This window comes from Streptomyces sp. NPDC004126 (assembly GCF_050275515.1).
In the GTDB taxonomy this organism is placed as follows: Bacteria; Actinomycetota; Actinomycetes; order Streptomycetales; family Streptomycetaceae; genus Streptomyces.
This window is the reverse complement of the sequence record NZ_JBNNPF010000021.1, coordinates 1-57,671: the sequence shown is the minus strand read 5'-3', so window position 1 is coordinate 57,671 and position 57,671 is coordinate 1. Positions and strand designations below refer to the sequence as shown.

Here is a 57,671-nt window from a genome sequence, read left to right as displayed (position 1 = left end):
CATGCGGGTGCCGTCCCGCTCCCCGATGTCAATCACTCTGCCGGGTACCGCCAGGCACATGGGCCCCTCCTTGCTGTGGTTGTTCCGTGGCGCGGCCTGCCGTGGCCGCCGCCACCATGAGCTGGCCGAGGGCCAGTCCCCCGTCGTTCGGGGGGACCCGGTGCTGGCGCAGTACGGTGAAGCCGTGCTCCCGCAGCAGCCGTGAACAGGCGCCGGAGAGAAGGGTGTTTGCCATGACCCCGCCGGTCAGGGCGACGGTGTCGAGGCCGTGCGCCGCGCGGGCGGCGAGGCAGGTGTCCGCGACGAGCGCGGCGACCGCGGCGTGGAAGCGGGCCGCGACCGTCCCCGGACCGGTGCCCGCCCGTACGTCGGCGACGACGGCGGCCAGGACGGGCCCCGGGTCGGCGGTGTACGGGCCCGGGGTGCCGGGCGGCGGGGGGTGCAGGGCGAAGCGGTATCCGGGGTGCGGGTCCCCGGCCGGGGCGGCGAGGGCGGCCGCCTCCAGCTCGACGGCGGCCTGCGCCTCGTACCCGGCGAGGTGGCAGACGCCGGCGAGGGAGGAGACGGCGTCGAAGAGGCGCCCCATGCTGGAGGTGGGCGCGCAGTTCAGGCCCCGCTCCAGCTGGCGTTCCAGGACGGGCAGTTCGGCGGGCGGGCAGGCCGCCACCGCGGGCAGGTCCGCGCTCCGGGCGAGGCCGGCGGCCCACAGGTGGGCCACGGCCATCCGGTAGGGGCGGCGCACGGCGGCGTCGCCGCCGGGCAGCGGGACGTACGCGAGGTGCGCGAAGCGGGTGGCCCGGGCGTAGTCGGCGAGCAGCACCTCGCCGCCCCAGACCGCGCCGTCGTCGCCGTAGCCGGTGCCGTCGAAGGCGATCCCGATGACGCGCCGGGTGCCGTCCAGGCCGTGTTCGGCCATGGCGGAGGCGATGTGGGCGTGGTGGTGCTGGACGCGGACCAGGGGGCGGGTGCCGGCGCGGCGGGCCGCCCAGGCGGTGGAGCGGTAGCCGGGGTGGCGGTCGGCGGCGAACAGGGCGGGCGCGACTCCGGTGATGGACTCCAGCTGCCGCTCGGCGCGTGCGAAGGCGGTCTGGGTGGCCAGGTCGTCCATGTCGCCGATGTGCGCGGACAGCCAGGCCCTGCGGCCCTCGCCGAGGCAGAAGGCGTTCTTCAGGTCGCCCCCGGCGGCGAGGGTGGGCGGCACCGGCAGCGGCAGGGCGACCGGCAGCGGTGCGTGGCCGCGGGAGCGGCGCACGGTCAGCGGTTCGCCGTCGCAGACGCGCACCACGGAGTCGTCGCAGGGCACGTGGATGGGGCGGTCGTGGGTGAGCCAGGCGTCGGCGAGGTGGGCCAGGCGCTCCAGCGCCTCGGCGTCGTCGGTGACGATCGGCTCGCCGGAGAGGTTGCCGCTGGTCATGACGAGCAGCCGCGGCCCGGGCGGGTCGCCGGGCAGGCCCAGCAGCAGGTGGTGCACGGGCGTGTAGGGGAGCATCACGCCCAGGTCGGGGCTGCCCGGGGCGACGTCGGCGGCGAGGGCGGCGCCCGCCGCGGGGCGGCGGCGCAGCAGCACGATGGGCCGCTCGGGGCCGGTGAGCAGGGCCCGTTCGGCGGGGCCGGTCAGGACGAGGTGTTCGACGTCGGCGAGGGAGCGGGCCATCAGGGCGAAGGGCTTGTCCCCGCGGTCCTTGCGGCGGCGCAGTTCGGCGACGGCCGCGGGCCGGGTGGCGTCGCAGGCGAGGTGGTAGCCGCCGAGGCCCTTGACGGCGAGGACGGCCCCTTCGGCGAGGAGCCGGCGGGCCCCTGCGACGGGGTCGGCGGCGGGGTCCTCGCGGGGCGGCGCCCCGGTGAGCAGGCGCAGCCGGGGCCCGCAGGCGGGGCAGGCCACGGGCTGGGCGTGGAAGCGGCGGTCGGCGGGGTCGGCGTACTCGCGGGCGCAGTCGGGGCACATCGGGAAGCGGGCCATGGTGGTGTGGGCCCGGTCGTACGGGAGTCCGGTGACGATGGTGAAGCGGGGCCCGCAGTGGGTGCAGGTGATGAACGGGTGGCGGTGGCGGCGGTCGGCCGGGTCGGCGAGTTCGGCGAGGCAGTCGGCGCAGGTGGCGACGTCCGGGGAGACGAGGGTGCGGGCGGGGCCGCCGGTGCGGGAGGGGATGATCGTGAAGGCGTCCCCTCCGGCGACGGGGAGCGCGTGGTGGTCGACGGCGTCGACGACCGCGAGCGGCGGGGCGTCGGCGGCGAGGCGTTCGCAGAACGCGGCGACGGCGGCGGGGGCGCCCTCGATCTCGGCGACAACGCCGTCGGGGGTGTTGGTGACGTGGCCGGCGAGGCCGAGGCCGGTGGCGCGGGTGTAGACGTACGGCCGGAAGCCGACGCCCTGTACGACGCCGCGGACGGTGACGCGGCGGCGTTCCGCCGGTGCGTCCATCAGCGGGGTTCCGGTGCGGAGCGCGGTGCGGCCTGGGCCTGGGGCCCTGCGGGGCTGTCCCCTACCCGCCCTTCCACCGTTCGCCGGGGCTCCGCCCCGGACCCCGCCGGGTCGTGCACGTACCCCGCGCCAGGACCGTGGACGTGCCCGGGGCCGTGTGTGTGGCGGGGGGCGCGGCCGGGGCCGGGGTGGGTGTGGGAGGGACCGTGCTCGTGCCCCGGGCCCTGGGTGTGGGCCGGGGTGTGGCCCGCACCCGGCCCGTGGGTGTGGCTCGTGCCCGGGCCGTGGTCATGGTCGTGCCCCGGGCCGTGGGTGTGGCCGGCGTGGTCGTGGGGCGGGGGCTGGTGGGCGGCCATCACCGGGGTGTGGGGGCGGGTGCCTTCGGTGATGCGGAGGGCGTGGGCGAGGAGGGTGCCGACGCCCTCGCCCGAGCGGGACGAGGTGCGGAGCACCTCCACTCCGGGGTTGACCCGCTGGACGTTGGCGCGGAAGGCCGCCTCGTCGAAGTCCACCGCCTCCGCGATGTCGGTCTTGGTGATGAGCACCAGCTGCGCGAGCCCGAAGGCGGTCGGGTACTTCAGCGGCTTGTCCTCGCCCTCCGTCACCGAGGCGAGCACCACCCGGAGGGACTCCCCGAGGTCGTACGAGGCCGGGCAGACCAGGTTGCCGACGTTCTCGACGAAGAGCAGCCGGGTGTCCTCGGGCAGCCAGCCGTCGAGGTGGCGGCCCAGCATGTGGGCCTCCAGGTGGCACAGGCCGTCGGTGAGGACCTGCTTGACCGGCGCGCCCGAACGGGCCAGCCGCAGCGCGTCGTTCTCGGTCGCCAGGTCGGCCGTCAGCGCGGCCACCGGCACGCCCCGCTCCCGGGCGAGGGTCAGTTCGCGTTCCAGCAGGGCCGTCTTCCCGCTGCCCGGGCTGGAGAGCAGGTTGACCACCGCCGTTCCGCGGGCGGTGAGTTCCTCGCGCAGGGCCTGTGCGGCCCCGTCGTTCTTGGCGAGCACCGCCTGTCGCAGGTCGACCACTCGGCACACGGCTCAGGCCTCCTCGGGCATCGGTTCGGGGGCGTCTTCCCAGACCACGCGGCGGATCCGCAGTTCGCGCCCCGTGAGGAGCTCCACGGCGTCGGCCTTCCCGCAGTCGGGGCAGCGCAGTTCGGGGGGCATGCCGACGGCCCACTCCCCCGTGCAGGAAGCACAGCGGGCGCGGGCCGTCACGGGGTGGGTGACGAGCTCGGCGCCTTCGAGGGGCGTCGCGGTGCAGGCGAGCTGGAAGGAGAAGGCCAGGGCGTCGGGGACGACGCCGGCCAGTTCCCCGATCTCAAGTTCCACACGGCTCACGGAGCGCGCCGCTCCGGCCTGGGCCGCTTCCGCCACCTGGTCCACGACGGCCATGGCGATCGACATCTCGTGCATCGGACTCCGTCCTGCCGCGCCTCATTAGACCGGCGGGGCGGGTGCCCGGCGGACGGGCGCGCCGACGCACCGGGGACCCGTACGCCGTTCGGGCGGCACGCGGGGTGCGCGGTCACATGCGGCTGATGCGCAGGTAGCGCCTGAGGTCGGGGAGCGAGGCCACCAGGACGGCGCCGACCACGGCGGCCATGGTGAACACGAGGGCCTTCTTCATGGGGTTCTCCCGGGGAGCAGTTCCTGGACCATGCGTACGGCGTGGGGTACGGCGGCGGCCACGGGCGGGCTCAGGCCGATCCCCTCCTCGACGGTGGCGGGTTCGCAGCCGACGACGAGGGTGCGCCGGGGCGGGGTGGCTCCGGTGCCCGCGCAGAGGGTGTCGAGGAGGGCGAGGACCGTGTCGGGGGACATGTCGTGTCCGTCGAGCACCGCGCTCCGCGGATCGATGGGGCCCGTTCCGTCGGCCTCGATGAGGTGGAGGGTGCCGGGTGCGGAGCCGCGGGCGGTCGCGTCGACGAGGACGAGGGTGTCGTAGCCGTCGAGGAGCTGGTAGGCGAGGTGGACGCCGCGCACGCCGAAGTCGACCGCCTCCACTCCCTCGGGCAGCGGCTGGGCGGCCAGGGCGCGGACCGTCTCGACGCCGAAGCCGTCGTCGCCGAGGAAGACGTTGCCGATGCCGGCGACCAGGGTCCGGCCGTTCACTCGTCCTCCAGCGGGGTGACCTCGTCGGGCTGGAAGTACAGGAAGCGGCCCTGTTCGCGGCGGATGTCGGCGCCGGGGTCCCCGTCGACGGTGACGGCGAGGTGCACTCCGCCGTCGACGTCGTGGAGGACGGCCTCGACGTGTGCGGCGCGGCCCCGCAGGAACAGGTCCTGGGCGTCGGTGCGGCGCAGGCCCGGCCGCAGCAGGACGCGGCTGCCGGGGCCGACGGGGCGGCCGTCGACGGTGATCCGTTCCGGTGCGGGTTCGGCGGCGGCCCCGTGGGCCGGGTCCCACCAGGGGGTGTCCGGGGTGAAAACGTCCTCGGGCACCCCGGCGCGGTCCGGGTCCGGGCCGGTGACCTCGCGCAGGGCGCGGACGGCGCCGTGCAGGCGTTCCAGCACCTCGGGGGGCATGGAGTCGGCGAGGTCGACGACGGCGGCGGCGCGCGGGTCGGTGCCGCGGGCCTCGCGTTTCTCCTGGTCGGTGAGGGCCGCGGTGCGCAGGGCGAGGATCTCGTCGATCTCCAGGGCGTCGTACATGGCGCCGGCGCTCTCGGGGGCGATCGCGGCGTGGTCCTCCAGGATGATCGGGGAGGACAGGACCACGTCGGCGCGGCCCTCCTCGCCGGCCAGGACGGGCCAGGTGTGGCGGTTGTCGCAGCCGCGGACGGCGGGCCGGGCCCATTCGGGCGGGTCGGTCATGGAGAGGAAGGAGCCGGCGCTGAGGCCCAGCAAGAGGTGGGCGGCGACGAGGGAGCGGGGCAGGGCGCTGTCGCGGCCGGCGCCGGGCTCCGGGGTCCAGGCGGCGGTGTTCTCGACGACGGCGGTGAGTCTCAGCGCCCGGTAGGGCACGTCGAGTTCCTCGGCGGTCAGCCGGACCTCGGCGTCGATGCGCTCGGCGGTGCGGACCAGCCGGCCGCATCGGCGGCCGTCGGCGTCGAGGACGGGTTCGGTCTCCTCCTGGGCGGGGCGGACCAGGGGCAGGGTCACCTCGCCCGCGGCGAGCTCGGCGACGGGCACGGTCAGTTCGGCCTGTTCCTCCGTGCCCTCGTCCCAGGGGACGAGGACCCGGTCGGGCAGGTGCAGTTCGGGCACGGGAGTGAACGAGCCGTCCCCGAGGGCCTGTTCGACGGTGCGCCGCCAGGCCCGCAGGAAGCGGAGTTCGAGGTGGAGGACGGCCTCGCCCCTGGGTTCCATGACCAGCTCGGTCCGCTGGAAGGAGTGTTCGCCGTGCGCGGGGCCCCAGGCGGGCGGCACGAGGACGCCGAACTGCCAGCGCATCCGGTTCTTGGCGGCGGAGGCCCGGTAGGGGTACAGCACGTACCCCTCGAAGAGGACGGCGTCGGCCAGCTGCCGGGCGGCCGCGAAGCGGGCGTCCGGCGGGGAGGTGGTGGTCACGGGGCGGTCCTCCCGGCCAGCCGGTCCAGGAGTGCGGCGGCCCGGAGGGGTTCCGGGCCGGCGTCGGGGGTCGACGGGGTCGCGGCGGCGTCCAGGAGGGCGCGTACGGTCGACTCCCAGGAGGCGAGGGCGTGCCGCGAGCGGAAGGCGAGGAGTTCGTCCATGGTGTCGCGGGGCAGCCGCAGCCAGCCGCAGCCGGGGAAGTGCTGTTCGATCATTTCCCGCCACACGGAGACGGGCATCCGGTAGGAGGCCTCGCGGTCCCAGGGGACGGGTTCGACGCGGAAGCCGCCGGAGCCGGTGAAGGCCGTGCCGGAGAACAGCATGAGCAGCGGTACGTCGCCGTCCTCCAGGGCGTCGAAGTAGCGGGTGGCGGCGATGTCCATGTCGTAGGTGCAGGGCACGGGCACCTCGGTCTCGGTCTCCCCGGTGAAGCTCGGGACCATGACGGCGACCTGGGCGAACTGGACGGGCTGGAGGGTGGTGCCCCAGCGGGAGCGCTCGCCGAACAGGTCCTGGAGCGCGGCGGCCTCGCCGGGGCCGTAGCCGCGGCGGGCCGGCTCGATCCGCAGTTGGCAGCGCAGGGCGAGGGCGTGGACGCGGGTGGCCGAGGGGGCGGAGACGCGCAGCCGCAGCAGGAGGGTGGGGCCGGCCGCGTAGGGGTCGGCGCGCACCCCGGTGCAGGTGAAGGTGAGGTCGGTCATGGCCGCGGCTCCCCGGCCGGTGCCGTGGCGGGCTGCCTGCCGGCGGGTACGGCGCGGCGTTCGACCTCGGTGAAGAAGGCGTCGAGGGCGGCGCGGGCTTCCGCGCCGCCGTCGAAGCCCTGCCACAGCAGTCTCATGCGGCCCACCAGTTCGTAGCAGATGTCGACGGGGACGAGGTAGCAGGCGGTGCGGCCGTGCGTGCGGCGCAGCAGCAGTGCCTCGACGTCGGGTTCGAGGAGGGCGGCGAGCGGTCCGGCGTCGAGGACGCGCTGCCAGGTGGCGGGGTCGAGTTCGCTCTCGGTGGCCCCGGCCGGGCTGGGGTAGAGGGCGACGAGCCGGTCGAGGACGGCGTTGCGGAAGAAGAAGGCGACGCCGACGGGGATCTGGAGGAGGTCCCAGGCTTCGTCGTCCCAGCGGTTGCCGGGGTCGCTCAGGTAGCGGTCGGGGACGGTGCGGAAGCGGCCCGCGCCGGCGCCGGGGCGGTCGAAGAGCAGGGCGCAGGGGGCACAGGCGCAGACCAGGGCGCGTTCGTCGGTCTCCACGAGGTGGCGGTGGCCGTCCGGGGCGACGGCCGTGCCGCACAGTTCGCAGCTCTCGGGGCGGGGGGCGCGGGGCCGGGTGAAGCGCCTCAGGCCCTGTGCGGAGGCGGGAGGCCGCCGGTCGGGGCTCACGGGACGCGCGCCGGGGCGTGGGGCCGGGTGGTGATCTGGAGCAGCGGGGGCGCCGGTGCGGCGGGTGCCAGTTCCACGGAGGTGACCTCGGGGGCGTGGGCGGCCACGACGTCCTCGATGCGGCGCAGGGTGTCCTCGGCGCTGTTGCCGCAGCCGCAGCCCGTGTCGGGGGCGGTGCGCAGCCGCAGGGTGCCGTCGTGCTCGTCGTAGCCGGCGAGTTCGGCTTCCGGGAGGGAGTCCAGGGCGCGGGCGATGCGGGCGTGGACGTCCTCGGGGTGGAGGTCGTGGAGGGTCAGCAGGCCGGCGGTGAGCTCGTCGTCCAGGAGCGCGGCCAGGGGGTCGGCTCCGGGTGCGAGGGCGGTGAGCCGCTCCACGATCCGGCCGAGGCCGGCTCCGTAGAACTCCATGAGGACTCGGACCAGTTCCTCGGCGGCCTCGTGGGTCTGCCGGTCGCCGGTGGCGGCGAGCCGGTCGAGGACCTCTTCGACGCGGCGGCCGGCCTGGAGGCCGTCTGCGGCGGGGGCGCTCATCCGCCGAGTCCGCTCAGGCCGGTGGGGACGTGCATGGACTTCACGGTCTTGCCGCCGCCGACGTACATGTGGACGCCGCAGGGCAGACAGGGGTCGAAGCTGCGGACGGCGCGCATGATGTCGATGCCCTTGAAGTTCTCCGGGGGGTTCTCCTCGAAGATGGGGGTGTTCTGGACGGCGTCCTCGTACGGTCCGGGGGTGCCGTAGCTGTCGCGGACGCTGGCGTTCCAGGGGGTCGGCGGGTAGGGGTGGTAGTTGGCGATCTTCCCGTCGCGGATGACCATGTGGTGGGAGAGGACGCCGCGGACGGCCTCGGTGAAGCCGCAGCCGATGGACTCGTCCGGGACCTCGAACTTCTCCCAGGTCTGGCTGCGTCCGGCGCGGACCTCGGCGAGCCCCTTCTCGGCGCAGTGCAGGGCGATGCCGGCGGCGTACGCCTGGAAGTAGGTGCGGGCGCGGTTGCGTTCGAGGGCGTTGGACCACTTGGGGATGCGCCACTCGAAGGTGGTCTCCGGCTTGGTCATGGTGCGGGGCAGGTTGATGACCACGCTGTGTCCGGTGGCCTTGACGTAGCCGACGTCGACCAGTCCGGACAGGGCGGTGGACCAGAGGCGGGCGATGGGGCCGCCGCCGGTGTCGAGGGCGAGGTGGTCCTTGCCGTCGAACCAGCGGGGGGACATCACCCAGCTGTACTTGTCGTCGAAGGCGCGCTTCTGGGGGGCGGGGATGGTGTGCTGGTTCCAGGGGTGGCGGGGGTCGACGGGGTTGCCGAGGGGGTCGTGGGTGACGAACTGCTCCTGGCCCTCCCAGTCGTCGTAGTAGGAGCTGCCGAGGAGGATGCGGATGCCGAGGTTGATCTGCGTGAGGTCGTTGGTGACCAGCTTGCCGTCCACGACGACGCCCGGGGTGACGAACATCTTCCGTCCCCAGTCGGTCATGTTGGCGTAGGTGAAGTCGCAGTACTCGGGGTCGTTGAGGGCGCCCCAGCAGCCGAGGAGGACCCGGCGGCGGCCGACCTCCTCGTAGCCGGGCAGGGCCTCGTAGAAGAAGTCGAAGAGGTCGTCGTGGAGGGGGACGACCCGCTTCATGAACTCGACGTACCGCATGAGGCGGCTCATGTAGTCCGTGAAGAGCTGGACGGAGGCGACGGTGCCGACGCCGCCCGGGTAGAGGGTGGAGGGGTGCACGTGGCGCCCCTCCATCAGGCAGAACATCTCCCGGGTGTAGCGGCTGACCTGGAGGGCCTCGCGGTAGAACTCGCCCTCGATGGGGTTGAGGGAGCGCATGATGTCGGCGATGGTGCGGTAGCCGTGCTCGGCGGCGTGCGGGGCCTCGGTGCGTTCGGCGAGTTCGAGGACGCCGGGGTTGGTCTCGCGGACCATCTTCTCGCAGTAGTCGACCCCGACCAGGTTCTCCTGGAAGATGTTGTGGTCGAACATGTACTCGGCGGACTCGCCGAGGTTGATGATCCACTCGCCGAGGTGCGGCGGCTTCACCCCGTAGGCCATGTTCTGCGCGTACACCGAGCAGGTGGCGTGGTTGTCGCCGCAGATCCCGCAGATGCGGCTGGTGATGAAGTGCGCGTCGCGGGGGTCCTTGCCGCGCATGAAGACGCTGTAGCCGCGGAAGACCGACGAGGTGCTGTAGCACTCCGCGACCCGCTTCTGCTTGAAGTCGATCTTCGTGTGGATGCCGAGGCTGCCCACGATCCGGGTGATCGGGTCCCAGGCCATCTCGACCAGCCCGCTGCCGTCGCCGGCCGCCTTCGTCTTCGGTGTCATCGTGTCTGCCGTGGCCCTTCTGGTGAACGGGAGCGGGGTGTGCTGTGCGGCGGAGCGGAGCGGAGGCGGCGGGCGGGGCCCGTCACCAGGGCGGGCGGTAGCCGGTGGTCAGCTGCCGGCCCTTCTGGCGCCACTTCGGCTCCTTGTCCACCGTGTGGGTGGTGACCGCCCGGAGCCTGCGGATCACGGCTCCGTAGGCGCCGCTGGCCTTGGTGGACAGGGTCGCGCCGGGCGGCTGGTCCATGAACGGCATGAACTTGTCGGGGAAGCCGGGCATGGTGCAGGCGATGCAGATGCCGCCGACGTTCGGGCAGCCGCCGATGCCGTTCATCCAGCCGCGCTTGGGGACGTTGCACTTGACGACCGGACCCCAGCAGCCCAGCTTGACCAGGCACTTGGGCGAGTCGTAGGTGTGGGCGAAGTCGCCCTGCTCGTAGTAGCCGGCCCGGTCGCAGCCCTCGTGGACGGTCGCGCCGAACAGCCAGGTCGGGCGCAGCTTGTCGTCCAGCGGGATCATCGGGGCGGAGCCGGCCGCCTGGTAGAGCAGGTAGGTGAGGGTCTCGGAGAAGTTGTCCGGCTGGATGGGGCAGCCCGGGACGCACACGATCGGGATGCCGGCCTTGGACTTCCAGTCCCAGCCGAGGTAGTCGGGGACTCCCATGGCGCCGGTGGGGTTGCCCTCCATGGCGTGGATGCCGCCGTACGTGGCGCAGGTGCCGATGGCGACGACGGCGAGGGCCTTGGGGGCGAGCCGGTCGATCCACTCGCTGGTGGTGATGGGCTGGCCGGTCGCCGGGTCGTCGCCGAAGCCGCACCAGTAGCCCTCGGGCTTGATCTTCTCGTTGGGGATCGAGCCCTCGACGACGAGGACGAAGGGGTCGATCTCCCCGCGCTCGCCCTTGAAGAACCATTCGATGAAGGTGTCGGCGCCGCCGACCGGCCCGCACTCGAAGTCGATCAGCGGCCAGTGCACGGCGATCTTCGGCAGGCCGGGGAGCACTCCCGTGACGATCTCCTCGATGCTGGGCTGCATCGCGGCGGTCAGGGACACCGAGTCGCCGTCGCAGCTGAGTCCGGCGTTGATCCAGAGGATGTGGATCGGGGGGTCCTCTACCGCGCTGGGCGTTGCTGCATCCATGGGGGTGCTCCTTGGGGAGGGATGCGGGAGGGATGGGCTCGGGGCCTGGGGTCGTGCCCCACCCTTCTTGCTAGCAGGGCCGCGGCCCGGCCGCCCTGTCGGAGGGGGCCGGTCCAGTGACGGGGGGCCTGCGCGAGGGCAGGGGCGCGGTGTGCCGGCCGGGTACGGGGCGCGCGAGGTGCGGCGGCGTCCGGTCGGCGGGCTCCTTGCGCACGAAGGCCCGGCGCAGCGCGTGGTAGGGGGCGGCCGGGTCGTGGAAGGTCTCCCGCATCCGTGCCAGTTCCGCGTCCCGGTAGGCGGCGAGCGGGGTGGCGGCCTCGTCGCGGTCGCGGCGGGCCTTCTTGCGGGCGACGGCGGCCTGGGTGGCGGGCGAGGCCGCGAGGCGGACCGCGAGGCGGGCGGTCTCGCCGGCGAACTCCTGCGGGCCGCAGTCGAGGGTCCGGTCGGTCAGGCCGAGGCGGCGGGCGGCGGCGGCGCTGAGCGGGAGGGCGTCGGCCATCAGCCGCTCGGCCACGCCGGTGCCGGTCCGGCGGGGCAGGGTGTAGGTCCAGTACTCGGATCCGTACAGCCCCATGAGCCGGTAGTGCGGGTTCAGGACGGCGCCGGACCTGCACCAGACCTCGTCGGCGGCGAGGGCGAGCATGGCCCCGCCGGCGGCCGCGTTGCCGCCGAGGGCGGCGACGACGAGCCGGTCGGTGGTGGTCAGTACCGCCTCGACCAGGTCGTCCATGGCGGTGATGTTGGCCCAGGACTCGGCGGCGGGGTCGGCGGCCGCCTCGATGACGCCGAGGTGGATGCCGTTGGAGAAGAAGTCGCGGGTGCCGCCGAGGACGAGGACGGAGGTGGGGCGGGAGCAGGCCTCGCGGTAGGCGGCGAGCAGGCGGCGGCAGTGGTCGGTGCTCATGGCGCCGCCGGGGAAGGAGAAGGTCAGGAAGCCGGCCCCGTCCTGTTCGCGGTAGCGGATGTCGGTCCAGGTGCGGGGGCCGGCCGGGGGTCCTTCGAGGGGGGCGGGGACCTCGGGGAGGTCGGGCAGCCGGTCCCCGAGGGCGAGGACGGCGGGGAGTTTGACGGGGGCGGGTTCGCCGGCGGCGCGTCGGGCGCGCAGTTCGGGGATCCAGACGGCGCCGTCGCGGGTGGCCCGGCAGACCGCTCCGGCGCGGGTGGCGAGCAGTTGCCCGGGGCGGCCGCGGAGGGTGTCCTCGGGGTGGCCGCCGTGCAGGAACCACTGGCCGCCGAGGAGGTCGTCGAGCACACCGGGCCGGGAGTCGGCGGCGCGCAGGGCGCGTACGACGGTGTCGGTGCCGTCGTGGTCCCAGTCGATCCGGCGGTCCGGCTGGCGCAGGTAGGGGCGGGCGGTGGCGGGTCCCTGCGGGGCCGGGGCGTGGCTGCCGGAGGCGAAGCGCTCGACGGCGAGCAGGACGGCGGCGAGGGCCGCGTCGGAGACCTCGCCGCGGTAGGCGTCGCCCTTGCCGACGGGCGGGAGCGCGCAGTCCGCGGTCGCCCAGACGTCGCCGGCGTCCATCTCCTCGTCGGCCTGAAGGACGGTGACGCCCCAGCGGGTCCGGTCCTCGGCGACGGCCCGGTCCAGGGAGGAGGGGCCGCGGTCGCCGACGGGTCCGGGGTGGACGATCAGGCAGGTGTACGCGGACCAGACCTCGCGCGGGACGGCGGTCTTGAGCATCGGAGCGACGACGAGGTCCGGGTGGTGGCGGCGGACGGTCTCGGCGAGGTCCGTGCCGGGCAGGGCGAGTTCGAACGCCACGCTGTGGCCGTGGTCCCGCAGTTCGGCGTGGACCCGTTGGGTGAGGCTGTTGAAGGCGCTCGCGACGAGCAGGACGTGCACGTGATCTCCCAGGCGTCCGGAACCCCGCGATCGGCGGGCGGTGCGGGTACGGCCGGTGGCGATCGTGGGCCCGCGCCCCGCGTGGCGTGCCGAAGCCCGGCAGGGGTGTCACCCGGAAGGGGGGCCCGGGGCCCGCCACCTGGTGGATCGGCGGTGCCGGTCAGCGGTCGCCGCTCTCGCGCTCGGGGCGGGGGCGGTACGGGGGCGGGTGGTGGGGGCGGGCCTGTTCCTCGCGGCCGATGCCCGGGCGCTGCCGCTTCGCGGTGTGGCCGCCGGCGTCGGCTTCGGGGCGTGGACCCCCGCCCGTGCCGTGTGGCCGCCGGCCCCGTCGTCGGGGGCGGTGTCCCCCGCCCGGCCGGTCCCGCGGTCGCCGCTCCCGTCCTGCGCGCGTGCGGGCGGGGGCCGTGACCAGCGGTGCTGCCGGTGGTCGCTCATGTCGTACTCCTCGTCTTCCGGGTCTCCTCCGTCTGCGGGGTCTCCGTCTGCGGGGTCTCCTCGGAGGTGTGGCGGATCCGGGCCCACAGGGGCAGCGCGTACCAGCAGAGCAGGTACCAGGCGACCACGGCGGAAACCAGCCAGGGCACGAGGGCGTGGGGGGCCGCTACCCGCAGCACGAGGAAGAGGGCGGAGGTGCAGGTGGCCAGCAGCAGGAGGATGCCGGCCCCGGCGCCTGCCCGGCGGACGCGCCGGCCAACCCTCCGGGGGGGCCGGACCCCCGGAATTTAGCCTTCCGCCCCTATGTCCTACCGGCCGGTAAGTGCAGAACGTCGACCGTTCCTGCACATTCTTTTTCTCCGCCCTTTACCGGTCCTAGGGGTTCCGATCATGTGATCGGGGTCACAGGACCATTTCCTGGACAGCCCGCAGTGGATCAAGTTTCGATATGGCCTGCGCGGCCGACGATCTCGGTCCGCGACCACGGGGAATTTCCCGAATCCTGTCGTCGGCAACGGCGCTTGACGAGGAGTGGGGGCGTGTCAGTGATCCTGGCGTGCGCAAGAGGAAGAATCACGGCGTCCGTTCTCGGCGGCGCGGACCGCGTTGCGGCAGGCCGATGCTGAGCCGACTGCTCCCGCCCGCCGGCCCGGCACGCGTCCTCACCGGCATCACCCTGGTGCACACCCTCGGGCAGGGCCTGTGGATGGCGCTGAACGCCATCTACGCGACGGCCGTGCTCGGACTGACGCCCGGCCGGTTCGCCCTCGGCGTCGGCGTCGCCGCCGGCATCGCCCTCCTGGTCAGCACCCCGACCGGTCACCTGGCCGACCGGATCGGCCCGCGCTCCGTGCAGATCTGGTCCTTCGTCGCCCTCGGGCCGCTCACGGCGGCCCTGCTCGCGGTGCAGGGCTTCACCTCGTACCTGCTGGTGGTGAGCGCGCAGGCGGTCGCCTACAGCGCCAGCCGCAGCGCCCGCATGGCCATGGTCGCCGGACTGGTGCCGCCGCAGGACCGGGTCACCGTCCGCGCCTACCTGCGGGCCACGAGCAACGTCAGCGTCTCGGTCGGCGCCGCCCTGGCCGGGCTGCTGCTCGCCGCCGACTCGGTCTGGGCGTACAAGGCGGCCGTGGTCTTCAACGCCTCCACCTACCTGGCCACGGGGCTGCTCACCCTGCTGCTGCCCGCGGTGGCGGCGCAGCCGGCCCGCCCCGGGCCCGCCCTGACCGTCCTGCGCGACCGCCCCTACCTGGCGTTCACGGTGCTGGACGGCCTGCTGTCCATGCACAACCTGCTGCTCGACGTCGTGCTGCCGCTGTGGGTGCTGCACCGTACGAACGCGCCGCGCTGGATGATCGCCGCGATCCTGCTGACCAACACGGTCTGCGTGGTCCTGCTCCAGGTGAGGGCCGCCCGCGGGACCGACGAGCCGAGCGCGGCGGCCCGGGCCTCCCGGTCCGGGGCGCTGTGCCTCGCGGTCGCCTGCGTGTTCTTCTCCTTCAGCGGCGGGGTCTCCGCGACCCTCGCCGGAGTCCTGCTGCTCCTCGGCGCCCTGGCCCACGTCCTGGGCGAGATCCGGCAGTCGGCCGGCAGCTGGGGGATGTCGTTCGCGCTGGCGCCCGAGCACGCCCAGGGCCAGTACCAGGGCACGTACGCGATGGGCTCGGACCTGGGCAAGATGATCGCCCCCGCGCTGCTGACCTGGCTCGCCGTCGACCACGGCGGCCCCGGCTGGCTGGCCATGGCCCTCGGGTTCGCGCTGGCCGGAGCCGCCATGCCGGGCATCGCCGACCGGGCGCGGCGGGGCCGGGAGGCCGCCCCGGACGCCGCCCTGGCGTGAGGGGGCCGCACCCGGGGCCCGCTTTCCGTCCGAATTCTCCGCCATTCATTTCCCTGTTCCAGTTCCGGACTTTTTCCGCGCCGTCGCACCCTTTCCGCATTGCGGGGCGGTGATGTCGCGCCGAGTGTGAATGCCCTGTCGCGGCGCAATTCGATCGCGTGGGGTCCGTAGATGTGCGCCGTGCGTGTATTCGGCATGTCCGCCGCACGGCGGCTGAACGAAATGCAGACGAGGGGACCATCACTGTGGGCGACATTTCCGCCGACTCACCGCAGGCCCTGCAACTGCCCGTGCGGGACGCCGGGCAAGGCGCCCCGGACGGCGCGGGCAGCGGGACGCACTCCTGGTCCGGCGCGGTGCCGCCGGGCGGGCGGGCCGCCGGAGCCGCGGCCGCCGACCTGTGGCACGCCGCGTTCGCCGTGCTCGTGCACCGCTACAGCGGTCAGGACGACATCGTGCTGGCCCGGGCGGGCGGCGCGGACGGCACGGACGGCACGCCCGTCGCCGTCCGCTCCGTCCTCGCGCCGGAGCAGACCCTTCCCGCCCTCGCGCTGGAACTGGCCGCCGCCCACCGGGAGGCGGTACGGGACTCCGTGCCCGGCGCCGCGGCCGACCTGGGCGGCGGGCTGCGGGCGGGCTTCCTGGACTCGGACGGCACCGCCCCGGTCCCGGAGGGCTTCGCGCTCCTGCTGGAGGCGCGGCCCGCGCCGGACGGCCCGCTGTTCACCCTGCACTACGACCGGGCCCTGTTCCCCGGGACGCTGATCGCGCGGATGGCCGCGAACCTGGACACCCTGCTGGCGGACGCGGCCGCCCGCCCCGGGACTCCCGCGGCCGGGCTGGCCCTGCTGTCCCCGCAGGAGCACCGGCTGCTGGGCGGGTTCAACGACACGGCCCGCCCCTACGACCGCGACACCCCACTGCACGCCCTCGTGGAGGCCCAGGCCGCCCGCACCCCCGGCGCCCCGGCCGTCGAATGGCGGGGCGGCGTGCTCACGTACGGCGAGCTCGACCGGAGCGCCAACCGGCTGGCCCGGGCCCTGGCCTCCCACGGGATCGCCCCGGGCTCGCGGATCGGCCTCTCCCTGGGCCGCACGCACCACGCCGTCGCCCTGCTGCTCGCCGTGCACAAGGCGGGCTGCGCGTACGTACCGCTCGACCCCGCCTACCCGGCGGACCGGCTGGCCGCCATCGCCGGCACCGCCGACCTGGCCGCCGTCGTCCACGACGGCGACGAGGCCCCGGCCTGGCTCGGCGGCGGGCCCGTACGGGCGCTTCCCCGGCCGGAGCTGTGGGAGAAGGCGCAGACCGAGGACGAGCGGTCCCCGGCCGTCGCCGTCGGCCCGCGGGACACCACCCACCTGATCCACACCTCCGGCTCCACCGGCCTGCCCAAGGGCGTGGTGATCAGCCACCGCAACGTGGCCGCGCTCCTCGCCTGGGCCGAGGAGACGTACGGGGACGAGGACCTGCGGCGGGTGCTGTTCTCCACCTCGCTCAACTTCGACCTGTCGGTGTTCGAGCTGTGGGCCCCGCTCACCCGGGGCGGCTGCGTCGTCGTCGTGGACAACGTCCTCGCGCTGACCGAGGACGAGGGGCTGCGCCCCACCCTCGTCAACACCGTGCCCAGCGCCCTGAACGTACTGCTCCAGCGCGGCGCGGTGCCCGCCTCCACCCGCGTGCTGAACGTGGCCGGCGAGCCGCTGTCCCGGGAACTGGTGAACGAGGCCTTCGCCACCACCGGCGTCGAACGGCTCTACAACCTGTACGGGCCCTCCGAGGACACCACGTACTCCACCTGGAAGTGCTTCACCGGCCCCACCGACGGCGCGCCCACCATCGGCGTGCCCGTCCACAACACCACCGCCCACCTCCTGGACCCGCTCGGCCGGCCCGTGCCGCTCGGCGCCACCGGTGAACTCCACCTGGGCGGCGACGGCCTGGCCGCCGGCTACATCAACGACCCCGAACGCACCGCGGCCTCGTTCACCGCCGCTCCCGCGCACCTCGGCGAGGTGCCGGGCGGGCGGCTGTACCGCACCGGCGACCTGGCCCGGTGGACGGAGGACGGCGAGCTCCGCTTCCTGGGCCGCCGGGACAACCAGGTGAAGGTGCGCGGCTTCCGGATCGAGCTCGGCGAGCTGGAGGCGGCGCTGCGCGGGGTCGTGGGCCTGAAGGACGTCGCGGCGCTGGCCGTGCGCACCGACGGGGACACCCGGCTGGTCTGCTACGTGGGCCTGGAGGGCTGGGGGTCCCCCCGGACGGAGTCTGGGGGAGGCGTCACCGTCGAGGCCATGGCCGACCACCTGCGGGCCAAGCTGCCGCACTACATGCAGCCCGCGCGGATCGTCGTCGAGGAGCGGCTGCCCCGGCTGCCCAACGGCAAGGTCGACCGCAAGACCCTGGCGGCCCGGGACGTCGACTGGGGGCCGCAGGCCGGTGACGGCACCGACGGCGGCGCCTTCGACGACCCCGACGAGGCCGAGGTGGCGGGGATCTGGTCCGAGCTGCTCGGCCTGGCGAGGGTCTCCCCCGGTGTGGACTTCTTCTCCGTGGGAGGCCACTCGCTGCTCGCCACCCTGCTGGCGGCGCGCCTGTCCGACGCGGCCGGCCGGCCCGTCCGGGTGGCGGAGATCTACCGCCACCGCACCCTCGCCGAGCAGGCCGCACTGCTGCGCCGCACCCGCGGCGGGGAGGCGGCGGCCGCCGGGGCGTCGGCGGGACCGGCGGAGCGGCGGCGCGCCGTCGCCGACACCCTGCGCGAGTCCGCCCGCGGCCACGGCGTACCGGGGGCCGGCGCGGCCGTGTTCCTGGACGGGGAGCTGGAGCTGACCTACCACGGCGTCACCGACACGGTCTCCGGCGCCCCGTACGGGCCCGGCACCCGCCAGCGCGTCACCTGCGTCACCAAGCCGATGCTGGCCTTCGTCGCGCTGCGCCTGGTCGACCGGGGCCTGCTGGGGCTGGACCAGCCGCTGGACGAGCTGCTGCCGCAGGCGTTCCGGCGCCGCGGCGGGGGCACCGTCAAGGTGACGCTGCGCCACCTCCTGTCGCACACCAGCGGGGTCGACGACTCGTACGAGGTGTGGCACGACACCGGCCTGCCCGACCTCGACTCCTACATCGCCACCCTGCCCGCCTACGGCCAGCTGTTCGAGCCGGGTGAGGTGTTCGCGTACTCGGCGGTGGGGACCTCGATCGTCGCCGCGCTGATCGAGAAGCTGCTCGGCGTCCCGTGGCGGCGCGCGGTGAACGAGCTGATGCTCGCCCCGCTCGGCATCCGGGAGGTCCCCGAGACCCTCACCGAGGGCGGCCACTACGGGGGCGCGGTCTCGGCCGGCTACGTGTGGACCGAACGCGTTGAGGGGTACGTGCGCCACGACCCGCCGCCGCAGACCGTCGCCGACGACGCGGCCGGCTCGTTCTCCGTCTGCCTCACCCTGGAGGAGCTTGCGAGGATCGCGATGCTGGCCGTCGACGACGGGGTGGCCCCCGGCGGCGAGCGCCTGCTCTCCGCCGAGCTGGCGCGCGAGATGCGCACGCCCCAGATCCCCGTCCCCGGCCACCACTTCATGCACGCGTGGGGCCTGGGCTGGCTGATGTTCGGGCCGTCCGCCTTCGGCTTCAACTCCAACGGCAGCGGCCACCACAACTTCATCCAGATCTTCCCCGAGGAGCGCTCGTTCCTGCTGCTGCTCGCCAACGCCTACCCGGCCTTCGGGCTCTACGAGGACCTGCTGCGGGCCCTCACCGGTGAGGGGCTCATCCGCACCGGCCGCCCCTTCGAGATGGAACTCGACGACTGCGCCGGCCTGTACGCCTCCGACGGCTACCGGCTGGAGGTGCTGCGGGGCGCGGAGCACCTGCGCTACGCGTACTCCGAGCGGCAGCCGGGCGGCGCGTGGCTGTGCCTGGACGAGGGCGACCTGGTGCTGTCCGGCGCCGGCGGCTTCAGCTCGATGTCCGAGAGGAACGTCCTCGCCGGTTCGATCTCCTTCATCCCCACCCCCGGTACCGCCGTCCCGGGATTCGTCCGCATCGGCCAGCGCTTCGCGAGGAAGACACGATGACCGACCCACTGCACCCCCCGCACCCGTCCGCCCCCGAGGCCCGGCACGTGGTCTTCGTGACCTGGAAGGCGGGCAACGCCCCCGCGTTCGAGGCCGCCAAGCGGCTCGGGCACCACGTGACGCTCATCCGCTCGCTGCTCATGGAGCAGGCGCAGAACATCGACTTCGACGCCTCCCCGTACGGGCGTTTCGTGGACCGGGTCCACGTCCTGAAGGACGCCACGGACCCCGGGGCGCTGCGCTCGTGCGTGCTGGAGGTCCACCGGGAGCGGCCGGTCGACGGCTTCGTCGCCACCGTCGACGCGCTGGTGGTCCCCGTCGCGCGGATCGCCGAGGAGATCGGCGTGCCCTTCACCGACGCCGCCGCGGCCGAGACGGCCAAGCAGAAGGACCGCTGCCGTGAGGTCCTGGCGGCGGCCGGGGTGGACACCACCCGGTACGCGGTCGTCGGCGGCTTCGAGGAGGCCGCGGCCTTCGCGGCGGCCGGCGGGTACCCCGTCGTCGTCAAGCCGGCCCGGGGCTCCGGGAGCGAGGGCGCCCACGTCGTCGCGGACGAGGAGCAGCTGGCCGGTGTCCTCGCCGGGGCCCCGGACGGCGCGTACGCGGCGGGCATCCTCGTCGAGGAGTACCTGAGCGGGCGTTTCGTCTCCGCGGAGATCGGCCTGGTGCACGGGCGGTTCCTGCGGCTGGCGGTCAGCGAGCGCTCGACCTGGCACCGGCACGAGGCCCTGGAGACCGGTACGACGATCCCGGCGGGCATCTCCGCCGAGGAGCACGACCGGGTGATGCGGTTCGCGGAAGAGGTCGTCGGCGCGGTCGGCCTGCGGCTCGGCGTGTTCCACGTGGAGGTGATGCTGGGCGCGGACGGCACGCCCCGGCTGATCGAGCTCAACCCCCGCATCATGGGCTCCTGCCTGCCGAACCTGTTCCGTCTCGCGGGCGGCGGGGACATCTTCGAGCTGCTCGTCCGGATCCACCTGAACGAGGCGGTCGAGCGCGGCCCGACGTCCTTCGACGGGTACGCCACCGTCCGCTGGTTCGGTGCCGCCGACGCGGTGGCCGCCCCGGAGCGGGTGCCGGACCCGGACTGGGCCGCCGAGCGGTACGGCGACAGCCTGCACTCGTTCACGGTCCGCTTCCCCGAGGGCGGCACCCTGCTGCCCTGCCGGGGCAACCTCGGGAACTTCGGCGAGGTCCAGGTCGTGCACCCCGACCGGGCGACGTCGATACGCATCGCCGAGGAGGTCGTCGCCGGCACGGCCGAGCGGCTCGGTTTCGAGGTGACGAGGTGAGGACGACGAGCACGACGGGCACGACGACCACGACCGCCTTCTTCGACCAGACCCGCCGGCAGCTCGCCCGGCTGGGCCTGCCGGACGGGGACCCGCAGCTCACGCCCGACTCGGACGCCGTCTTCCCCGACGGCGGGCACTTCCGCATCGAGGTGCCGACGGTGAACTCGGTGGAGGCCGCCGAGCGGCTGCTGCGCGAGAGCCGGCGCCGGGGCTTCACCGTCAACCGCATCACCGAGACCCGCGGCATGTACCGGCACACGGCCCGCGAGATCGGCGAGTACGTGGCGCTCGGCGAGGAGTTCGGCGCCGAGGTCCTGATGTCGGTGGGCCCCCGCGCCACCAACGACATCGGGGCCGGGGCGCAGACCCCGGAGGGGGCCCGGATCGGCTACCGGCTGCGCGGGCAGGAGCAGATCGTGCGCGCCGTCGAGGACGTCAAGCGCGGGATCGGCCTGGGCGTGCGCGGGTTCGTCGTCTACGACGAGGGCCTGCTGTGGGTGCTGGGGCGGCTGCGGACCGCCGGCGAGCTGCCGGCCGGGATCCACCTGAAGGTGTCGGCGCACTGCGGGCAGGGCAATCCGGCGTCGGCGCAGATGCTGGAGATGCTCGGCGCGAACAGCTTCAACCCGGTGCGCGACCTGACGCTGCCGATGATCGCGGCACTGCGGCAGGCGGTGACGGTCCCGCTGGACCTGCACGTGGACAACCCGCGGAGCTCGGGCGGTTTCATCCGCACCTACGAGGCCCCGGACATCGTCCGGGTGGCGGCGCCGGTCTACCTCAAGACGGGCAACAGCGCCCTGGACGGCCACGGCGTCAGCCCGTCCCCCGCCCAGCTGGACGACATCCTGCGGCAGGTCGAGCTGGTCACCGAGTTCGTCGGCCGGCACCACCCCGGGGCCCGGCAGAGCCGTGCCGGTTCCGCCGCCCGCTCCCTCGAAGCCGCCGGGAGCGCCCCCGCCCCCGGCCGCCGGACGGAGGTGTGAGCCATGTGCCGCATCCACGGCTGCTTCGGCGGGGAGACCGCCGGGCGGGAGGTGCTCGACGCCGTCGCGGCGGCGATGGTCGAGGGCGGGCCGGACGCGCAGACCGTCCGGCGCGGTGACGGCTGGGCGCTCGGCAACAACCGGCTCGCCATCCAGGGCATAGCCTCCGGCGACCAGCCCTTCGTGCGCGGCGCGCTGTGCTGCGTGTTCAACGGCGAGATCTACAACCACCGGCAGCTGCGCGCGGAGCTGGCCTCGCACGGCTACTCCTTCGAGGGCGACTGCGACGGCGACGTGCTGCTGCCGCTGTACGAGCTGTACGGCGACGCCTTCACCAGCCGGCTGGAGGGCATGTTCGCCATCGCGGTGGTCGACGAGCGGGAGGAGCCCTGTCTGAAGCTCTTCACCGACCACGCGGGCATGAAGTCGCTGTACTACTACGTGTCCGCCGACGGCCGCCGGCTGTGCTTCGCCTCCGAGCTGCGGGCGCTGGCCCGTTTCCCGGACTTCCCCGACGAGCTGGACCCGCTCGCCGTCGACCGCTACCTCGGTGGGAAGGCGGTCTGGGGCCCGGGCACCGTGTACAGCCGGGTACGCACCCTGGAGCCCGGCTCGGTGCTGCGCTTCGCGGACGGCCGCGAGACCCTCACCCGCACCGCCCTGGAGCCCGCCGAGGTCGACTGGCCCGGCGGCGAGCCGACCGCGGAGGCCGCGGCGGAGCTGCTGGACGGGCTGCTGCGCACCGAGATGGGCCGCATGCTCGACGCAGACGTCCCGGTCTGCGTGATCACCAGCGGCGGGCTCGACTCCAGCTACACCACCGCCCTCGCCGCCCACCTGGTGTCCGACGTGGCCTCGTTCAACATCGCCTACCGGGGCGACTGGCCGGCCGACGAGCGCCACTGGGCGGCCGAGGTGGCCCGCCACTGCGGCACCGAGCACCACCAGGTGCTCCTGGACCCGGCGGGGTTCCCGGAGCTGGTGGAGCGGTTCACCCGCCACCTCGACCAGCCGAACAACGCCCCGCACAGCCTGAGCACCTTCGCCCTGTTCGAGGCGGTGCACGAGGCCGGGTTCAAGGTGGCCCTGACGGGTGACGGGGCGGACGAGCTGTTCGCCGGGTACGCGCGGTTCACCAAGGCGGACCGGGACGGCGACTCCGCCTGGCACCGCGCCTACCAGGACACGATGGCCGTCGCCGGCCCGGCGGCGCTCGGCCGGCTGTACACGCCCGCCCACCTGGAGCGCGTACGGGCGGCCGGCGGGCACTTCGGGGACCTCAGCGGCGACGAGCTGGCGCGCCGGGTGCGCTCCGGCCCGCACGGGAAGCTGGAGACGCTGCTGCGCTACGACCAGGCGGAGCGGTTCCCGTACTACATCCTGCGCCGCGTCGACCACCTGAGCATGGCCCACTCGGTGGAGGCCCGGATCCCGTTCCTGCAGCCGTCGGTGATGCGGCTGGCGCACGCGCTGCCCGCCGCGGTGAAGGTGGCCGGCGACACGGTGAAGGCGCCGGTGGCGCTGGCGGCCCGGGCCTGGGTGCCGCGGAGCGTCGTCGACCGGCCCAAGCAGCCGTTCACCCTGCCGGTGGCGGCGATGATCCGGCCGGGCGAGGCGCTGTACGACATGGTCGGCGACGTCCTCCTGGGCCCCGGCGCCCGCTGCCTGGACTACGTCCGCCGGGACGCCGTCCGCGAACTCTTCCGCTCCCAGACCGAGAGCCCGGGGGCGCACGCCGCCGAACTGCTCTGGTCGCTCCTGGTCCTGGAGACCTGGCTCTCCGCCCGCGGGCTGACCCCCGCCGCCCTCTGAACCCCTCCCACCCCGAGAAACGAGACAGGACATGACCGACACGCCCGGGTCCCGCCCCGCGATCACCTCGCTGCTGGCCGGCGTCACCAAGGCCGACATCCGCCGCGACCCGTTCCCGCACGTCGTGATCAGCGACGCGCTGCCCCAGGAGCTGTACGACGCCCTGGCGAAGTCGATGCCGACGGCGGAGTACATCGGCGAGCGGATCGGCAAGCCGATCACCTCGAACGAGCGCTACAACTACATGTCCGAGATGGTCCTGGCCGACGACACGATGGCGCAGGTGTGGAAGGACTTCGTCACCTACCACTCCTCCCCGGCCTTCTACGAGGAGTTCCTCGACCTCTTCCAGGAGGACCTGCTCGCCAACCTCCCGGAGGCCGAGAAGCTGGTGGGCCCGCTGCGCGAGCTGCGCGTGGGCCGCCGCAACCGGGACGCCTTCGAGACGCACGACATCCTGCTGGACTGCACGGCCGTCATCAACTCGGCGGTCACCGGCCGCCCCTCGGCCTACCGCGGACCGCACGTGGACAAGCCGCACAAGCTGTTCGGCGGCCTGTTCTACATGCGCCTGCCCGAGGACGACGCGACCGGCGGCGACCTCGTGCTGTACAAGTACCGGCCGGGCGGGCACAAGTTCCACACCAGTGCCTCCGAGTACGGTGACAACCGCTTCGACATCGACCCGCAGTACGTCGAGGAGGTCACGACCGTCCCGTACCGGAGCAACACCCTGGTGCTGTACCCGATCAACCCGCTGGCCCTGCACGGGGTGTCGGTGCGCAGCCTGACCCGGCACCAGCGGCGCTTCATCGCCCTCGTCGGGGACCTGCCGCGGCAGCTCTTCGACCTCGCGCTCTGAGGAGGAGGCCGCTGTGATCCCCTTCGACCAGCGCACCGGGAAGATCTGGTACGACGGCTCCCTCGTGGACTGGGGCGACGCCCGGCTCCACGTGCTCAGCCACGGACTGCACTACGCCTCCAGCATCTTCGAGGGCGTCCGCGTCTACGGCGGCGAGGCGTTCATGCTCAGGGAGCACATCGCGCGGCTCGGCGCCTCGGCGCGGATCCTGGACTTCGAGCTGGAGCACACCGAGGAGGTGCTGTACGAGGCCACCCGCGCGGTGGTCGCCGAGGCCGGCATCACCGAGGGCTACGTCCGCATGAACGCCTGGCGGGGCTCGGAGATCATCCAGACCGCGGCGCTGAAGACGTCCGTGCACACCTCGGTGGCCGCGTGGGAGCTCCCGGCGGGCTACTACGCGGCGGAGGACGCCGTGGACCAGGGGATCTCCCTGGTCACGGGCCGCTACCGCAGGCCTTCGCCGGAGTACGCGCCGGTCAAGAGCAAGGCCGCCGGCAACTACATGATCGGCACGGTCAGCAAGAACGAGGCGCTGCGGGCGGGCTTCGACGACGCACTGCTGCTCGACGACCGCGGGAACTTCGTCGAGGCGACCGGTGCGCACCTGTTCTTCACCAAGGACGGGGCGCTGTACACCCCGACGACCCGTTGCACCATCGACGGGATCACCCGGGCGTGCGTGCTGGCCATCGCCGGGCGGGAGGGGATCGAGTGCGTGGTCACCGACCTGGCCCCGGCGTTCGCGGGCGAGGCCGACGGCGCGTTCCTGTGCGGGACCGCGTGTGAGATCCTCCCCGTCGGCCGCCTCGATGATCATCACTACGACGTCGCCGGCAACGCGGTGACACGCAAGATCGTCACGGCTTACCGGGAGCTGGTCCGGGCCCGGTAGGAAGCCGTCGCGACAGGGAAACAGGCCCCTTCCGGGGGGCCGCGGGAGCAAGGGCACGTGCATGGGAGCGGTTGATGCTCTGGAAAAACTCGCACCGGTGGTGCTGGCCTTCGGTTGCGGGGTCGTCCTGGCACGGCGGAAGGTGGTGCCGGCCGAGAGTTCCAAGGTGTTCGCGGACTACGCGTTCCTCTTCGCCGTGCCCTGCTTCCTCTTCGGGAACATCTACCGCAGCGACCTGGGGGCCCTGTTCAACTGGCGGGCCATCGGCGGGTACGCGGCCGCCGCGTGCGCCGCGGCGGCGCTGATCGGCGTACTGGCCTGGGTCCTGGGCGTACGCGATCCGCGCGGCGTGGCGCTGCGCATCATGGCCGCGGTCCAGGTGAACACGGCCTACTTCGCCGTGCCGGTGTTCATCATGCTGTTCGGGAACGCGGCGCCGATCTTCCCGGTGCTGCTGTTCCAGGTGTGCGTGCTGTCCCTGATCATCATCTCGATCATGGAGCTGGGCCGGCCGGACCGGGTCGGGAGTCCGGCCCGGCGGCTCGGATCGGCCGTCGCCGCCTCGCTGATGACCCCCGTCGTGATCGCCTGCAACGCGGGCATCGTGCTCAACCTGCTGCCCGTCACGGTCCCCGGGGTCGTGCTCGACAGCTTCACCTTCGTCGGCGACAGCGCCTCTCCCGTCGCGCTGTTCGCCCTCGGCCTGCACCTGGGCGGAAGCGGGATCAAGATCCGCGGCACCACGATGGAGGAGGTCTGGATCACCGGTTTCAAGTGCGTGGCGCTGCCGCTGATCACCTACGCCGTGTGCCGCTTCGTCTTCGGGGTGGAGGGCGAGTGGCTGAGCTACCTCGTCCTGATCGCGGCGATGCCCGCGCCCCAGAACCTGTTCATCTTCGCCCAGCGCTACGACGTCGGGGTCGACATGTCGGCCTCCCTCGTCATCAAGAGCTCGGTCCTCGCGCTGCTGCTGCTCCCGCTGTGGACACAGCTGGTGGCCCACCCAGGCTGAGCCGTACCGATCTTCCAGAAAGGCACAACCGTGACGCAGACCGCGCAGCCCACCAGGATCTCCGTCGAGCAGGTGGCCGGCCGCATCGGCGCCGAGATCTCCGGGGTCGACCTGGGGCAGGAGCTCGACGAGGCCGTGGTGGAGGAGATCCGCCGGGCCGTCCTCGCCCACCGGGTCGTCTTCTTCCGCGGCCAGGACATCACCCACGCCCAGCACATAGCCTTCGGCCGCCGCTTCGGCGCGCTGACCCGCCGCGAGGGCAGGAAGCACGGCGTGCACCCCGAGGGGTACCCGGAGATCCTCACCGTCGACCCGAAGGCCGACACCGAGCGCTACGGGGCCGACTTCGAGGAGCACTACCGCCGCAAGTGGACCTCACCGCTGGCCGGCTGGCACAGCGACCTCACCCAGGCCGTCAACCCGCCCAGCCTCTCCGTCCTGCGGGCCGAGCGGACCCCCGCCTTCGGCGGTGACACCCAGTGGACCAACACGGTCGCCGCGTACGAGGGCCTGTCGGCGCCGCTGCGCGAGTTCGTGGACGGGCTGACCGCCGAGCACGCCTTCTTCACGGCCGTGCACCTGCGCCACTCCGACGAGCGCGACCGCGAGATCCTGGGGATGTACTGCGGGGACCCGCAGGTGGCCGTCCACCCGGTGGTGCGGGTCCACCCCGAGACCGGCGAGAGGGCCCTGTTCGTCAGCCCCGGCTCGACCACCCGGATCACCGGGTTCACCGAGCTGGAGAGCCGCCACCTGCTGGAGCTGCTGTTCCAGCACCTGACCAGCGCCGAGTACACGGTCCGCTTCCGCTGGGAGCCCGGCAGCATCGCCCTCTGGGACAACCGCAGCACCTGCCACTTCGCCCCGACCGACTTCGCCCACCTCGACGTCGACCGGGTGATGCACCGCGTGACGGTCCTGGGGGAGCCGGCGCGGGGGCCGCACGGCTTCGTCTCGCAGCTCGTGGAGGGGGAGCCGATGCGGGCCTGGTAGACGGCGCGCCCCGGCGGGCATAGAGGTCGGGCCACGGACGTACCGACCCCGGAGTGCCCCATGAGCCCCAGCGCCGCCGATGCCCCCGCTCCCCCGCCGGAGGATCCCCCCGGCGGGGCGGCGGCCGTCTCCCGCCGCGAGTTCGACGCCCTGTTCGAGGCGGTCCGCACCTGGGGCCGGTGGGAGGGGGAGGCGGCCGGGCGCGGCGCGTGGAACGGGGTGGCGGCGGACCACGTGCGCGGGGCCGCCGCGCTGGTCCGGTCGGGCACGGTCGTGGCGCTCGGGCGCCCCTGGGACACGGCCCCCGGCCCGGACAACGCGCGGCCGGCCCTGCACCACATGACCGACCTCGGCGACGTGGAGGAGCCGGAGCCGGCCGCGTACAAGGACTTCCTCGGGGCGGACTACCACGGCAAGTCGGTCAGCCACCTCGACGCGCTGTCGCACATCGGCTACCGGGGGCGACTCTACGACGGCCGCGCGGCGCACGAGGAGGCCGGAGCCGGGGGCGTCCGGTTCGGCTCGGTGGCGGCGCTCGGCCCGCTGGTGACCCGGGGCGTGCTGCTGGACCTGCCCGCGGTGCTGGGGGTGCCCTGGCTGGAGCCGGGGCACGCGGTGCGGGCGCGGGACCTCCTGGCCGCGGAGGAGGTGCTCGGCGTGCGGATCGGGGAGGGCGACGCGGTCCTGCTGCGCTCCGGCCGGTTCCGCCGCCGGACGGAGCTGGGCCCGTGGGACCCGGGGACGGGCAGTGCCGGCTGGCACGTGGACGCCGTACCGCTGCTGGCGGAGCGGGGCGTGGCCCTGCTCGGCGCCGACGGGGACAGCGACGTGCGGCCCTCGCCGGTGGAGGGCCTGCACTCCCCCGTCCACGCCCTCGCCCTCACGGCGATGGGGGTGCCCCTCCTGGACAACCTCGACCTGGAGGCGCTCTCCGCCGCCTGCGCCGGGGCGGGCCGGCACGCGTTCATGCTCGTGGTGTCCCCGCTGAACGTGCCGGGCGGGACGGGCTCGCCCGTGAACCCGGTCGCGGTGCTGTGAGCCGTCCCCGGCACGGCCGTCCCGCCCCCACGCCCCGACAAATGTTGAGGAATATACTCAAAACCGGGCCATCGAGACTGCTCCGACGAGGGAAGTGGTGCACATGGGGGTCGTCGACGACCGCACCGGCCCCGTGCAGTCCCGTGACCGGTTCCTGCACGGCGGGTCCGCCGAGTCGGTCGTACGCAGCGTGCGCAGCCCGATCCTGAGTTCGTGGCAGCGCAGCCTGCTGCTGGGGCTGTCGCCGGACCAGACCGAGCTGCCGTTCACCGAGGACTTCGACGCGGAAGGACCCGTCGTCCGCGCCGCCGTGCCCGTCCTCGACCGGCTCGCGGCGCTCTTCGCGGGCAGCCGGATGAACATCTGCCTCGCCGACGGCCACGGCACCGTGCTCGAACGCCGCTTCGGCGACAAGTCCCTGCCCGGCCGGCTGCCGGCCATCCAGACCCAGCCCGGCTTCGTGTTCTCCGAGCGGGTCGCGGGGACGAACGGGATCGGCCTGACCCTCGCGGAGCGGCAGCTCGTCCAGGTCAACGGTGCCGAGCACTTCGCCGAACGCTCCCAGTCCAGCGCCTGCACCGCGGCTCCCATCCGCGACCAGCTCAGCGGGCACATCGAGGGCGTCCTGTGCCTGGGCTACCCCTACACGGACGCGGACCCGGCGCTGGCCGCGGTCGTCCGCCGGGCCGCCGAGGCCATCGAACGGCGGCTGATGGAGCAGAGTTCGGCGCGCGAGCGCGGGCTGCTGCAGGCCTACCTGGAGGCCGGGAACCGGGTCCGGGCCCGCGGGGACGCCCTCGACGGGCATCCGTTGACCCTGGCGGAGCTGCTGCTGAGCGAGCTGGAGCAGAGCGACCACACGACCCTCAAGGAGAAGGCCACCGAGCTGCTGTCCGGCGCGCGCCGGGCCGCCGCGGAGGTGTCCCTGTCGCACGGCCGCCGGGTCACCCTCGTCAGCCGGCCCGTGACCAGCCCGGCCGGGGTGGAGGGGATCGTCGTCGAGGCCCTGCTGCCCGACGAGGAGGAGCACCACGCGCCCGCCCCCGACCACACCCACGCGCCCCTGCACGCCCACGCCGCCGCGCCCGCGTCCGGGAGCGCGCCCGCGGCCCCCGCCCCGGGCGGCGGCGCGGTGCGGGGGCTGGTGCTGGTCGGCGAGCCGGAGGTCGGGAAGTACGCCGTCGCGGCACGCCGGCGGCTGGAGCTGCTGGCCGAGGCCAGCACCCGGATCGGCACCACCCTCGACGTCGGCCGCACCGCCCGGGAACTGGCCGAGACCGCCGTCCCGAGACTGGCGGACTTCGTCACCGTCGACGTGCCCGAGTCGGTGCTGCGCGGCGAGGAGTCCGGCGACCCGACCGGGGAACTGCACCGCACGGTGGTGCACGGCATCCGCGACGACTGCCCCTTCTACCCGGTCGGCGAACGGCTGGTGCTCCGCCCGACCACGCCCCACATGCGCTCCCTGGCCACCGGGCAGCCGGTACTGGAGCCCGAACTGAAGGCGGCCTTCGGCTGGATCGCCCAGGACCCGGAGCACGCCGAGCTGCTCCTCGCCCACAACATCCACTCGCTGATCACCGTGCCGCTGCTGGCGCGGGGCGTCGTCCTCGGCGTCGCGTGCTTCTACCGCTCCCGCAACCCCGCCCCGTACGGGGACGACGACCGCTCCCTCGCCCAGGAACTCGCCGCCCGGGCCTCCCTGTGCATCGACAACGCCCGCCGCTACACCCGCGAGCACACCCTGGCCCTGAGCCTCCAGCGCAGCCTGCTCCCCCACGGGCTGCCCGAGCAGAGCGCCGTCGAGGTGGCCCACCGCTACCTGCCCGCCGAGTCCGGGGTGGGCGGCGACTGGTTCGACGTCATCCCGCTGTCCGGGACCCGCGTCGCCCTCCTCGTCGGCGACGTCGTCGGCCACGGACTGCACGCGGCGGCGACCATGGGCAGGCTGCGCACCGCCGCCCGCAACTTCGCCGAACTGGAGCTGGCCCCCGACGAACTCCTCACCCACCTGGACAACCTCATGGTCCGCCTGGACCGCGAGGAGGGCGGGGACGACCCGGCCGCCGGCAGCACCGCGATCGTCGGCGCCACCTGCCTGTACGCGGTCTACGACCCGACCACCCAGCTGTGCACGATGGCCCGCGCCGGCCACCCGCCGCCCGCCCTGCTGCTGCCCGACGGCAGCGTGACCTTCCCCGAGCTGCCCGCCGGGCCGCCGCTGGGCCTGGGCGGCCTGCCCTTCGAGTCCGCCGAGGTCCACCTCCCCGAGAACAGCCGGCTGGTCCTCTACACGGACGGGCTCATCGAGGACCGCCACCGCGACATCGACCTCGCCCTGGAGGAGCTGCACCGCACCCTCGCCGCCGACCCCGGCCGCTCCCCCGAGGACACCTGCCAGGCGATCCTGGACGCGCTGGCCCCCGAGCACCCCGCCGACGACATCGCGCTCCTGGTCGCCCGCACCCACGCCACTCCCCCGGACCGGATCGCCGCCTGGGAGCTGCCGGCCGACCCGGCCCGCGTCGGCGACGTCCGCGCCGCGGCCATGGAGCAGCTCGGCCGGTGGGGCCTGGAGGAGTCCTCCTTCGCCACGGAACTGCTGCTCAGCGAGCTGGTCACGAACGGGATCCGGTACGGCGGAGGAGAGCCCGTGCGGGTGCGTCTGATCCACGACCGGACCCTGATCTGCGAGGTGTACGACGCCAGCAACACCGCCCCGCGGATGCGCCAGGCGGCCAACACCGACGAGGGCGGCCGGGGCCTGTTCCTGGTGGCACAGCTCGCCCAGGCCTGGGGCACCCGCTACACGCCCGACGGAAAGGTCATATGGGCGGAATGCGCCCTGGACGCGGCGTGACCCGGTCCGGGCGGCAAGGTCATCTAGAGTCGAGGAATGAGCCCACCTCCGCGTCCCGGTGGAGAACCCCTCGTCCGCGTGCGCGGTCTGCGCAAGCACTTCGGCGGCACCCTCGCGCTGGACTCGGTCGACCTCGACCTGTACCGCGGCAGCGTCCTGGCCCTGCTCGGCCCCAACGGCGCCGGCAAGTCCACCCTCATCAAGGTGCTCGCCGGGGTCCACCACGCCGACGCGGGCGAGGTGACCGTGGCCGGCCGGCCGCTGGGCTCCCACGGGACCGCCCGGCACCTGTCCTTCATCCACCAGGACCCCGGGCTGGTCGAGTGGATGACGGTGGCCGAGAACATCGCCCTGGGCACGGGCTACCCGCGCCGGGCCGGCCTGATCTCCTGGCGGCGGACCCGCGAGCGGTGCGAGGAGGCCCTGGACATCGTCGCCGGGCACCTCGACGCCGACGCCCGGATCGCCGACCTGGCCCCGGCGGAGCGTTCGCTGGTCGCCATCGCCCGCGCCCTGGCCGCCCGGGCCGGGGCCATCGTCCTGGACGAGCCGACCGCCACCCTGCCCGCCGCCGACTGCGCCCGGCTGTTCGGCGTCCTGCACGCCCTGCGCGACCGGGGGCACGGCATCCTCTACGTCAGCCACCGGCTGGACGAGGTGTACCGGGTCGCCGACGCGTTCGCCGTCCTGCGCGACGGCCGCGTGGTGGAGCACGGCCCGCTCGCCGGGTACGACCCCGGCCGGCTGGTGCGGGCCGTCGTCGGTCACGAGCCCGCCGCACGCCGCCCCGCCCCGCCCGCGGCGCCCCCGGCCGGCCCGCCCCTGCTGCGCCTGGAGGGGGTGCGGACCGGGCACGCCGAACCGGTCGGCCTGGAGCTGCGCGCCGGCGAGATCCTCGGCATGGTCGGCCTGACCGGCGCCGGGCACCGGGAGCTCGGCCGTGCGGTGGCGGGCGTCCTGCCGGTGCGCGGCGGGCGGGTGCTGCTGGAGGGCCGTCCGTACCGGCCGCGTACGGTCCGGGACGCCGTGGCCGCCGGTGTCGGCTTCGTGGCCGGGGACCGCCAGGCGGAGGGCTGCGCCCCGGAGCTGACGGTGCGGGAGAACTTCCTGGCGAACCCGCGCGCCGCCGGCGTGCCCGCCTGGCGCTGGACCTCCCCCCGGCGCGAGCGCGCCGAGGCGGCCGCGCTGATCGACCGGTTCTGGGTCCTGCCCCGGGACGGCGAGGTGCCCATCGCCACGCTGTCCGGCGGCAACCAGCAGAAGGTGATGGTCGGGCGGTGGCTGCGGGGCGGGCTGCGGCTGCTGGTCCTGGAGGAGCCGACGGCCAGTGTGGACGTGGGGGCCAAGGCGGTGGTCCACCGGCTGCTCGACGGGGCGGCCGCGGCGGGCGTGGGGGTGCTGCTCGTCTCCACCGACTTCGAGGAGGTCGCGGACCTCTGCCACCGCGCGCTGGTCCTCGTCCGCGGGGCGGTGCGCGCCGAACTCGCGGGCCGGGAGCTGACGGTGGCCGGGCTGACCCGGGCGGCCTCGGCGATGCCGGCCGTCACCGGAACCGCGACGGGCCCATGACCCCTTCCCCACCGCGGCGGTCCCCGCTGGAGCGGCTGCACGGGCACCACATCGGCAGCTACGGCCTGCCGGTGCTGGCCGCGCTGCTCTTCCTGGTCTTCTCGCTCCTCCTGCCGCAGACCTTCCCCACCCGGGACAACGTCTCCGCGATCCTGTCGAACCAGGCGGTCCCGGCCGTCCTCGCGCTGGGGGCGACGATCCCGATCGCCACCGGCAGGTTCGACCTGTCCATCGGCTACGGGCTGGGGCTGGCGCACGTGATGGTGATGCGGCTGGTCGTCACGGAGGGCTGGCCCTGGCCCGCGGCCTGCCTGGTGGTGGTGTGCGGGGGCGCGCTGGCGGGGGCGCTGACCGGTGTGATCGTCGAGTTCGGACAGATCGACTCCTTCATCGCGACCCTGGGGACCGGTTCCATGATGTACGCGGTCACCGGCTGGATCACCGGCGGCGCCCGGATCGTGCCCGGCCCGGAAGGCATGCCGGCGGGCTTCACCGCCCTGTACGACGCACGTTTCCTGGGTCTGCCGCTGCCGGCCTTCTACGTGCTGGGCGTCACGGCCGTCCTGTGGGTGGTGCTGGAGCGGCTCCCGGCCGGCCGGTACCTGTACGTCATCGGCTCGAACCCGCGGGCCGCCGCCGCCATCGGCATCCCCACCCGCGCCTACTGCGTGGCCGCGTTCGCGGGCTCGGGCCTGGTCACCGGTTTCGCCGGGGTGCTGCTCGCCGCCCAGCAGCAGACCGGCAACCCGAGCACGGGGCTGGACTACCTGCTGCCGGCCTTCGTCGGCGCCCTGCTCGGCTCCACGACGATCAGGCCCGGCCGCGCCAACGCCGTCGGCACGGTCGTGGCCGTCGCCGTGCTCGCCGTCGGGCTCGCCGGGATCGGCCAGCTCGGGGCCCAGTTCTGGGCCACTCCGCTGTTCAACGGCGGGACCCTGCTCATCGCCGTCGGCCTGGCCGGCTGGGCGGCGCGCCGCCGGCTGGGCGCCGGTGCCGCCGCCTCCCGCCGGCCGCCCGGGCAGGAGACGCCCGCACCGGTCCAGGCCGGCCCGTCGTAGCACCCCGTACGCGCACCCACGCCAGGAGCACCGTGTTCCCGAAGCACCCGAACCCGAGAACGCCCGTCGCCACCGCGGCCCTGCTCGCGGCGGCCGCCGCCCTCCTGGCCGGCTGCGGCGGCGGGCCGCCGTCCGGCAACGGGCCGTCGAAGGCCGGCTGTCCCGGGGTCCTGCCCCGGGCCGAGGCCGCCGTCCGGCAGGCCGAGGCCGCCGGCGCCTCCTGGAACGGGCCGGACTCCGGCCCGGCGGCCGTGCCCGGCAAGAGCCTCGTGTACGTCGCGCAGACGATGACCAACCCGGGCGTCGCGGGAGTCGCCAAGGGCGTCGAGGAGGCGGCGAAGGCGATCGGCTGGCCGGTCCGGGTGATCGACGGGGACGGCACCCCGGCCGGCATCCAGGCGGCGCTCAGCCAGGCCGTCACCCTCAAGCCGTCCGGCATCGTCATCGGCGGCTTCGACCCCCGTCCGGCCTCGCGGCAGATGGCGGCGGCCCGCGCCGCGGGCATCCCGGTGGTCGGCTGGCACGCGGTGGACTCCCCCGGGCCCAGCCGGGACCCCGCGCTGTTCACCAACGTCACCACCAGGGTGGAGGACGTGGCGCGGATCAGCGCCGACTGGATCATCGCCCGGTCCGGGGGCGACGCGGGGGTCGTCCTGTTCACCGACGACTCGATCCCCTTCGCCCGGAACAAGGCCGACCTGATCGAACGGGAGCTGGCCACCTGTTCCGGCGTGCGGCTCCTGACGTACGAGAACATCCCGATCCCGGACGCGAGCAGCCGCACCCCGCAGGCGGTCTCCTCCCTGCTCGCCCGCTTCGGGAAGGACTGGACGCACTCCGTCGCCATCAACGACCTGTACTTCGCCGACGCCGCCCCGGCGCTGCGGGCGGCCGGGCGCCCCGGGGCGGGGCCGCCGCTGAACATCGGCGCGGGCGACGGGGACCCGTCCGCCTTCCAGCGGGTCAACAGCGGGCAGTTCCAGGCGGCCACCGTCCCCGAGCCGCTGTCCCAGCAGGGCTGGCAGATCGTCGACGAGTTCAACCGCGCCTTCGCCGGGCAGCCCGCGAGCGGCTACGTGGCCCCCGTCCACATCGCCACGGCCGGCAACAGCCGGGGCGCCGACTCCTGGGACCCGCCGGGCTACCGCGAGGCGTACCGGCGGATCTGGCAGGCCGGGGAGCCCCATGAGTGAAGCTTCAACCACCTTGCCCCGCAGGAGAGTTGGCGGTCGGCCGATGTGACCGGCGCCGTGCGCCCGTGGCATGATCAACCTTCACGTTACCTACCAGTAACGGCACTTCCCCCCAATTCGAAGGTCACACCCACGTGCGTACGCTCGCCAGACGCCTCCTGCTGCCCGGACTGACCGCCCTCGCGCTCACCACCGCCGGCTGCTCCTCCCCGGCCCCCGTGAACACGGCCGGACCGGGCAGCCCGGCGGCCCTCCCCTCAGCCTCCGACGGCACCCAGCGGCTGGACGTGGACGCCGCGCCGCAGGGGTCCGCCGCCCCCTCCGCCATCGCCCGCACCCGCGGCGGCAAGGGCCCGGAGCAGGCCCAGCTGAAGGTCGCGTCCTACGACAAGGCCAGCGGACGCGCCGTCATATCCGCGGCCCCGCAAGGCGCCGGCACCTCGCCGAACCGCTCCGCCGCACCCTCGAAGGGCCCCTCGGCCGCCCCCTCCGCCGCGGCCTCGAAGCCCGTCGCGGTGGGCGACGTCATCGCCAGCGCCCCGGCGCCCGGCGCCCCCGACGGCCTCCTCGCGAAGGTCACCGAGGTCGTCGGCAAGACCGACCGCGGCACCGAGGTGAAGACCGCGCCCACCACCCTGGCCGCCGCGCTCGGCGACGACAAGGCCGACGGCAAGGTCCCCGTCGACCCCGCCTCGGTGGTCGTCGAACCCCTGATGAAGGGCGTCACCTTCTCCTGGGCCAAGGGGTCCGGCGTCACGTTCGGCCCGCAGGGCGCCAAGCTGCCCCTGGGCAACCTCCGGCTCGACGTGGACGCCGCCGTCGACACCGCCAAGGACGCCCCCGCCTCGGCGGGCGCCTCGGTGTCCGGCTTCGTACAGCTCGCCCCCCAGGTCGAGTTCTCGTACGACGGCAGCAAGGGCGCCGGCCACGGCCCGGACGCGGCGTTCCTCGGCATGAGCGGCGACTGGTCCTCCCAGTGGGCCCTCAAGGGCCGCGCCGCCGCGAGCACCGGCGCCCCCAAGCGGATCCCCTTCGCCAAGCTGCGCAGCAACCCGGTGCTCCAGGTCGGCCCGGTGCCCGTCGTCGTCAACCTCGAACTGACCTGCTACGTACAGGTGGAGGCCGACGGCAAGGTCACCCTCGACGTCCAGCAGGACGTCAAGGGCGACTTCCGCGTCGGCGGCGGCTACGCCGCCGGCAAGGGCTGGACCCCGGTCAGCACCTCGGCCGTGCACAGCACCCCGGTGAAGGCGACCGTCACCGCCGCCGGCCGGGTCAAGGGCGCCCTCGGCGCCGAGGCCTCCGTGGGCCTGTACGGGGCCGTCGGCGTCACCGCCGACTTCGCCCCCTACCTGCGCGGCGAGGCCGACGCCTCCGCGACCGCCTCCACCGACGGGAAGACCTCGGCGAACGGCTCCTGGGCGCTGTACGGCGGCTTCGACCTGAGCGGGCAGCTCCAGCTCCAGCTGTCCGTGTTCGGCACGCCGGTCGTCGAGCGGCGCGTCCCGCTGGGCGCCCTGCACCGCGAGTGGCCCCTGGTGAGCGGCCGCGCCGGGCAGTGACCCGTCGCCGCCCGGCCGGGCACCGCCGCGCGGTGCCCGGTCAGGCGGCCGGTTCCGCTCCCGGCGGCGGGGGCAGCGGCGGCAGGGCCGGGCCGTGCAGCCAGGCCGCGAACAGGCCGTCCAGCGGCCCGGCGGCGTAACCCGCCGCGTGCGCGGTGAAGGCGGCCGTGGTCACCACCCCGTGCCGGTACAGGGCCGCCCAGTCGCGGAGCATCCGGAAGAACGCCCCGTCGCCCAGGGCGCAGCGGACCGCGTGCACGGCCAGGCCGCCGCGCTGGTAGAGCCGGTCGTCGAACATCAGCCTGCGCCCCGGGTCGGCCAGCCTCAGGTCCTGCGGCAGCGAGGCCAGCAGCCGGTGCGCGGCGGTCGCGTGCTCGTGCGCGGTGCGGCCCCCGGAGCGCTCCGACCAGAGCCATTCGGCGTACTTGGCGAAGCCCTCGTTGAGCCAGATGTGGCGCCAGTCGGCGATGCCCACGCTGTTGCCGAACCACTGGTGGGCCAGTTCGTGGGCGACGAGCCGCTCGGAGCCGCGCGCGCCGTCCACGTGGTTCGTGCCGAACAGGGACAGCCCCTGGGCCTCCACGGGGACGTCCAGCTCCTCGTCGGCGACGACCACCGCGTACTCGCCGAAGGGGTAGGGGCCGAAGAGCTCCTCGAAGAGCCGCATCATGGCGGGCTGCCGGGCGAAGTCCCGGGAGAACCGCGGCAGCACGTGCGCGGGCACGTGGGCGGTCTGCGGCACCCCGCCGAGGCCCGGGTCGCCGAGCAGCACCGTCTGGTACTGGCCGACGGCCAGGCCGACCAGGTAGCTGGAGGTGGGCGCGGACTGCTCGTACACCCAGGTGGTGGTGCTGGCCCGGGTGGTCCGGGTGAGGAGCCGGCCGACGGCGGCCACCGTGTAGGCGGACGGGGTGTTCAGGGAGATGTGGTAGGCCGCCTTGTCCGCGGGCCGGTCGTTGCACGGGTACCAGGACGGCGCCCCGACGGGCTGGCTGGCCACCAGTGCCCCGTCCGTCAGCTCCTCCCAGCCGAGCCCGCCCCAGGGGCTGCGCACCGGCTTCGGGTTGCCCGACCAGTGGACCTCGACGGTGAAGGCCGCCCCGGCGCGCAGGGGCTTGGCCGGCCGGATACGGAGCCGGCCCGCCCGGTGGGTGTAGTGCGGGGCGCGGCCGTCCACCAGGACCCGGCCGATCCGGAAGGCGGCCAGGTTCAGGTGGAACTCGGCGAGCGGGGCCGGCCCGGCGATGGCGCTGAGCCGGGCGGTGCCGGCCAGCCGGTTGGGGCCGGGCCGGTACTCCAGGGCGAGTTCGTAGCGGTGCACCCGGTACCGGGGGTCGCCGTTGTCCGGGAAGTACGGGTCCACCGCCGTGCTCTGGCCGCTCATCGCCGGTTCCGCTCCCCGCTCTGTGCCGCGGTCCCCGGGCTAGGACCGCCACGCCTCGATCGGATTGCCCAGCCAGCGGGTGTCGGCGGGGACGGACTCCCCGGCCATCACCAGGGAGGCGGGACCCAGGGTGCTGCGCGCCCCGACCGTGCTCCCGGGCAGGACGATTCCGCCGGGGCCCAGGGTGGCGCCCTCGCGGAGGACCACAGTATCCGTCCGCAAGATCCGGTCGTGGAAGAGGTGCGTCTGCAACACGCAGCCGCGGTTGACGCTGACCCCGTCGCCGAGGGTCACCAGGTCCGTCTCGGGCAGCCAGTAGCTCTCGCACCACACGCCCCGGCCGATGCGCGCCCCGAGCCCGCGCAGCCACAGGACCAGCAGCGGGGTTCCGGGGACGGCTCCGGCGAGCCAGGGCACGGCCAGCACCTCCACGAAGGTGTCGGCCAGTTCGTTCCGCCAGACGAAGCCGCTCCACAGCGGGTGTTCCGCCCGCCGGTGCCGGCCGACCAGCAGCCATTTCGCCGCCACGGTGACGGCGCAGCCGACGGCGCCCGCGGTGAGCAGGACCGCCCCGGACAGCAGGGCCGCGCCCGGGACGCCCAGGGCCCCGGTCCCGGCGAGCGCGCACAGCGCCGCCAGCGTGAGGACGGCGAGGCCGGCCGAGCAGAAGACGGGCACGAGCCGGCAGGCCTCGACCAGGCCGCGCGCCCACAGCAGCCGGGCGGGCGGGTCGTACGTGCGGCTGCGGTCGGCGGCCGCGGCGGACCGGGGCAGCCGCACCGGGGGCAGGCCCAGGTACGAGCTGCCCTTCTTGGCCTTCTTCGGGGTGGCGGACAGGACGCCGACCAGCCCGCCGTCCGGCACGCTGCGGCCGGGCGCGGTCATGCCGGAGTTGCCGAGGAAGGCCCGGCGGCCGATCTCGGAGCGGCCGATCCGGATCCAGCCGCCGCCGCGTACGCAGGGGGCGGTCAGGGTGTCGTCGGCGAGGAACGCGCCGTCGCCCACGGTGGTGAGGCTGGGCAGGGCGAGCACGGTGGACACCTCGGCACCCCGGCCGACGCGCATGCCGAGCAGTCTCAGCCACACGGGGGTGACCAGCCCGGCGTACAGCGGGAAGAGCGTCGCCCGGGCCAGGTCCATCAGCTGGACGACCGCCCAGGCCTGCCAGCCGACGCGGCTGTGGGTGGGGTGGTTCCCGGTGCGCAGCCCGAGGCTGAGCAGGCGTACGGCGGTCAGGACGAGCAGCGCGTACGCCAGGGCGAAGGCGAGCGCGCCGGGCACGACGGCGAGCAGCGCCCCGCGCAGGGCCTCGGCGGGTCCGGCGCCGGCGGGCACGAACCGGCGGGCGACGAGCAGCGCGGGGAGCGCGGCGAGCAGCGGCAGGGCGGTGAGGCAGAAGCCGGTGGCCCCGTACATGGCCCGCCAGCGGAAGGCGCGCGGCGGGCGTTCCCCGGGCCAGTCGTGCTTGGCCCGGCCGAGCCTGACGGCGGGGGCGCCGCCCCAGCGCTGGCCGGCCGGGACCTGTCCGGCCACGGCGGAGCCCGGTGCCACTTCGGCCCGCTTGCCGACGCGGGCGCCGGGGAAGAGGGTGCTGCGGGTGCCGACGACGGCGCCGGCGCCGATCCGGACGGGGCCGATCTCCAGGCGGTCGCCGTCCAGCCAGTGGCCGCTGAGGTCCACCTCCGATTCCACGGCGCAGCCGCGGCCGAGCCGGAGCATGCCGGTGACCGGGGGCAGGGAGTGCAGGTCCACGTCGGGGCCCAGGCGGGCGCCGAGGGCGCGGGCGTAGCGCTGGAGCCAGGGGCCGGTGAGGGAGGTGGCGCCGGAGCACTCGGCGAGCCGTTCGGCCGTCCACAGCCGCAGGTGCACGCTGCCGCCGCGCGGGTGGCGGCCGGCCCGTACCCCGCGCAGCAGCAGGCGGGCGCCGCCGGCGGCGATGGCGAGGCGGCCGGGCGGGCTGAAGAGCAGGGCGGCGCCGGCGGCCACGTACCACCAGGAGGCGGTGGGCGCCCACGGGTACGGTCCGAGGCGGTGGAGCAGGTTGCCCAGCGCCAGCAGGGCGACGGTCCAGCGCAGGCCGACGAGGGTGAACAGGGGCAGCAGCAGGAGGCACTGGGCGGCCTTGGCGCGGGCCGGGACCGGTGCGACGGTGCGGGCGGCGCGGTCCTCGCGGACGGACCGCTCCAGCCGCCGGGCCAGTTTCCGCAGCGTCGGGTTCTGGTAGACGTCGAGGACGGCCACGCCGGGGTAGCGGGTGCGCAGCCGGGTGGTGAGCTGCGCGGCGGCGAGGCTGTTGCCGCCGGTGGCGAAGAAGTCGTCGCCTGCGCCGGTCACGGGCACGCCCAGGGTCTCGGCCCACTGTTCGGCGAGCCATGCCTCGGTGCCGTGGAGGGGCTCGGCGGGGCCGGCGGTCTCCAGGCCGGGCAGCGGCCAGGGCAGGGCGGCGCGGTCGACCTTGCCGGAGGTGCGGGTGGGCAGGGCGTCGACCTGGGCGAGCAGCGGTACGAGGGCGGCGGGCAGGGCGGCGCGCAGCCGTTCGACGGCGGCGGCGCGGTCCCAGCCGTCCTGGGTGACGAGGTAGCCGACGAGGAGCTGGTTGCCGCCGCGGGCGGTGCGTACGGCGGCGGCCGCGCCGGCGACGCCGGGCAGGGCCTGGAGCGCGGCGTCGACCTCGCCGAGTTCGATCCGCCGGCCGCCGAGTTTGACCTGCTCGTCGGCGCGGCCGAGGAAGACCAGGCCTTCCGGTTCGGCACGGACCAGGTCGCCGCTGCGGTAGGCGCGCGGCCAGCCCAGGGTTTCCAGCGGGGCGTACTTCTCGGCGTCCTTGGCGGGGTCGAGGTAGCGGGCGAGGCCGACGCCGCCGATGACGAGTTCGCCGCTGCCGCCCATGGGGACGGGCTCGCCGGACGTGTCGACCACGGCCAGTTCCCAGCCGGCGAGGGGGAGGCCGATCCTGACGGGCTCCGCGCCGGTCAGTTGGCAGGCGCAGGCGACGACGGTGGCCTCGGTGGGGCCGTACGTGTTCCAGACCTCGCGGCCCTCGGTGACCAGGCGGGCGGCCAGTTCGGGCGGGCAGGCCTCGCCGCCGAAGATCAGCAGCCGGACCTCGTCGAGGGCGGCGGGCTCCCAGAGCGCGGCGAGGGTGGGCACGGTGGAGACCACGGTGATCTCCTGTTCGACCAGCCAGGGGCCGAGGTCCGCGCCGCTGCGCACCCGGTGGCGGGGTACGGGGACGAGGCAGGCGCCGTGGCGCCAGGCCAGCCACATCTCCTCGCAGGAGGCGTCGAAGGCGACGGAGAGTCCGGCCATGACCCGGTCCCCGGGGCCGATCGGCTCGTCGGCGAGGAAGAGCGCGGCCTCGGCGTCGACGAAGGCGGCGGCGCTGCGGTGGCTGACGGCGACGCCCTTGGGCCGGCCGGTGGAGCCGGAGGTGAAGATGATCCACGCGTCGTCCCGGGGGCCGGGCCGGACGGCGGGCGCCGGAGCGGGAGCGGCCGGGGGGCGGCCGGTGGAGCCGGTGCGGTCGATGCTCCGGCCGGGGCCGAGGACCGCCCGTACGCCGGCTTCGCCGAAGACCAGCCGGGCCCGCTCGTCGGGGTCCTCGGCGTCGACGGGCACGTAGGCGGCGCCCGCGGCGAGGACCGCGAGGACGGCCACGTAGAGCTCGTTGGTGCCGGAGGGGACGCGTACGCCGACCCGGTCGCCGTGTCCCACCCCGGCCGCCGCGAGGGCGCGCCGGCGGCGTTCGACCCGGGCGGCCAGGGCCCGGTAGGTGAGCCGGGAGGTGCCGTCGTCCAGGGCGGGCTCGTCGGGGTGGGCCCGTACGGTGGCCTCGAAGACGTCGAGGAGGGTACGGGCGGGGGCGGCGGGCCCGGCGGAGAACCGGGCGGACTTGCCCGGGTCCCCGAGCGGCTCCCCTTCGTCGGGCACCGGCTCGCCGGGCAGGGCCCCGTCGGCCGTCAGGGTGAGTTCACCGCGTTCGGGTGTGGCTGCCATAGGCCCTCGCGTCTCGCTCCCGGACACGTCCGGGGTGCCGGTGGAGCCCGGGTCTGCCCGGGTTGTTCCGGTCCGGCGGAGAACAACCCACCAGCCTAGTTCGCCGCCGGGGATCCGCCCGTGGAAACCGCGGGCATGGCCTGAAGGGATTACTCCGCCCGGGGGGTCCTCAGGATGGCCGCACGGTGCGGGGGCCGGCGCAGTGGGCTCCGTACGCCTTCACCCGTTCGCGCAGGGCGCGGTCGGCGGTGACCACCACGCAGGGGCGGCCGGCGTGGGCGGCGGCGAGTTCCACGATGCGGTCGTCGCCGCTGCCGGGCGCGGAGTCGACCCGGACTCCGGGTACGGACGCGATGCCGCGGGCCGCGCCCTCGACGACGAGGATGACCTCCTCGCCGGCGTCCCGCTGCGCGAGCCGGTCGCGCAGCCGCTCGGCGGCGCCCTTGCGGTCGCGCCACCATCCGTCGGGTACGGAGCCGACGACGTTCGCCGCGTCGACGATGAGGACGGAGGTGAGGGCTTCGGTCACGTTCCGTCATTCTGCCACGGTCGTCTCCGGGGGCGCGACGACGAAGACGTCGGACAGCGGCGAGGTGTCCGCGCTGGCGCTGATCAGCAGGTCGTAGGTGCCGGGGGGCAGTACGCCGAGGTCGAACCGCCCGCGTTCGCGGGGGACCGTGACGGTGCGGTCGACGACGGGCACGCCGGTGGTCCGGCTGGTCACCGAGATCCGGGCGGGGATCTCGGGCAGTTCGCTCGCGCTCAGTGAGCTGTCCGCGCCGATCTCGCAGACCACCGGTTCCCCGTCGAGGTAGAGGTCGTCGCCGAGGTAGTTGAACCAGCAGGTCATGAAGGACCGCAGGTCCGCGATGTGGACGTCGTGCAGGGACTGGAGGATGCCCTTCATGTGGTCGAGCATGGCCGCGTGGTTCTGCAGGCTGCCGTGCTTCTGCGGGACGAAGGTGCGAGCGTCCTCGGAGCCGGAGAGCGCGGCGGAGAGCTGGGGCACCGTGCCGTCGCCGCCTTCGTCGGCGTCCCCGCGGACCATCAGGGTCTCGACCTTGTCCCCGATGATCCGGGCCGACTGCCGGGTGGGCTGGTCGGTGCCGACGATCGGGTAGTAGACCACCTGGCTGGATTCCCACGCGGGGTTCTTCCGGTTGTCCGCGGCCGCGTCCTCCATCTCCGTGTGGAAGTCGGTGAGGTGGCTGCTCCACTGGTCCTGCCAGCCGGGCAGCCCGGCCTTGGCGGGGAGGGCCGCGGTGCCGTCCGGCCCGTACACGCAGCGGTAGACGGGTACGAGCTGGTGCAGGCCGGTGAAGGAGCGCAGGAGCCGGGTGAGGTCGTGCTCGAAGGGGCCGATGCGCTTCTGGAAGCCGTTGCAGAGGAACTCGACAGCGTTGAGGGAGCCGTAGTAGGGGGTGCCGAAGGTCACGACGGCCCGGGTGTCCTTCCAGCCTTCGAGCCTTTCGACGTAGTAGCGGGACACGAGGCCGCCCATCGAGTGCCCGACCAGCACGAGCTGGGCCGCGGAGTTGCCGCTCTTCTCGCGCCAGGCGCGCAGCCAGTCCCTGCTCCGCTCGGAGAGCTGCCGGGCGGCGGCCCGGTTGTCGCGCCGCCAGTCGTACGGGAAGGGGAAGTAGTTCTCGCCCTGTTTCAGGTCGAACCGGTCCAGCAGGAACTTCTCGATGGCCGTGTAGCCGTCGATCTTCCACAGGCCGGGCAGGGTGTGGAGGTCGGGCACCAGCCGGGTGGCGGCGATGCCGTCACCGAGGTCGTCCTCGGTCCAGTCGTCCTGGCCGTCCGGCAGTTCCAGCTCCGCCAGGGAGCGGCCGAGGCTCGTCAGGGCGCCGATCACCGCCGAGGCCGAGGGGGCCCACACGTCCTTCCCGTCGCGCGTCAGTACGCTGCCGGTGATGCCGGGGAGCAGTACGACGACGTCGGGCATCGGGCTCTTGCCCATGAGCTGACCTCCTAGCCCCCTTGCGGGTCGGACGGGATCTCGGACGGGACGAACGGTTCGGAGGCGTCCCCGTAGTGCTGGTAGGCGGCCCAGGAGCTCCACCGCTGCCGGTCCTGCCCGCCGTCCTGCCACTCGTTCGCGGCGCGCCCCTCGTAGAGCCTCTTGCGCGCGGAGCGGACGGCGGCCCCCACCGTCGGGGGGTCCTCGGCGGGGCCGATCGTGAACAGGTGCCGGTAGAACTGCTCGGCGAAGGCGACCCCGTGGTCGTCGGGGATCCGCCAGGCCGCCCCGATGTAGTGGCCGACTCCGATGCGCAGGAACTCGTCGGCGAGGCTGGGTACGAGCGCGGCCTGCGCGTTCCCCCAGGGGCTGTGGTCGGCCACGGCGGACGGTCCGTCCGGCGCGGCCGCGGGTTCGGCGGCCCCGAGGCGGGCGGTGTAGCAGGCGTTGGCCACGACGATCCGCGGCGGCCGTTCCAGCCGGCCCAGTTCCTGGGCGGTCAGCAGGCCGTCGGCGAAGACCCAGCCCGAGCGCCGTCCGGTGCCGGAGCGGTCGAAGTCGCTGTGGCCGCAGTAGTGGACGATGTCGTTGCAGCCGCAGAGCAGGGCCCCGAGGACGTCGAGCCGCCGCGCGGGTTCCACGCCGGGCTGGCGGGTGGAGTTCGGCGCGCCGACGTAGAGGCTGACCTTGACCCCCAGGGCCTTGAGCTGGGCGGCGACCGCGAAGGCCTCGGTGCGGGCGCCCGGCAGCTGGAAGCCCTTCTCCGGGTCTCCGGGGTCGCCGATGACCAGGGCGCGCAGGGTCCCCTCGGCCGGTGCCTCGGTCAGCACGCGCGAGTAGGGGGTGCGCAGTTGCCGGGAGAGCTGGGTGCGGATCGCCAGGGGGTCGCGCCGCTCCCCGCCGGGCTGCTGGACCTCCGTGAGGAACTCCCAGGGTACGGAGGCCGTGGCCCGGTCCAGTTCCAGCAGCACGGTGGAGTCGTCGGTGAGCAGCCGCTGGAAGTCGGCGGGCACGACGAAGCGGGAGAGCAGGTCGGGCAGGGCGCCCGCGTCCTCGACGGTGGGTTCCGTCAGCCGGTCCACGAGGTCGCGCAGCAGGTCCGTGTCGACGGGCGCGAGGCGTTCGGGCACGGTCGCGCGTCCGGTCAGGGCCGCCCAGCGCAGGGCGTTGCTGCCGGACAGGACGGACATCCGTACGGGTGCGGAGTCGTCCTGGACCTCGGTGGGGCCGCCGATCTTCAGGGTCAGGTCGGTGTGCTCCACCTTGGCGAGGTGGGCGAGCTGTTCGCGCACCTTCTCGCGGATGCCGGGTTCGAGGCGGGCCAGCACGTCCAGCACGGCCTGCGCGGCGGCGGGCGGCTCGGGACCGGCGGGGGCGGCGGAGGCGTCGTCCGGGGCCGGGGCCACCGGGTCGACGAGTGCGGACAGCGCCTTCAGGGCGTACACGGCGGCGGAGGGGGGGTACAGCCGGCCGCCCTTCTCCTCGCGCAGGTCCGGGGTGACGTACAGCTGCTGCTGGTTCTTGGCGGCGCCGGTCAGGGCGAGGAGGAGCTGTTCGGCGCGCAGCCGGTCGATCTCCACGACGAGCACCTCGGCTAGGCGGGGCTTCGGCGCCAGGGGACTCACCGAGGCCAGCGCGGAGGCGAAGCCCCGGACGAGGGAGCGGCCCGCCTGGGGGACGGAGAGGTTCCCGACGCCGGCGCCGATGAGGACGGTCGCCATGCTGGAGACGTGGCCCAGGGCGACGGCCTCGCCCAGCAGGGAGGCGTACATCTGGACGGCACGGCGTTCGTTGAGGGTGCCCATGGGTCCCATGCCGACGACGGCGGCCGCCCGGACCGGGCCCTCCCTGCAGGGGAAGTAGGTGACCTCCCCCAGCTGGGCGTCGATCCAGCCGAGCCGGGTGTGCTCGGTGATCAGGGGGCGGGGGCCGGCGGATATGGCGCAGTCCAGGGCGCGTTCCGCCGCGTCGGGGACGACCGACTGGTAGTGCCCCGTGACGTGCAGGCCGGCGGCGACCTCCACGAGGTCGCCCCAGACGACGGTGATGTTTACGCTTGGACCATCCGCGCGGGGCTGCGGAGGGGGAGCCGGGCCCGAAGGGGGCTCGTGGGCGTGCCGCCGGTTGGCCGGCGTCGTCGCACCTTCCAGCAGGTCCTCGATGCGGGCGGCGGGGGTGCTCACCACGATGCTCCTCCTTCGAGTCGCCCGGGATCCGCGTACCGTTTCCCGTGGTACGCCGCACCTGTCCCCCTGCGCACGATTATCCCACCGATTCGGCGCGGGGCCCTGTCAGCGGTAGCGGGCGGAGGCGGCGGCGAAGGGCGTGGCGTGCTGCGGCGCCGTGGCGAGGAGCGCGACCCAGGAGCCGTCGGTGAACTCGATGTCCATCCGGCCCTTCTGGAGGACGCCGGTCGGGTTGGCCCGTACGGCGGCCACCGCCGGCCGGGGCACCTCCCAGTAGTGCTTCATCACCGGCGTCGACTGCCACAGCGGCGAGACGTCGCCGAGTCCGAACCAGCGCCGGTCGGTGAGGACGAGGACGCAGGCGTTGGAACGGCGCACGTTGGCCCGGCTGATGACGAAGTGTCCGGCGGCGCTCTGCCAGCCGCCTTCCATGTTCTTGCCGTGCATCAGGCGCGTGCCGAACTGGTCCAGCGCGTCGGGCATGCGGTCGATCGCGTCCGCCACCGCGGCCGGCCGCGACCGACGGGGGTCGAGCACCCGGGACTTGGCGATCTGCCGCAGCTGGCGGGGCAGCCGTGCCTCGATCCGCCGCTGGAGGTCGGAGGGGTCCGGGGGCGCGAGCATCGACTCGGGCGGGGTGGGCACGCCCGGCCCGAGTTCGTGGGCGCAGGCCGCTATGAGGTGCTCTCCCGGCTGGAGGAACTGCCGGGCCTGTTGGCGCCTCTCCTCGTTCAACGGGCGTGCTCCTGTCCTTCTTCGGTGGTCATGTCCGGTGGACGGAATTCTCCCCCATCACCCGAGTTTCATGATCACCGGGGGTCGCCCCCGGCAGCGGTCCCGGCCGGCCGCGCCGGGCCCCGGCTCCGCAGGGCCTCCTCCAGGCGGGCGATGTCCCGCTCGTCCTTGGCCCGGCGCGGCCGGCCCGGGATCCAGACGGGCGTCATCCGCTTGATCTCGATCTGGGCCGAGGGGCTGACGATCGCACAGGCCAGGTCCCCGATGCGGCCGGCCGGGCCGTCCAGCAGGTCCCGCGGCCACGGTTCCCCCGCCCAGGGGCCGCCGGCGACGACGGGGCGGCCGTCGGTGCCGCGGGCCAGCAGGGCGAAGCTGCTCTCCTCGCCCTCCTTGACGAAGTCGAGCTGCTGGTCGGCGGGCGGGCCGGGCAGCGGCTCGTACCCGGCGTCCAGCAGGGCCGCGGTGAGGGCGGGGGCGTCCTCGCTCCAGGCGAACCAGTCGATGTCCTCGTGGTCCCTGGTGGGCCGGCCCAGGAAGAAGTCCATCGCCCAGCCCCCGCGGAGCCGGACCTCCGCTCCGAGGGCCGTGGCGATCGCGGTCGTCTCGGCGATCAGCCGGAGCTGCCGGCCGGTGCGTTCCATGTCCATGATCGCGCAGGCTACGGGGCGCGCAACGGCTCCCGCCGCTCCGTTTCCCGGCGGGCGGTGCCACCGCGCCCCGTCCGGGCGGTCTTCACGGATCATCAGCCCACGGCGTCCGCGCGGGACCTAGGCATCGTCCGGCAGGTGGATGTCGAGGACGCAGATGTCGTCGCGGTTCCCCGGCCGCAATGCGGCCAGGGAGCGGGCGAGGGTGTCGCCGTGGCCTTCCCGCAGCAGGCGGGCGGCGGCTTCGGCGAGCCGGTCGAGACCCGCCGCGATGTCCTCGCCCGGCTCCTCCACCAGACCGTCCGTGTACATCAGCAGGTGGTCCCCGGGCAGCAGGTCGAACATGTCCTGCCCGTACACGGAGTCGAAGTCGGCGCCGAGCAGGGTGCCGTCCGGCTGCGGCAGGAAGCTCGCCGCCCCGCCGCGGACCAGGAGCGGCGGCAGGTGCCCCGCCCGGACCCAGTTCAGGCGGTGGTCCCACGGCTGGTAGCGCCCCATGACCACGGTCGCGGTGGCTCCCTGCTGGTCGCCGGCCGTGTGCAGCAGGAGGTTGTTGAGGAGGCGCAGTACGTCCGGCAGGGGCGATCCCGTGATGGTCATCCCCTTGGTGGTGAACCGCAGCTGGGCCATGGTCCCCACGGCGGGCAGGCCGTGTCCGGCGACGTCTCCCACGACGAACAGGGCGCTGTGGTCGGGGAGTTCGATGGCCGAGTACCAGTCGCCCCCCACGTTGATGCCCCGGTCGGCGGGAACGTAGGCGACGTCGACGCAGAGGCCCGCCAGCTCCAGCGACTGCCGGGCGACCGGCAGCAGCGTGTCCTGGAGGCGGGCGGCGAGGGCGCGTTCGGCCGTCAGCATGCCGCGCTGGACCAGGTTGGCCCGTTCGCTCTCGCGCAGGGCCAGCTCCGCGTCCCGCAGCGCGGTGAGGTCCTGGAAGAAGCCGTGCACCTCGATCGGGTTGCCGTCCGCGTCCGGTTGGGCCTCCGCCACGATCCGCAGGTGGCGCACCCCCCGGTCGGTGGTGATCCGGAACGGCTGGTCGATCGCCACGCCGTCGCCCAGCAGCCGCCGCACGGCGGCGGCCATCCTCGGCAGGTCCCCCGCCGACAGGTGCGCGGGCAGTTCCTCCAGCCGCATCGGGCCCAGCGCCGGATCCCGGTCGAAGACCGCGTAGACCTGTTCGGACCAGATGACGGTGTCCGCGACCAGGTTCCAGCTGGCCCAGCCGAGGTTCCCCAGCCGCTGCATGTCGGCCAGCCTGCGGGTCTCCCGCTCGTTCGTGTCGTGGCGGATCCACGACACCACCAGCCGCTCCCCCAGCCGGGCCGCCCGGACGGAGTACACGGACCGCTGCTGCACCCCGGCGGTGACCTCCTCGTAGGTGAACGGCTCGCCCTCGTACAGCGCTCCCGTGGTCAGCGCGTCCAGGTACCCCTCCCACAGGGCGCTGCCCGCCACGGTCGGGTAGGTCTCCAGGATCCGCCGGCCGACCAGCTCCTTGCCGGTGCGGCCCGCCACGTCCAGTGACTCGGGCGCCGCCGCCTCGATCCGGTAGTCCTCGACCTCGCCCGACCGCGAGCGCAGCGGTGTCAGCAGGACCGCCGGCCCAACGACGGCGTCGAAGACCGACTGGATGGCCTCCACGTCCTCGTGCGGCGGGTCGAGGCCGTGGGGGCCCTGGTCCTCGCGCAGCAGCCCGCCGCAGAGCCGGACGGACCGCCGCAACAGGGTCCGGGTACGGGCGTCGAAGGGGCCCTGCCGGGTGCGGAAGAAGCCGACGACCGCTGTCACCGGCCCGGCTGCGGGTACGGGGAGCCAGGCGCGCGAGGGCCACTGCCCGGGGGAATCGCCGATCATCTGGTAGCGGGCGGCGTCGAGGTCCGGATCCTCCAGCCACACCGCCTCCCCGGATTCGACGGCCTCCAGCGCGGCGACCCCGCCGAGCGGGGGGATGTGGCTCCACTGCTCGACCGTCTCGTCGCCGATGCCCGCGTGCCCGGCCAGCTCCAGGCTCCCGGCGGCGGCCGCCGCGGTGTAGATCATCACCGCGTCCACGTCCTCCGGCTCGCCGAGCGCGGACCGCAGCAGCTCGGCGACCTCGTCAGGGCTCCGTACGCCGGCCAGGTCCCGGGCCAGCCCGGCGAGGAGCCGCCGGTTGCCGGCCGGGCGGCCCGCGTCGACGACCACGTAGCCGCTCGTGCGGAAGGCCGAGCCGGCCGGGTCCGCCTGCTCCCGCCCGGAGCCGGCCGACGGCCCTCCGGGCGGCTGTTCCACCGGGGCCCTCCCGGCCTGCGGCGGCCGCGCGGCGGGGCCCCCGCCCGCACCGCCCAGGGTGATCCAGCACTCCTCCAGGGCGGTGCGCCGGTGCTGGGCGGCCCGGTCGACCAGCAGCTGGTACGCGGCGTCGGCCGAGACGTGCTCCTGTGCCATCACGACGCCCTTGGCCCGTTCGAGGACGGCCGCCATCGAGGCGACGCCCTCCAGGTCGACCACCTCGGCGCGCAGTCGGGCGACGACCTTGGCCAGCGCCAGCACCTCGGGGGCCGCGGCGTCACCGGCAGCGGGTGCCACGGACTCGCCCTCCATACGTCGAGCATGCCACGCGGCCGGTGCCCCGGCCGCCGAGCGCGAGCTGCGCGGGGCCAGTGGCGGAGCGGGGACCGCGTACCCACCGAGGAGCTGCGGATGGCGCTCCGGCACTACCGGTCGTTCTTCAACCGGCTGCCGAAGACCTGAGGACCGCTCCCTGGCGGCCGCCACCGGCCGCCAGGGCCGTGAGGACCCGGTCGGGGGTGAGGGGCAGTTCGCGGATCCGGCGGCCGGTCGCCCGGGCGAAGGCGTTGCCGATGGCGGCGGCCGCCCCCACCGTGCCGATCTCGCCGATCCCCTTGCTGCCCGTCGGGCCGAGGTGCTTGTCGTGCTCGTCGATCCAGTGCGCCTCGATGCCGGGCACGTCCGCGTGCACCGGCACGTGGTACGAGGCCAGGTCCCGCGCGGTGAAGCCGCCGTGCGCCGGATCCAGCGGGGAGTGCTCGGTGAGCGCCATCCCCAGGCCCATCACCATGCCGCCGACGAACTGGGAGCGGGCCGTCAGCGGGTTGAGGATCCGGCCGGCCGCGAAGACGCCCAGCATGCGCAGCACCCGCACCTCGCCGGAGACGGGGTCGACCGACACCTCGGCGAACTGGGCGCCGAAGGCGTGCCGGGCGTACGGGGAGCGCTGTTTGACGGCGGCCGTGGTGTCGGCGGAGGCGCACAGGCCGCCCTCGGGCACCTGCCCGTCGCGCCGTGCGAGTTTCAGCGCGAGCGCGCGGCAGGCCTCGTGCACCGCCCACCCCCAGGACCCGGTGCCGGACGAGCCGCCCGCCACCGATGCCCGGGGCAGGTCCGAGTGTCCGACCACGCTCGTCACGAGGTCCGCGGGCACGCCCAGCGCGTCCGCCGCCACCATGGCCAGGACGGTCCGCGCCCCGGTCCCGATGTCGGTGGCGGCCACCTCCACCCGGTAGGTGCCGTCCGGCAGGACGTGCGCCACGGCCTGGCAGGGGGCCTGGTACACCGGGTACGTGGACGCGGCCACGCCCGCACCGGTCAGCAGGCCGTCCCGGGTGCGCGGGCCGCGGCCGCCCGGCCAGCCGAAGCGCCGGGCGCCCTCGTGCAGGCAGGCGACCAGGCCGCGGCTGCTGTACGGGCGCCCGCTGTCCGGTTCGGCGGCGGGCTCGTTGCGCACGCGCAGCTCGACGGGGTCCACGCCCACGGCGTCGGCGAGTTCGTCCATCGCCGACTCCAGCGCGTACATGCCGGGCGTCTCCCCCGGTGCCCGCATCCACGACGGGGTGGGCACGTCGAGCGGCACGACGCGGTGCGCGGTGAGCAGGTCCGGGGCCGCGTACATGACCCGGGCGGGGACGGCCGCCTGCTCGACGAACTCTCGGATGCGGGAGGTGTGGGTGGTGATCTCGTGCGCGAGGGCCGTGAGGGTGCCGTCGGGCCGCGCCCCGAGGCGCACCCGGTGCAGGGTGGGCGCGCGGTGGCCCACGACGGCGGGCAGGTGGGCGCGGGGCAGCACGAGCTTGACGGGCCGGCCGGTGTGCCGGGCCGCCATCACGGCGAGCACCACGTGCGGGCGGGGCGTGCCCTTGCAGCCGAAGCCGCCGCCCACGTGCTCTGAGTGCACGGTGACGCGTTCCTCCGCCAGGCCGAACAGGGACGCCAGGACGGTGCGCACGAGCCCGGCCCCCTGGCTGGAGTCGTACACGGTCAGCCGTTCCCCGTCGGCGTCCCAGACGGCGGTGGCGGCGTGCGGCTCCATGGGGTGGTTGTGCAGCGGGGGCACCGCGTACCGGAGGTCGAGGCGGACCGGGGCGGCCTCGTACGCGGCGAGCGCGTCGCCGTTCTCGCGGCGTGCCGGGTAGCCGCCGTTGACCTGCTCGGGCTCGTAGGCGCCGGGGTGCCCTTCGTGCAGGAGGACGTCGGGGGCCGCGCCGCCGGTGTCGTACGCGACGGACACGGCGTCGGCGGCGGCGCGGGCGCGCTCGGGGGTGTCGGCGACGGCGAGGGCGACGTACCAGCCGTGGTGGGGTACCCGGTCGTCCTGGAGCAGCCGCAGCTCGGCGTCCTCGGTGGGCCCGAGCCGGGGTGCGTCGGCGGCGGTGAGGACGGCCGCGACGCCGGGCAGCGCCGCGGCGGCGGCCGTGTCCACGCGGACCACCCGGCCGGCGGCCACGGTGGCGGGCACCGGCCAGGCGTACAGGCAGCCGGGCGGGGTGTGGTCGGCGGCGTAGCGGGCGGCGCCGGTGACCTTCGGCGCGGCTTCGCGCCGGGTGGCGGGCGAGCCGAGCGCGGGGGTGCCTTCCATGGTCCGTCTCCTCCTTCTCTCGCTCCCCGCCCGGTCGGCGGGGGTCAGTCCCGCGCGGACCCGGCGAGCCCTGCCAGTACGTCGCGGGCGAGGTTGCCGGCGAGGAGCACCTTGAAGGCGTTGTCGCGCAGCGGGCGGGCCGCCGCGAGTTCGGCGTCCACGGCCGCGCGGACGGCTTCGGGCGTGGGCCGCTCGCCCAGCAGGCGCTCCTCGGCCACCCGGGCCCGCCAGGGCCGGTGCGCCAGCCCGCCGAAGGCGAGCGCGATCCGGGACACCAGGCCGTCCCGGGTCTCCAGGACCGCCGCCGCCGAGGCGAGCGCGAAGGCGTACGAGGCCCGGTCGCGGGCCTTGCGGTACGCGGAGGGCGCGCCGAAGGCCCCGGGCGGCAGCAGGACCGCGGTGACGAGTTCGCCGTGCCGCAGGGTCGTGTCCTGTTCGGGGCGTTCCCCGGGCAGCCGCAGGAAGCCGTCGAGCGGGACCGTGCGGATGCCGTCGGCGCCGGTGACCTCCACCTCGGCGTCCAGTGCGCTCAGCGCCACCGCGAGGTCGGAGGGGTGGGTGGCGACGCAGAGCGGGGAGTGGCCGAGCACGGCGTGTTCGCGGTTGGCGCCGTCGAGGGCCGCGCAGCCGCTGCCGGGGTCGCGTTTGTTGCAGGGCCTGGACACGTCCTGGAAGTAGCCGCAGCGGGTGCGCTGGAGCAGGTTGCCGCCGGTCGTCGCGGCGTTGCGCAGCTGTCCCGAGGCGCCCGACAGCAGGGCCCGGGCCAGAACCGGGCAGCGGGCCCCGGCGAGGGGGTGTGCGGCGAGGTCGGTGCCGCGGACCCCGGCGCCGACGCGCACGCCGCCCGAGGCGGTGGCCTCGACCCCGGCGGGGAGCAGCCGGGCGACGTCCACGAGGGTGTCGGGCCGTGCGACGCCGAGCTTCATGAGGTCGACGAGGTTGGTGCCGCCGGCCAGGTAGGCGGAGCCGGGCCGGCCGCCGTGGGCCTCGGCCGCCTCGGCGAGGCTCGCGGGGCGGACGTAGCGGAAGGGCTTCACGCGATCACGTCCCGTACGGCGTCGACGATCCGCGGGTAGGCGCCGCAGCGGCACAGGTTGCCGCTGAGGCGCTCGGCGATGTCCTCGCGGGTCGCCTCCGCGCCCTCCGCCGCGAGTTCGGCGAGCATCCCGACGGCCGAGCAGAGCTGGCCGGGCGTGCAGAAGCCGCACTGGAGGGCGTCGCGGGCGACGAAGGCCTCCTGGAGGGGGTGAGGGCGGCCGTCCTCCCCGGCGAGGCCCTCGACGGTGGTGACCTGTGCGCCGTCCTGGGCGACGGCGAGCAGCAGGCAGCTGTTGAGGCGCCGGCCGTCGACGAGGACGGTGCACGCCCCGCACTGGCCGTGGTCGCAGCCCTTCTTCGCGCCGGTGAGGTCCAGCCGCTCGCGCAGCGCGTCGAGCAGGGTCGTGCGGTGGTCCAGGTCGAGTGCGTGCCGTTCGCCGTTGACGTGGAGCGTGACCTGCGAGTGCGTGGCCTCCTGGCCGTCCATGACGAAGCGCCTGCCTCTCCTCGCGGTTCCCCCGTCCCTTTGGCGTCTAACCGGCCGGGGGTGCGCCGCAACGCGTCGCCGTCCGGTTCCACCCGATCGGGTTCGGACGGCGGAACCCGGGCAGGCGCCGGTCGAGGCTCTCGAAAGGAGTTCGCCATGGCTGAGAAGGCCAAGGGCAAGATGGACCGGGCCAAGGGCAAGGCGAAGGAAGCCATCGGCAAGGTGTCCGGCAACGACCGGATGAAGGCCGAAGGCAAGGTCGACCAGGCCAAGGGCAAGGCCGAGGAAGCCGCGGGCAAGGCCGATGAGAGCGTGCGCGGAGTCGGCGACTCCCTGCGCGGCCGCCGCCACGGCACCTGACCCCTCGCGCCCCGTACGACGTGCCCCCCGGCCGGGACCGGCCGGGGGGCACGTCCCATGCGGCGGCCGGCCTCACCCGTTCGGCCCTGTCGGGGCCGGGGTGCGGATACCCGGGTTCCGGCCGCGCTGAGGTGCTCTGCGTGTTCTGTCAGCCGCACGGGTCACAGTGCGCGACCATACGGACGCCGAGAGCAAGCAGCCCGCAGGTGGAGACACCGAGACAGGAAGAAGGACGGACGTGTCCGGCAGCGAAAGCGAGAACCCCGCAATCCCCTCCCCGGCCGCCACGCCGACCCGCCGCCCCATGACGAACCGGGACTGGTGGCCGAACCAGCTGGACCTGCAGGTTCTCCACCAGCACTCGCCCCGGGCGAACCCGATGGGCGAGGACTTCGACTACGCGAAGGAGTTCACGGGCCTGGACGTCGAGGCCCTGAAGCGGGACGTCATCGAGGTGATGACGGCCTCGCAGGAGTGGTGGCCCGCCGACTACGGCCACTACGGGCCCCTGTTCATCCGGATGAGCTGGCACGCGGCGGGCACGTACCGGATCGCCGACGGCCGCGGCGGCGGCGGTTCCGGCGCGCAGCGCTTCGCCCCCCTCAACAGCTGGCCGGACAACGCCAGCCTCGACAAGGCGCGCCGTCTGCTGTGGCCGGTCAAGCAGAAGTACGGCCGGAAGGTCTCCTGGGCAGACCTCCTCGTCTTCGCCGGGAACTGCGCCATGGAGTCCATGGGGTTCAAGACGTTCGGCTTCGGCTTCGGCCGGGAGGACATCTGGGAACCGGAGGAGATCTTCTGGGGTCCCGAGGACACCTGGCTCGGGGACGAGCGCTACAGCGGTGACAGGGAGCTGACCGGCCCGTTCGGCGCCGTGCAGATGGGGCTGATCTACGTCAACCCGGAGGGGCCGAACGGAAACCCGGACCCCGTCGCCGCCGCCAAGGACATCCGCGAGACGTTCGGGCGCATGGCGATGAACGACGAGGAGACGGTCGCGCTGATCGTGGGCGGGCACACGTTCGGGAAGTGCCACGGCGCCGTCGACCCCGAGTACGTCGGTCCGGAGCCCGAGGCGGGGCCGATCGAGCAGCAGGGGCTCGGCTGGACGAACTCGTCCGGCACCGGCGTGGGCGTCGACACGATCACCAGCGGCCTGGAGGGCGCCTGGACGACCGAGCCGACGAAGTGGGACAACGGCTACCTGGACAACCTGTTCCGGTACGACTGGGAGCTGACCCGCAGCCCGGCCGGGGCGCAGCAGTGGACGCCGACGGATGCCGCGGCCCGGGACACGGTGCCCGACGCGCACGACCCGTCGAAGCGGCACGCCCCGATGATGCTGACGACGGACCTCTCGCTGAAGGTGGACCCGGTCTACGGGCCGATCGCGAGGAGCTTCCACGAGGACCCGGCCAAGCTCGCGGACGCCTTCGCCCGTGCCTGGTACAAGCTGCTGCACCGCGACATGGGTCCCGTCTCGCGCTACCTCGGCCCGTGGATCCCCGAGCCGCAGCTGTGGCAGGACCCGGTCCCCGCCGTCGATCACGCGCTGGTCGGGGACGCGGAGATCGCCGACCTCAAGGCCCGGGTCCTCGGCTCGGGGCTGTCCGTCTCCCAGCTGGCCGCCACCGCCTGGGCCGCGGCCGCGTCCTTCCGCGGCACCGACATGCGGGGCGGCGCCAACGGCGGCCGGATCCGGCTCGCGCCGCAGAAGGACTGGGAGGCCAACTCCGGGGCCGAGGTGTCCGGGACGGTGGCGGCCCTCGACCGGATCCGGCAGGACTTCAACGCCGCGCAGAGCGGCGGGAAGAAGGTGTCCCTCGCCGACCTGATCGTCCTGGGCGGCTGCGCGGCCGTCGAGAAGGCGGCCAAGGACGCCGGGCACCCGGTGACGGTGCCGTTCGCGCCGGGGCGTACGGACGCCTCCCAGGAGCAGACCGACGTGGAGTCCTTCGCCGTGCTCGAACCGAGGGCGGACGGGTTCCGCAACTACCTCCGGGCGGGCGAGAAGCTGTCGCCGGAGACCCTGCTGCTGGACCGGGCCAACATGCTGACGCTGACCGCGCCTGAGATGGCGGTGCTGGCGGGCGGCATGCGCGCGCTGGACGCCGGCTTCCGGGGGTCCCCGCAGGGGGTCCTCACCGGGCGGCCGCAGACGCTGACCACCGACTTCTTCGTGAACCTGCTGGACATGGGGACGGAGTGGACGGCCTCGGCCACGGACGAGAACGCGTTCGAGGGCCGGGACCGCGCCACGGGCAAGGTCAGGTGGACGGCGACCGCGGTCGACCTCGTCTTCGGCTCGCACTCCCAGCTGCGGGCCCTGTGCGAGGTCTACGCCTCGCAGGACGCGGGCGAGAAGTTCGTGCGCGACTTCGTGGCGGCGTGGGACAAGGTGATGACCCTGGACCGGTTCGACCTCGCGTGAGCGGCGGCCGGGCCGTGTGACCGGCGGCCGGGCCGCGTGACCAGGCCGCACGGGCGGCGGCCCGGCCTGCCGGGTCCGCCGGCCCGGTCCCGGCCCGGCGGGCCCGCCGGGCCGGGCAGGTGGGCACGCGCCCGGCGGGCGGCGCATCCTGGGAGGAGGACCCCTCGTGCCTTCCTGAACCCCTTGGGGGACGTCATGGAACTGGGCTTCCTCAAACCGCTCTTCTCCCGCCCCGGCCCCTGGGCCTCCGTGTACGTGGAGGGCAGCCGCGCGACCGAGGACGCGCAGCGGATCCGGGCACTGCGCGAGCGGGCCGTCGCGGCACAGCTGATCGACGCCGGCACCGACGCCTACACCGTCCGGGCCGTGGTCGACCGGCTCCTCGGGGAGCCGGTCGGCGGGGCGCCGCCCGGCCGGGCGCTGTTCGCCTCGGGCGCCGAGGTCCTGCTCGACGTACCGCTGGCGAAGGCCCCGGCCGCCACCGAGGCGACCTGGTCGGTGCTGCCGCACATCGCCCCGCTGGCCGGGCTGCGCGGGGAGGATCCGGCCTGCCTCGTGGCGTACGTCGACCGCACGGGCGCCGATCTGGAGCTGCGCGAGGGCACCCGCCGCCAGGCCCTGGGCCGGGTGCGGGGCGGCGAGGAGCCGGACCGGGGACACCGCGGCGTGCCGGCGGACCGCTACGAGTGGCACTACCGGAACCGGGCCGAGAACGCCTGGCACGGGACGGCCGCGGCCATCGCCGCCGAGCTGTCCCGGCAGTGGCCCGGGAGCGGCGCCGGACTGCTGGTGCTGGCCGGCGACGCCCGGGAGCGACGGGCCGTCCACGGCCGGCTGCCGGAGCCGATGCGGGCGCTGGCCGTCGAGGCCGACGGCGGCGGCCGCTCGCCGGGGGCCTCCCGGGAGGTCCTGGACCGCGAGATCGCCCGGGTGCGCGAGGACTTCGCCCGCGCGCGGCTGGAAGCCGCCCTGGAACGGTTCCGTGCGGGCCGGGGCCGGCCCGGCGAGCACCGGGAGTCCACCGTGGACACCGGGCCGGGCCAGGCCGCCGAGGGCATGCCGGCGGTGCTGGACGCCGTACGCAGCCACCAGGTGGCGACGCTGCTGCTCGGGCCGGAGGGCTCCGACGCGGGGCGCGACGTGTGGATCGGGCCCGGCGTGGACGAGGTCGCGGTGCAGCGCGGCCAGGCCCAGGCGATGGGCGTCGGCAAGCCGGTGCGGGCGCGCGCGGACGACGCGCTGCTGCGCTCCGCGGCGGCGGCCGGCTGCGAGGTGCTCGTGGTGCCGGCGGGCATGCCGGGCCCGGCGGGCGGGCTGGGGGCGGTGCTGCGCTGGACGGTGTGACCGGAGCGGGGGGCGGCCCGGCGGACGGGCAGGGTCCGCGGCGACCCGCGGCGGGGCGGGCCGGGCGCGGGGCGGGCCCCCGGGGGGGGCGGGGGGCGCGCCGGGCTCTCCGTCGGCCCCGGCACCGGCCGGACCGGGGGGGCCAGGGCCGCGGGGCGGGGCGGG

Annotated in this window: 41 protein-coding genes and 2 pseudogenes (1 of these 43 running past the window's edge); 18 read left to right on the top strand and 25 right to left on the bottom strand. The window is 74.7% G+C overall.

The annotated features are described in order from the left end of the window. From ACQKM2_RS20985 to ACQKM2_RS20920, 14 genes and pseudogenes are all read right to left on the bottom strand, one after another. Nucleotides 1–60, bottom strand: the 5' end (the start) of a protein-coding gene (locus ACQKM2_RS20985) for a HypC/HybG/HupF family hydrogenase formation chaperone (protein ID WP_427711734.1). It extends 273 nt beyond the left edge of the window; the window shows 60 of its 333 coding nt (coding positions 1–60); it begins with the start codon at nt 58–60; its stop codon lies off the left edge, out of view. Beyond that, nucleotides 29–2,422: a carbamoyltransferase HypF gene (gene hypF / locus ACQKM2_RS20980; protein WP_427711732.1), complete on the bottom strand. Its 2,394-nt coding sequence runs from the start codon at nt 2,420–2,422 to the stop codon at nt 29–31. The genes ACQKM2_RS20985 and hypF overlap by 32 nt, the downstream gene beginning before the upstream one ends. Before the next feature lie 206 nt (nt 2,423–2,628). Continuing rightward, nucleotides 2,629–3,453 (bottom strand): annotated as a pseudogene (gene hypB, locus ACQKM2_RS20975) (hydrogenase nickel incorporation protein HypB); the annotation flags it as partial. A gap of 3 nt (nt 3,454–3,456) precedes the next feature. Continuing rightward, complete coding sequence (locus tag ACQKM2_RS20970; RefSeq protein ID WP_427711730.1) at nt 3,457–3,834, bottom strand: hydrogenase maturation nickel metallochaperone HypA; 378 nt, start codon at nt 3,832–3,834, stop codon at nt 3,457–3,459. Nucleotides 3,835–3,946: 112 nt separating this feature from the next. Beyond that, nucleotides 3,947–4,048 (bottom strand): DUF6893 family small protein, encoded by a 102-nt coding sequence (locus tag ACQKM2_RS20965; RefSeq protein WP_427711728.1) that lies wholly within the window; start codon nt 4,046–4,048, stop codon nt 3,947–3,949. Next, complete coding sequence (locus ACQKM2_RS20960) at nt 4,045–4,533, bottom strand: hydrogenase maturation protease (protein ID WP_427711726.1); 489 nt, start codon at nt 4,531–4,533, stop codon at nt 4,045–4,047. Before ACQKM2_RS20960 ends, ACQKM2_RS20965 begins: the two co-directional genes overlap by 4 nt. Next, nucleotides 4,530–5,930 carry a hypothetical protein gene (locus tag ACQKM2_RS20955; RefSeq protein WP_427711724.1) on the bottom strand — a complete coding sequence of 467 codons (1,401 nt, stop codon included), beginning with the start codon at nt 5,928–5,930 and terminating at the stop codon, nt 4,530–4,532. The genes ACQKM2_RS20960 and ACQKM2_RS20955 overlap by 4 nt, the downstream gene beginning before the upstream one ends. Continuing rightward, nucleotides 5,927–6,634 carry a DUF6084 family protein gene (locus tag ACQKM2_RS20950; protein ID WP_427711722.1) on the bottom strand — a complete coding sequence of 236 codons (708 nt, stop codon included), beginning with the start codon at nt 6,632–6,634 and terminating at the stop codon, nt 5,927–5,929. Before ACQKM2_RS20950 ends, ACQKM2_RS20955 begins: the two co-directional genes overlap by 4 nt. Continuing rightward, the gene (locus ACQKM2_RS20945) at nt 6,631–7,305 is read right to left on the bottom strand and encodes a DUF5947 family protein (protein WP_427711720.1); all 675 of its coding nucleotides are present in this window, start codon (nt 7,303–7,305) and stop codon (nt 6,631–6,633) included. Before ACQKM2_RS20945 ends, ACQKM2_RS20950 begins: the two co-directional genes overlap by 4 nt. Beyond that, on the bottom strand, nt 7,302–7,835 hold the full coding sequence (locus ACQKM2_RS20940; RefSeq protein WP_427711718.1) for a hypothetical protein: 534 nt from the start codon (nt 7,833–7,835) through the stop codon (nt 7,302–7,304). The genes ACQKM2_RS20945 and ACQKM2_RS20940 overlap by 4 nt, the downstream gene beginning before the upstream one ends. After that, a complete protein-coding gene (locus ACQKM2_RS20935) occupies nt 7,832–9,616 on the bottom strand; it encodes a nickel-dependent hydrogenase large subunit (protein WP_427711716.1) in 1,785 nt (594 codons plus the stop codon). Before ACQKM2_RS20935 ends, ACQKM2_RS20940 begins: the two co-directional genes overlap by 4 nt. Before the next feature lie 82 nt (nt 9,617–9,698). Continuing rightward, complete coding sequence (locus tag ACQKM2_RS20930) at nt 9,699–10,754, bottom strand: hydrogenase expression protein HypE (protein ID WP_405982591.1); 1,056 nt, start codon at nt 10,752–10,754, stop codon at nt 9,699–9,701. 70 nt (nt 10,755–10,824) lie between these two features. After that, the gene (locus ACQKM2_RS20925; RefSeq protein WP_427711714.1) at nt 10,825–12,597 is read right to left on the bottom strand and encodes an enoyl-CoA hydratase-related protein; all 1,773 of its coding nucleotides are present in this window, start codon (nt 12,595–12,597) and stop codon (nt 10,825–10,827) included. Between the two features lie 431 nt (nt 12,598–13,028). Next, a pseudogene (locus ACQKM2_RS20920) lies at nt 13,029–13,256 on the bottom strand (DUF6328 family protein); the annotation flags it as partial. A 395-nt stretch (nt 13,257–13,651) separates the two neighbouring features. Here ACQKM2_RS20920 and ACQKM2_RS20915 point away from each other — a divergent pair. From ACQKM2_RS20915 to ACQKM2_RS20845, 15 genes are all read left to right on the top strand, one after another. Beyond that, on the top strand, nt 13,652–14,872 hold the full coding sequence (locus ACQKM2_RS20915; protein WP_427711712.1) for an MFS transporter: 1,221 nt from the start codon (nt 13,652–13,654) through the stop codon (nt 14,870–14,872). A 245-nt stretch (nt 14,873–15,117) separates the two neighbouring features. After that, nucleotides 15,118–18,942, top strand: a complete 3,825-nt coding sequence (locus ACQKM2_RS20910) for a non-ribosomal peptide synthetase (protein WP_427711710.1) — start codon at nt 15,118–15,120, stop codon at nt 18,940–18,942. Continuing rightward, nucleotides 18,939–20,234: an ATP-grasp domain-containing protein gene (locus ACQKM2_RS20905; protein ID WP_427711708.1), complete on the top strand. Its 1,296-nt coding sequence runs from the start codon at nt 18,939–18,941 to the stop codon at nt 20,232–20,234. Before ACQKM2_RS20910 ends, ACQKM2_RS20905 begins: the two co-directional genes overlap by 4 nt. Continuing rightward, nucleotides 20,231–21,223: a peptidase gene (locus ACQKM2_RS20900; RefSeq protein ID WP_427711706.1), complete on the top strand. Its 993-nt coding sequence runs from the start codon at nt 20,231–20,233 to the stop codon at nt 21,221–21,223. Before ACQKM2_RS20905 ends, ACQKM2_RS20900 begins: the two co-directional genes overlap by 4 nt. 3 nt (nt 21,224–21,226) lie before the next feature. Continuing rightward, nucleotides 21,227–23,035 (top strand): asparagine synthase (glutamine-hydrolyzing), encoded by a 1,809-nt coding sequence (gene asnB / locus ACQKM2_RS20895; protein WP_427711705.1) that lies wholly within the window; start codon nt 21,227–21,229, stop codon nt 23,033–23,035. 31 nt (nt 23,036–23,066) lie between these two features. Further along, entirely contained in the window at nt 23,067–23,897 is an 831-nt protein-coding gene (locus ACQKM2_RS20890) for a hypothetical protein (RefSeq protein WP_427711703.1), read from the top strand. Nucleotides 23,898–23,910: 13 nt separating this feature from the next. Further along, nucleotides 23,911–24,792: an aminotransferase class IV gene (locus ACQKM2_RS20885; protein ID WP_427711701.1), complete on the top strand. Its 882-nt coding sequence runs from the start codon at nt 23,911–23,913 to the stop codon at nt 24,790–24,792. 61 nt (nt 24,793–24,853) lie between these two features. Beyond that, nucleotides 24,854–25,804: an AEC family transporter gene (locus tag ACQKM2_RS20880; RefSeq protein ID WP_427711699.1), complete on the top strand. Its 951-nt coding sequence runs from the start codon at nt 24,854–24,856 to the stop codon at nt 25,802–25,804. Nucleotides 25,805–25,834: 30 nt separating this feature from the next. Next, nucleotides 25,835–26,797 carry a TauD/TfdA dioxygenase family protein gene (locus ACQKM2_RS20875; RefSeq protein ID WP_427711697.1) on the top strand — a complete coding sequence of 321 codons (963 nt, stop codon included), beginning with the start codon at nt 25,835–25,837 and terminating at the stop codon, nt 26,795–26,797. Between the two features lie 60 nt (nt 26,798–26,857). Further along, a complete protein-coding gene (locus tag ACQKM2_RS20870) occupies nt 26,858–27,835 on the top strand; it encodes a cyclase family protein (RefSeq protein ID WP_427711695.1) in 978 nt (325 codons plus the stop codon). A 103-nt stretch (nt 27,836–27,938) separates the two neighbouring features. Then, nucleotides 27,939–30,695, top strand: coding sequence for a SpoIIE family protein phosphatase (locus ACQKM2_RS20865; protein ID WP_427711693.1), 2,757 nt, complete (start codon nt 27,939–27,941; stop codon nt 30,693–30,695). 36 nt (nt 30,696–30,731) lie between these two features. Further along, nucleotides 30,732–32,264 carry a sugar ABC transporter ATP-binding protein gene (locus ACQKM2_RS20860; protein WP_427711692.1) on the top strand — a complete coding sequence of 511 codons (1,533 nt, stop codon included), beginning with the start codon at nt 30,732–30,734 and terminating at the stop codon, nt 32,262–32,264. Next, complete coding sequence (locus ACQKM2_RS20855) at nt 32,261–33,322, top strand: ABC transporter permease (protein WP_427711690.1); 1,062 nt, start codon at nt 32,261–32,263, stop codon at nt 33,320–33,322. The genes ACQKM2_RS20860 and ACQKM2_RS20855 overlap by 4 nt, the downstream gene beginning before the upstream one ends. Nucleotides 33,323–33,354: 32 nt before the next feature. Then, nucleotides 33,355–34,515, top strand: coding sequence for a substrate-binding domain-containing protein (locus ACQKM2_RS20850; protein WP_427711688.1), 1,161 nt, complete (start codon nt 33,355–33,357; stop codon nt 34,513–34,515). A 134-nt stretch (nt 34,516–34,649) separates the two neighbouring features. Then, the gene (locus ACQKM2_RS20845; protein WP_427711686.1) at nt 34,650–36,077 is read left to right on the top strand and encodes a hypothetical protein; all 1,428 of its coding nucleotides are present in this window, start codon (nt 34,650–34,652) and stop codon (nt 36,075–36,077) included. 40 nt (nt 36,078–36,117) lie between these two features. Here the strand turns inward: ACQKM2_RS20845 and ACQKM2_RS20840 are convergent, their stop codons facing one another. From ACQKM2_RS20840 to ACQKM2_RS20790, 11 genes are all read right to left on the bottom strand, one after another. Then, entirely contained in the window at nt 36,118–37,461 is a 1,344-nt protein-coding gene (locus ACQKM2_RS20840) for a M1 family metallopeptidase (RefSeq protein ID WP_427711684.1), read from the bottom strand. Between the two features lie 39 nt (nt 37,462–37,500). Then, a complete protein-coding gene (locus ACQKM2_RS20835) occupies nt 37,501–41,457 on the bottom strand; it encodes a Pls/PosA family non-ribosomal peptide synthetase (RefSeq protein WP_427711682.1) in 3,957 nt (1,318 codons plus the stop codon). A gap of 169 nt (nt 41,458–41,626) precedes the next feature. Then, entirely contained in the window at nt 41,627–41,986 is a 360-nt protein-coding gene (locus ACQKM2_RS20830; RefSeq protein ID WP_427711680.1) for an NTP pyrophosphohydrolase, read from the bottom strand. Nucleotides 41,987–41,992: 6 nt separating this feature from the next. Beyond that, a complete protein-coding gene (locus ACQKM2_RS20825) occupies nt 41,993–43,420 on the bottom strand; it encodes a lipase/acyltransferase domain-containing protein (RefSeq protein ID WP_427711678.1) in 1,428 nt (475 codons plus the stop codon). An 11-nt stretch (nt 43,421–43,431) separates the two neighbouring features. Next, nucleotides 43,432–45,606: a CHAT domain-containing protein gene (locus ACQKM2_RS20820; RefSeq protein WP_427711676.1), complete on the bottom strand. Its 2,175-nt coding sequence runs from the start codon at nt 45,604–45,606 to the stop codon at nt 43,432–43,434. Between the two features lie 105 nt (nt 45,607–45,711). Continuing rightward, nucleotides 45,712–46,341 carry a hypothetical protein gene (locus tag ACQKM2_RS20815; protein WP_427711675.1) on the bottom strand — a complete coding sequence of 210 codons (630 nt, stop codon included), beginning with the start codon at nt 46,339–46,341 and terminating at the stop codon, nt 45,712–45,714. A gap of 74 nt (nt 46,342–46,415) precedes the next feature. After that, nucleotides 46,416–46,988 (bottom strand): nucleotidyltransferase domain-containing protein, encoded by a 573-nt coding sequence (locus tag ACQKM2_RS20810; protein ID WP_427711673.1) that lies wholly within the window; start codon nt 46,986–46,988, stop codon nt 46,416–46,418. 120 nt (nt 46,989–47,108) lie between these two features. Beyond that, on the bottom strand, nt 47,109–49,574 hold the full coding sequence (locus ACQKM2_RS20805; protein ID WP_427711672.1) for a SpoIIE family protein phosphatase: 2,466 nt from the start codon (nt 49,572–49,574) through the stop codon (nt 47,109–47,111). A 127-nt stretch (nt 49,575–49,701) separates the two neighbouring features. Further along, nucleotides 49,702–51,846 (bottom strand): xanthine dehydrogenase family protein molybdopterin-binding subunit, encoded by a 2,145-nt coding sequence (locus tag ACQKM2_RS20800; protein WP_427711671.1) that lies wholly within the window; start codon nt 51,844–51,846, stop codon nt 49,702–49,704. Between the two features lie 44 nt (nt 51,847–51,890). After that, nucleotides 51,891–52,883 carry an FAD binding domain-containing protein gene (locus ACQKM2_RS20795; protein ID WP_427711670.1) on the bottom strand — a complete coding sequence of 331 codons (993 nt, stop codon included), beginning with the start codon at nt 52,881–52,883 and terminating at the stop codon, nt 51,891–51,893. Continuing rightward, nucleotides 52,880–53,371: a (2Fe-2S)-binding protein gene (locus tag ACQKM2_RS20790; protein ID WP_427711669.1), complete on the bottom strand. Its 492-nt coding sequence runs from the start codon at nt 53,369–53,371 to the stop codon at nt 52,880–52,882. Before ACQKM2_RS20790 ends, ACQKM2_RS20795 begins: the two co-directional genes overlap by 4 nt. A 156-nt stretch (nt 53,372–53,527) precedes the next feature. Here ACQKM2_RS20790 and ACQKM2_RS20785 point away from each other — a divergent pair, with 156 nt between their 5' ends. The 3 genes from ACQKM2_RS20785 (at nt 53,528) to ACQKM2_RS20775 (ending at nt 57,506) form a co-directional block, all read left to right on the top strand. Further along, the gene (locus ACQKM2_RS20785; RefSeq protein ID WP_427711668.1) at nt 53,528–53,731 is read left to right on the top strand and encodes a CsbD family protein; all 204 of its coding nucleotides are present in this window, start codon (nt 53,528–53,530) and stop codon (nt 53,729–53,731) included. Between the two features lie 238 nt (nt 53,732–53,969). Beyond that, entirely contained in the window at nt 53,970–56,162 is a 2,193-nt protein-coding gene (gene katG / locus ACQKM2_RS20780) for a catalase/peroxidase HPI (RefSeq protein WP_427711667.1), read from the top strand. A gap of 183 nt (nt 56,163–56,345) precedes the next feature. After that, nucleotides 56,346–57,506 (top strand): hypothetical protein, encoded by a 1,161-nt coding sequence (locus ACQKM2_RS20775; protein ID WP_427711666.1) that lies wholly within the window; start codon nt 56,346–56,348, stop codon nt 57,504–57,506. The last annotated feature ends 165 nt before the right edge of the window (nt 57,507–57,671 follow it).

Bases quoted from the DNA above. Each gene is read 5' to 3' on its own strand.
- hypF (WP_427711732.1), bottom strand. From the start codon at position 2,422: ATGGACGCACCGGCGGAACGCCGCCGCGTCACCGTCCGCGGCGTCGTA.
- ACQKM2_RS20785 (WP_427711668.1), top strand. From the start codon at position 53,528: ATGGCTGAGAAGGCCAAGGGCAAGATGGACCGGGCCAAGGGCAAGGCG.
- ACQKM2_RS20865 (WP_427711693.1), top strand. From the start codon at position 27,939: ATGGGGGTCGTCGACGACCGCACCGGCCCCGTGCAGTCCCGTGACCGG.
- ACQKM2_RS20915 (WP_427711712.1), top strand. From the start codon at position 13,652: ATGCTGAGCCGACTGCTCCCGCCCGCCGGCCCGGCACGCGTCCTCACC.
- asnB (WP_427711705.1), top strand. From the start codon at position 21,227: ATGTGCCGCATCCACGGCTGCTTCGGCGGGGAGACCGCCGGGCGGGAG.
- ACQKM2_RS20930 (WP_405982591.1), bottom strand. From the start codon at position 10,754: ATGGATGCAGCAACGCCCAGCGCGGTAGAGGACCCCCCGATCCACATC.
- ACQKM2_RS20905 (WP_427711708.1), top strand. From the start codon at position 18,939: ATGACCGACCCACTGCACCCCCCGCACCCGTCCGCCCCCGAGGCCCGG.
- ACQKM2_RS20935 (WP_427711716.1), bottom strand. From the start codon at position 9,616: ATGACACCGAAGACGAAGGCGGCCGGCGACGGCAGCGGGCTGGTCGAG.
- ACQKM2_RS20840 (WP_427711684.1), bottom strand. From the start codon at position 37,461: ATGAGCGGCCAGAGCACGGCGGTGGACCCGTACTTCCCGGACAACGGC.
- ACQKM2_RS20835 (WP_427711682.1), bottom strand. From the start codon at position 41,457: ATGGCAGCCACACCCGAACGCGGTGAACTCACCCTGACGGCCGACGGG.
- ACQKM2_RS20805 (WP_427711672.1), bottom strand. From the start codon at position 49,574: ATGGAGGGCGAGTCCGTGGCACCCGCTGCCGGTGACGCCGCGGCCCCC.
- ACQKM2_RS20950 (WP_427711722.1), bottom strand. From the start codon at position 6,634: ATGACCGACCTCACCTTCACCTGCACCGGGGTGCGCGCCGACCCCTAC.
- ACQKM2_RS20790 (WP_427711669.1), bottom strand. From the start codon at position 53,371: ATGGACGGCCAGGAGGCCACGCACTCGCAGGTCACGCTCCACGTCAAC.
- ACQKM2_RS20810 (WP_427711673.1), bottom strand. From the start codon at position 46,988: ATGGACATGGAACGCACCGGCCGGCAGCTCCGGCTGATCGCCGAGACG.
- ACQKM2_RS20855 (WP_427711690.1), top strand. From the start codon at position 32,261: ATGACCCCTTCCCCACCGCGGCGGTCCCCGCTGGAGCGGCTGCACGGG.
- ACQKM2_RS20970 (WP_427711730.1), bottom strand. From the start codon at position 3,834: ATGCACGAGATGTCGATCGCCATGGCCGTCGTGGACCAGGTGGCGGAA.
- ACQKM2_RS20860 (WP_427711692.1), top strand. From the start codon at position 30,732: ATGAGCCCACCTCCGCGTCCCGGTGGAGAACCCCTCGTCCGCGTGCGC.
- ACQKM2_RS20940 (WP_427711718.1), bottom strand. From the start codon at position 7,835: ATGAGCGCCCCCGCCGCAGACGGCCTCCAGGCCGGCCGCCGCGTCGAA.
- ACQKM2_RS20890 (WP_427711703.1), top strand. From the start codon at position 23,067: ATGACCGACACGCCCGGGTCCCGCCCCGCGATCACCTCGCTGCTGGCC.
- ACQKM2_RS20870 (WP_427711695.1), top strand. From the start codon at position 26,858: ATGAGCCCCAGCGCCGCCGATGCCCCCGCTCCCCCGCCGGAGGATCCC.
- ACQKM2_RS20800 (WP_427711671.1), bottom strand. From the start codon at position 51,846: ATGGAAGGCACCCCCGCGCTCGGCTCGCCCGCCACCCGGCGCGAAGCC.
- ACQKM2_RS20880 (WP_427711699.1), top strand. From the start codon at position 24,854: ATGGGAGCGGTTGATGCTCTGGAAAAACTCGCACCGGTGGTGCTGGCC.
- ACQKM2_RS20825 (WP_427711678.1), bottom strand. From the start codon at position 43,420: ATGGGCAAGAGCCCGATGCCCGACGTCGTCGTACTGCTCCCCGGCATC.
- ACQKM2_RS20965 (WP_427711728.1), bottom strand. From the start codon at position 4,048: ATGAAGAAGGCCCTCGTGTTCACCATGGCCGCCGTGGTCGGCGCCGTC.